Below are 56,555 nucleotides of genomic sequence, written 5' to 3' on the forward strand. Positions count from 1 at the left end.
CGGACTCCCCGCGGCTGCCCGCCGTCGAGCTGCCGCGGTCCGCGATCACGGTCCGGGAACAGGTCTCGGTCTGGCCCGTCGAAAGCAACTGGCGGGACGGGGCTGACCAGTGAACCGCGGGGCTGACCAGTGAATGAAGGTACCACCACATCAATCCGTAGCCACAGGAGGTAGAAACATGCTCAGCCGTATCGCTGAATCGCTGTTCTGGATCGGCCGCTATGTGGAGCGGGCCGACGGAACGGCCAGAATCCTGGACGTACACCTCGAACGCCTCAATGGCCTGGGCGAAGACGAGCAGAACCGCGTCTCGAGGAACCTTCTGGCCCTGATGGGCTCTGACCCCGGGACGGAGGCCGTGACGCTGGATCGGCTCCTCAAATGCCTGGCCCATGACAAGGCGAACCCCACGTCCATCGCGGGATCGCTCTCCGCGGCCCGGGAGAACGCGAGGCGCGCCAGGGAAACGGTGTCGTCAAGCCTCTGGGAAGGGCTGAACACCACCCACAACGGACTCAAGAAACAACGCAAGGACCTGGTGGGAACATACCGCTTCTGCCATTGGGTGCTTGAACGCACCGCCATGGTCTCCGGCTCTGCCGACTCGACCGTCAGCCACGATGACAGTTGGCTCTTCATGGTGTTGGGGCGTTCCCTGGAACGCGCCGATATGACGGCGCGCATGCTCTCCACAAGGGACTTGCTCTCCGGCAGCCTCTCATGGGTGAACATGCTCCATTGTGCCGGGGCCTACGAATCATTCCTGCGGAACCGGGGTGGATCCTCGGGAGACCAGGACGCTGCCGAATTCCTTCTCCTGGACAGGCTTTTCCCCCGCTCCATCGTGTACGCGCTGCGGGACGCCGAAGAGTGCCTTTCCAAGCTGGACCCCTCCGCGCAACGGGTGGGTTTCATCGACGACGCCCGGCGGGTGGTGGGGCAGGCCCGCACCTTCCTGGAGTTCCATCGCACGGACAATCTCCTTGAGGAACTGCCCGAGCATATGGACCGCGTGCAGAGGGCGGTCAGTCAAGCCTCCGAGGCCGTCTCCCGCAAATACTTCAACCAGGCCTCTGAACTCGAATGGATAGGGGAAGTCTCATGACCCGGCTCAGCATCGTGCACACCACGGCATACAAATACAAGAAGAGCGTGACCCGGTCCTACAACGAAGCGAGGTTGACGCCGCTCAGCGATGCCCAGCAGGTGGTGCTGGAATCCAGGCTGAAAGTGTCGCCATCGCAGGCCGCCGTCGGGAGCTATCGGGACTACTGGGGTTCCCGGGTGAGCACGTTCGACATGCAGCACCGGCATGGCGAGATGAAAGTGACTGCTGTGTCCACCGTCGAGGTGGACCGCGGCGCCGGGCCGCCGTCGTCGTCGGGACTTGGCTGGGACGAGATCAGATCCAGCACCACCACCGACGCCTTCAGCGAGTGGCTTGCGCCTTCTCAGCTCACGGCGATCGGCAAGGAGATCCGCAAGGCGGTGGCTGGTGTGGCGGCGGGCCTGGAACCGGCGGAAGCGGCCCCCGCCGTCATGGAATGGATGCGGGCCAACCTGGAGTATGTCAAGGGAGTCACCAGCGTCACCACCAATGCCGAGCAGGTCTGGCAACAGCGCAAGGGGGTTTGCCAAGACCTGGCCCACCTCGGGATTGCGGCTTTGCGCAGCCTGGGCATTCCGGCGCGGTACGTGTCGGGCTACATCCACCCGGTCCCCGATGCGGCTGTGGGGGAGACCGTTGCGGGACAGTCCCACGCGTGGCTCGAGTGGTGGGACGGCGAATGGCGCAGCTGGGATCCCACCAACCACAAGCCTGCAGGCAACCTCCACGTGACGGTGGCTCGCGGCCGGGACTACCGTGACGTTGCGCCGGTTCGGGGGATTCTTTCCGGCGGCGGCGGATCGGTCTTGAGCGTGCAGGTCCAGATCACCAGGCTCACCTGAGCGGGGCGCCAGCTGTCGAACGGGCCCGACGGCGACTCCCGCCGTCGGGCGCTTCTTCTTTCGGCAGGCGCGCCTCACCGTGAAAGCGCCCAAGGAATTCCCCGGACCGCCCCGTGGTTGACGCGGGCATGAAACGAATCGGCTTTCTTTCCTTCGGCCATTGGGGACCCGTCCAAGGCTCGCGCACTCCTTCGGCCGGCGACGCCTTGCTCCAAGGGATCGACCTTGCGGTTGCGGCGGAGGAACTCGGCATCAACGGGGCCTTCTTCCGGGTGCACCACTTTGCGCGCCAGCAAGCCTCGCCGTTCCCCTTGCTGGCGGCCATCGCGGCCCGGACCAGCCGGATCGAAATGGGCACGGGCGTGATCGACATGCGCTACGAAAACCCGCTCTACATGGCAGAAGAAGCAGCAGCGACTGACCTCATCAGCCAAGGCAGGCTCCAGTTGGGCGTCAGCCGTGGTTCACCCGAGCCGGCCCTGCACGGCTCGCGATACTTCGGCTACGCACCCGCCGAGGGCGAGGACGACGCCGCGATGGCCCGACGCCACACTGCCGTCTTCCGGCATGCCATCGCAGGCCATGGAGTGGCCGAAGCCGATCCCTCCTTCATGGGCGGCGGCCGCGGCCTCCTGCCGATCCAGCCGTCGTCGCCCGGGCTGCCACGGCGCATCTGGTGGGGCGCAGGCACCCGCAAGACCGCCGTCTGGGCCGCGGAACAAGGCATGAACCTCATGAGCTCCACCCTCCTCACCGAGGACACAGGGGTTCCCTTCGACCAGCTCCAGGCCGAACAGATCAGCATGTTCCGGGAGGCTTGGGCGGCAGCCGGACACGGTTTCGAGCCCCGTGTTTCGGTCAGCCGCAGCATCATTCCCGTGGTGGACGACGAGGACGAACACTATTTCGGGCTCCGCGCGCAGGTGGAAAACCGGGACCAGGTGGGCATGCTCGACGGTGCCCTGTCACGTTTCGGCAAGAGCTACGTCGGCGCGCCCGATGACTTGGCCGAGGACCTCGCGCAGGACGCCGCGGTCCAGGCCGCGGACACGGTGCTGATTACCGTGCCCAACCAACTCGGGGTGGAATACAACGCCAAGCTGCTGGGCAACATCGCCAAATACGTGGCTCCAGCGATCGGCTGGGAGGCGCCCGCCGAGCAAGCGTAATGTGACGCCGGGTTACCTAGCGTGAACTGGTGTTTCCGGACCTTTGAAGCATGTTACGGCCCGGCCCTACAGTTTTTTCATGGCAATACAGGACATCTACCCCACAGCCCTGCGGCTGCTCGGCCGCCCGGTGCTGGTGGTGGGCGGCGGATCAGTGGCTGCCCGACGCGCCAAGGGACTGCTCGACGCCGGCGCCCGGGTGACCGTGGTTGCCCCCGTTGCCTCTGACGCGCTCCGCGAACTCGCCGCCTCCGGCCTGCTCACGTGGGAGCCGCGCACTTACCTTTCCTCCGACGTCGACGGCGTCTGGTTCGTCCAGACGGCCACTGGCGTTGCCGCTGTGGACGCCCAGGTAGCCGCCGACGCCGAGGCGCAGCGCGTCTGGTGCGTCAACGCCTCGGACCACGAATCCTCGGCAGCCTGGACGCCCGCCGTCGCCGTAGTCGACGACGTGAAGATCGCCATCAACGCCGGGGGAGACCCACGCCGTGCCATGGCCTTGCGCGACGCAGTTGCCACCGCACTTGAGACGGGAGACCTCCCGCTGCGCCGTCGTCGTGCCTCCACCGGAAGCGTAGCCCTCGTGGGTGGCGGCCCTGGTGACTCCGGACTCATCACCGTCCGCGGCCGTCGCCTCCTGGGCCAGGCCGACGTCGTCGTCGCGGACCGCCTCGGACCGCGCGGCTTGCTGCAGGAACTCGCTCCGGACGTCCGCGTGATCGAGGTCGGAAAGACCCCCGGCCACCACCCCGTTCCGCAACTGGAGATCAACCGGATCCTCGTGGAGGAAGCCCTGGCCGGCCACCGTGTGGTCCGGCTCAAAGGCGGCGACCCCTACGTCCTGGGCCGCGGCGGCGAGGAAGCCGAATTCTGCCGGCAGAACGGCGTCGAGGTAGAAGTGGTTCCCGGTGTGACCTCGGCGATTTCCGTACCGGCGGCAGCAGGCATTCCCGTGACGCACCGCGGACTCGCGAAGGGCTTCAGCGTGGTGACAGGCCACGAGGAACTGTCCGAAGTCCCGGCCCGGCCCGACCACACCGTGATCCTGCTCATGGGAGTTGCCAAACTTCGCGAATCCGCCGCTGCCCTCGCGGAATCCGGAATGCCCTTGGACACGCCAGTAGGTATCGTAGAGAACGGCTACATGCCCGAACAGCGCGTCACGATCGGCACTCTGGCGACGATTGCCGATCAAGCCGAGGCCGCCGGCGTCGCAAACCCCGCAGTCATTGTGATCGGCGATGTGGTGCGTGTCAGCCCGTTTGCCCCCGAACATTTCAAGACCGCTGACTACAGCACCCTGAGCCCCAACAAGCCCCGCGTCGTTACCCCCTAGCCCCTCACCCAACTAGCTCGCAGTTGTTGTCGTTATGAGCCCTCAAAACGACAACGAATGCGAGCTAGTTGGGAAGCACACTGAAAAGGAACACAGCCGTGTCATCTAGCACCACCGTAGGAACCGCCGCACGTCCGCTGCGCGTCGCCGTCGTCGGCTCCGGCCCGGCCGGCGTCTACGCAGCTGACATCCTGACCAAGAGCGAGGCCGTCAAGAGCGGCGAGCTGACGGTCAGCATCGACCTCTTCGACCGCTACCCGGCCCCCTACGGCCTGATCCGCTATGGCGTTGCCCCGGACCACCCCCGCATCAAGGGCATCGTGAACGCCCTGCACAAGGTCCTGGACCGCGGCGACATCCGCTTCTTCGGCAACGTCGACTACGGCACGGACATCTCCATCGAAGACCTGCGCACGCACTACGACGCCGTCATCTTCGCCACCGGCGCCATCAAGGACGCGGACCTGAACATCCCCGGCATCGAACTGGAGGGCTCCTTCGGCGGCGCCGACTTCGTCTCGTGGTACGACGGCCACCCCGACGTTTCCCGCGAGTGGCCGTTGGAAGCCACCTCCGTGGCGGTCCTCGGCAACGGCAATGTGGCACTGGACGTTGCCCGCGTCCTCTCCAAGCACGCCGACGACCTCCTGGTGACCGAAATCCCGGACAACGTCTACGCCGGCCTCAAGGCTTCCCCGGTTACCGATGTTCACGTCTTCGGCCGCCGCGGTCCGGCGCAGGTGAAGTTCACCCCGCTGGAACTCCGCGAGCTGTCCCACTCCAAGGACGTGGACATCATCCTCTACGCCGAGGACTTCGAGTTCGACGAAGAGTCGGACCGCCAGATCCAGACGAACAATCAGACCAAGACCATGGTGGGCACCCTCACCAACTGGATCGCCGAGCAGCCGGAGGACCTCTCCGAGCTCAAGGCCTCCCGCCGCCTGCACCTGCACTTCCTGCACAGCCCGGTGGAGATCGTCGACTCGGCAGAGAACCCGGGCAAGGTTGCCGCGATCAAGTTCGAGCGCACCGAACTGGACGGCACGGGCAACGCACGCGGTACCGGCGAGATCGTCGACTACCCTGTCCAGGCCGTATACCGCGCCATCGGCTACTTCGGCTCCGCCCTGCCGGATGTCGAGTTCGATCACCGGCGCGGGGTCGTCCAGAACGACGGCGGCCGCGTGCTGGACGCTTCCGGCGAGCACGTTCCGGGCCTGTACGCAACGGGTTGGATCAAGCGGGGCCCCATCGGCCTCATCGGCCACACCAAGGGTGACGCACTGGAGACGGTCACGTACCTCCTGGAAGACCGCGAAAACCTGCCGCTCGCCGCCGTTCCCGAGGCGGACGCCGTCGTCGAACTCCTGGACGCCCGCGGCGTGAAGTTCACCAGCTGGGAAGGCTGGCTCGCCCTGGACGCCCACGAGCTCGCCTTGGGTGCCGCCGCTTCCGACGCCGGCACATCGCACGGCGTCGAGGTCCAGCGCGAACGCATCAAGGTTGTGCCGCGTGAGGACATGGTGGACATCTCCCGCGACGGCGTAGCCGCACAGGTCTAGTTCTACAACGGGGGGTCACTTAGCGCCCATCCGGAGCATCGGAATGGGCGCTAAGTGACCCCGCGTTGCGCGTTTTCGGGGCTAAACTCTCCGCATGGACGTCGTGGTCATTGAAACCACCCCGCTGGGGGACCGCAGCTACCTCGTTCATGACGGCACGGTGGCGCTCGTGATCGACCCCCAGCGTGACACCGACCGCGTCGAAACAGCAGCTCGTGCTGCGGAAGTGGCCATCACGCACGTCGCAGAGACCCACCTCCACAACGACTACCTCACGGGTGGCCTCATCCTCGCCCGTGACCACGACGCCCGCTACTTGGTGAATGCCGCGGACAACGTGGCGTTTGAGCGTGAGCCGATTGTTCCGGGGCAGGCGTTCGAGGTAGGCCGGCTTTCAGTCAAACCGGTGGCCACTCCGGGCCATACGCACACGCACCTGGCCTATGTCGTTTCGGACCCCGACCCCGGGGCGGGCGTCCGGCAAGCGGTGTTCTCCGGTGGCAGCCTGCTCTACGGTTCGGTGGGCCGGACGGATTTGATTGGCCCGGACGATACTGCTGGACTGGCTCGTGACCAATACGCCTCGGTTCGGAGGCTCGTAGCTGAGTCAGCACCGGACGCGATCCTGTATCCCACCCATGGCTTCGGTTCGTTCTGCTCCATCGGTCCCGCGAGCAGGATCCCCGCATCGACGATCGGGGAGCAGGCCGCCACCAATCATGCGCTCACCGACCCGGACGAAGACCACTTTGTCAGGCACCTCCTGGCGAATATCACGGCCTACCCGAGCTACTACGCCCACATGAGTCCGCTCAACGCCCTGGGCCCGGGGCCCGCGTTGCTGGAAGTCCCGGAATCGGTGGAATCCGCTGAGCTGGAGCGCAGGCTCGAGGCCGGGGAATGGGTGGTGGACCTGCGCAACCGGGTCGCATTCGCTGCGAGCCACCTGCGCGGCAGTGTGGCCTTTGAATACGGGTCGGGATCGAGCTTCACGAGCTACCTTGGTTGGGTCCTGCCATGGAACCAGCCGCTGACCCTGCTCGGCGCCCATGACGACGTCGAAAAGGCCATTCGCGACCTCGCGAGGATCGGGATCGACTCCCCGGATACCGCCGTCGGCGAGGATCCCGGGGCTCTGGCACCAGGCGCATCCGTGGTGCAGTATCCGATCAGCGGCTGGGCGGGGCTGGTGCGGGACCGGGCCCCGGGTGAAACGGTCCTGGACGTACGCCGAACCGAAGAATTTGGCGCCTCCCATGTGTCCGGGGCAGTGAATGTTCCGCTGCACGAGCTTCTGCTCCGGCTGGACGAGTTGCCGATGGCGAGGATCTGGGTGCATTGCACTTCCGGCTACCGGGCCAGCGTCGCCGCAAGCCTGCTTCATCGTGGAGGCCGCGACGTGGTGCTTATCGACGCACTATTCCGCGAGGCGGCTAATGCCGGCGTCGAGCTGACAAGCTCCGCTCCGGCCTAAACTGCGGCAGACGCTCGCTCACCTATGGGTTGTTTCCGGCGGACGGTCGCTCACCTATGGGGCGTTTCCGTCGGACGGTCGCTCACATGATGTGAGCGGGCGTCGGGGAAAGCCGGTCAGATGTGAGCGAGCGTCGGTCAAAACCGCGATAGATGTGAGCGAGCGTCGGGGGAAAGCCGGTCGGATGTGAGCGAGCGTCAGTTGTTGAGCCATTCCGCGGCGAAGTCCAGGTTGCGGTACACGCTCGCGACGGCGGCGGCCTCGTCGCGTGCCTCGATGGCGTCGGCGAGCTCGTCGTGGCCCTCGTGGGGGATGCCGTTGAAGCCGGCCTTGCGTTGTTGGCGCAGGAGATCGTCGTGGAAGACCCCGCCGAAAGACACATACAACTGGTGCAGCAACGGGTTGCCCGAAGCCAGGGCCACTCGCTCGTGGAAATCCCAGTCCGCTCGGGCCCAGGCGGGGTAGTCGGCCGCGAGCCAGGCGTCGTGGCGTACTTGGAGAAGGGCCCGCATCGCGGCGATGTCCTCGGCGGTGGCATGCTTCGTTGCCAGTCGGGCGGCTTGGGTGTCGAGCCCCACCCGGACCTCGACTACATGCTCCTGCGTATGTTCCTTGTACATTCGTTGGGCCGCGCCGGAGATCTCGCTCGTGGCCCGGACATAGGTGCCGTCACCGCGGCGAACCTCCAACATGCCACTGTGCGCCAAAGCTTTGATGGCTTCGCGGAGCGTCCCTCGCGAGACTCCGAGCGAGGCCATGAGCTCCGGCTCGGCCGGAATCTTCTCCTGAAGCGGCCACTCTCCGGACTGGATCATGCCGCGCAGCTGGCGGGTGACCTCATCGGCCAGGACGGGACGGTGCGAGGGGACCAGGCTCATGCCACGGGCCTTGGTCCGGCCTTGATCGGCGTCCGCTTGCTGGTCAACTGGTGGCAGGTGACCATGAGGGCCAGGGCAACCGCGGCAAGGAGCGCCAAGGGGAGCGTCCAAGCACCGGTGGCACTATGGAGCAGGCCCATGCCGAACGGACCCAACGCCGCAATCAAGTACCCCACGGACTGGGCGACGGTGGACATGGCGGTGGTCTCCGCCGTCGTACGCCCGCTGCGGCTGATGATCACCAGGACCAGGGGGAAGATGCCCAGCCCGAAACCGAACATCACGGCGGGAACCGCCGCTAGCGACGTCGGCAGCAACAGCATCGCCGGGATTGCCAGAAGGGTGGTTCCGCTTCCCAGGTACAGGGCGGGCCGCATCATGCCGGGCCGCGAGCCGATGACCAGGAGGATCATGCCCGCTGCCACCGAAACCAGCTGCATGAGCCCGAACTGGAGGCCGCTCTCCGAGGCGCTCAGTCCTTGGCTTGTCAGGATGTATGCGAACCAGCTCATCACGGCATACGCCAGGAGGGCCTGCAACGTGAAGATGGAAGTGATGAGGAATCCCAGCCGGGTGCGCAGGAGGGGCCACATGGACACGTGCTCCTGGCCGGCTTTGCGTGAACGGCGATGGGTGTGGAGGACCATCGGGAGAAAGCCGAGAAGTGCTGCGACTCCGAGGATGCCCCACGCGGCCAGGCCCATCGACGGTGAGCCCAGTTGCTGGGCCAAGGGCACGCTGACTGCCGCGGCGAAGGTGGCACCGCCGGACATCGTGAAGGTGTAGAGGCCGGTCATCATGGATGTCTTGCTCGCATAGTGCTCCCGGATGTACGACGGCATGGCCACGTTGCACACCGCGAGGCCGGACATCGCCAGCACTGTTCCGGCGAGGAGGGCGCCGGTCGCGGGGACGCTGCGCACCAGGAGACCGGCAGCCAGCATGGCCAGCGCGACGAAGATCGACTTCTCCACGCCGATCCGGCGCGACAGCCACGAGGTGCCCAATCCTGCGACGGCGAAGCACAGCAAGGGGATGGACGGAAGAATCGACGCGACGAGCGCCCCGTAGCCGAGGAATGCCTGCAAATCGTGGAACAGTGCCGCCGCGCTGGTGATGCCGGCGCGCAGGTTCAGGCCGATCAGGATGACGGCGATGATCCCGACGACGGCGACCACCCGGGATTTCGGCGCCACCGTACCGCCGCTGGTGGGCACAGTTGTTGCTTCCGTTGCGTGGGGAGTCGGGTGAGTCGAGGCCATGCTTAAAGGTTAGACGTTTGACGTTTGCTGCGCGAACTTTTGTGGTGAATCTCTCCACGCTGCGCAGGAGCCCAACTGACTCGCACTTAATGTCGTTTTCAGCCCCGAAAACGACAACAAATGCGAGCTAGTTGGGCCGGCGGCGAAGAATCCTCAGCGCGGGTTGCGCGCTCCCAGTCGCTGCACGGCCAGAGCCAGCCACAGCTGCACCCGGTCCGGCGTCTGGGCGGGGTCGTAGCCGGTGAGGTCGGTGATTTGGGCCAAGCGGTAGCGCACGGTGTTGCGGTGCAAGGTCAGGGCTTCGGCGACGGCGGCCACAGAACCGTTGTGGTTGAGGTAGCTTTCCAGGGTCGAAACGAGCTCGGAACCGTGGGTGGCGTCGAACTTGCGCAGGGGAGTGAGGGCCTCGCTGGCCATGTCGGCCAACGGCACATCCTCGCTTGCCAGCAACAGCGACGTCAGGCTGAGCCGCTCAGGTTCGTTGACCGGCAGGCCGTGCGCCACGGCGTCGCGCGCTTCGAAGTAGCTCCAGCGCACGCCGTTCGGCTTGGTGTACGCGCCGCCGATCCCGATCACCGCATGGATCCCCGCTTCCAAAAGGTGGTCGCTGAGGTCCTTGGCGAGCGCGCTCGCGGAACTGCCGTCGTCGGGCACTACCGTCACCAGGTCCTTCCCGACGACGGCGGTCACCCCGCCGTCGAGCGACTGCGGTAGCGATGTGCTGCTGAGTTGTTTGTGGTGGGCGGCAGAGACCACCAGAAGCACCACGTTCTTGCGCGTGCTGTTGATTCCGACGCCGGCCAGGCGGCGGGCGCCCTCCACGCTGTCCAGGGTTCCGTGGATGACATCGTCCAGCACCTGGCCCGCCAACGCCCGCTGGCTCTGGCGCTGCTTGACCATGTTGTTGAGTTCCACGCTGATCAGGTTCTGGGCGTAACTGACAATTCCGGTGTCGCCGAAGGGTTGCTTGATCCAGAGGGTGCACGCGTCGCGGCGGCCTGTCGGGATGGGGAAGGACGCCCAGTCGTCAGCCGTCGGCGCGGGGCTGCCGGCCACACTGTTGTAGAGCTGGGCGCTGAACTGCGTGAGCGCGATGTCGGACCGGAGCATGCTGCCCAACTGTTTGAGCAATTCGCCAAGCCCGCCGCCGGTCAGCAGGGCCCGGGCCAGGATCTGGTGGCCGGCGATGAGGCGCTCCAGCTTGGAGTAGTGGTCTGCTGATTGGGAGTCGGCCACGAGTTTGCCGATGGCGATGAAGGGGGTCTCGTAGGGGACTTCCACGAGGGGAAGGCCCCAGCGGTTCGCCTCCGCGATGAGGGCCGGGGGCACGGACTCGTGGGTCAGTCCGGTGCCGAAGCCGATGCCAACGGCTCCCGCGCGCTGGACCTGGCGCACGAAGCGGCGTTGTTCAGCTGCCCCGTTGAGCCTGAGCCCGGTGGTCAGGATCAACTCGCCGCCATTGAGGAAGCGTTGGGGATCCTCCTGCTCGGTCACGGCCACCCAGCGGATATCTTCGTTCCAGGTGGTTTCCGCGAGGCCGGCTTTGCGGAGCCGAAGGGAGGGGACGGCGACGAGCGCGGCGAGTGACATTGCCATGCCAAAAAGGATATCCCCGCACTGGTCATTCGCACTAAGTCGGGGTGGTCGGGGTGTGCACCTGACTATTCCGCGTCGCGGGGTGCTGGCATAGGCTCGGAGCAGCTGCAACCAATGCCTAGACACCGAAAGAGGTTGTACACCGTGGTCCAAACCTTGCAGAACTTCATCAACGGCGAGTTCGTCACGCCGGCAGGCACCGAACTGCTCGACATCGTGAACCCCACCAACGGGGAGATTGTGGCCCATGCGCCCATCTCCACGGCGGCCGACGTCGATGCTGCCATGAACGCGGCGAAGGAAGCCTTCAAGTCTTGGAAGCATGTCACGCCGGGCCAGCGCCAGCTCATGCTGCTCAAGCTCGCAGATGCCATCGAGGCCAACAGCGACGAGCTCGTTGAGGCGCAGCACCGCAACACCGGCCAGGTCCGCGCCCTCATCGCGTCCGAGGAAGTTGCCGCTGGCGCAGACCAGCTTCGCTTCTTCGCGGGCGCGGCGCGCATCATGGAAGGCAAGTCCGCCGGCGAGTACTTCGAGGGCCACACCTCGTACGTCCGCCGCGAACCGATCGGCGTCGTGGCCCAGGTTGCACCGTGGAACTACCCGTTCCTCATGGGCATCTGGAAGATCGGGCCCGCCCTCGCCGCAGGCAACACCGTTGTCCTTAAGCCCTCCGACACCACTCCGGAATCCACCTTGGTCCTGGCACGTCTTGCGGGGGAGATCTTCCCGGCCGGCGTCCTCAACGTGGTCCTTGGCAACGGGGCCACAGGCTCCATGATGGTCGAGCACAAGGTCCCGGGCCTCGTCTCGATCACCGGTTCCGTCCGTGCCGGCATCGCAGTGGCGAGCGGAGCGGCCAAGGGCCTCAAACGTGCCCACCTGGAGCTCGGCGGCAAGGCCCCGGCGATCGTCTTCAAGGATGCCGACATCAAGAAGAGCGCAGCGGCCATCGCCGAATTCGCCTTCTTCAACGCCGGCCAGGACTGCACGGCCATCACCCGCGTACTGATCGAGGACTCCATCCACGACGACATGGTTGCCGCGATGGTGGAGCACACCAAGACGCTGCACACCGGTTCGCAGAACGACGACGAGAACTACTTCGGCCCGCTCAACAACGTGAACCACTTCAACGCCGTGAACTCGGTGGTCGAGCACCTGCCGGCCAACTGCAAGATCGAAACCGGCGGCCACCGTGCGGGTGACAAGGGCTTCTTCTTCGAGCCCACCATCATCACCGGCGCCAAGCAGACTGACGACGTCGTGCAGAAGGAAACCTTCGGCCCTGTCATCACCGTCCAGAAGTTCACCACCGAGGCCGAGGCACTCGAGCTGGCCAACGACGTCGAATACGCCCTGGCCTCCAGCGTCTGGACCACGGACCACGGCACCGCGATGCGGATGAGCCGCGACCTGGACTTCGGCGCGGTCTGGATCAACACCCACATCCTGCTGACCGCTGAAATGCCGCACGGCGGCTTCAAGCAGTCCGGTTACGGCAAGGACCTGTCCATGTACGGCGTCGAGGACTACACGCGTATCAAGCACGTGATGAGTGCGCTGGACTCCTAATCCCCACCGGCACCCTAACCTCGCTCCGCTTCGGCCAGGGAACCCTGCCGGCGTGGCCCCTTAGCCGGCACACGGCACGCAAGCATAAGAAAGAAAGAACCATCATGACCGCAACAGCACATGAAATCACCTACCGCCTGGACCAGAAGCGCAGCATCAACGGCGCCTTCCCCGGTCCCAAGTCCCAGGCCCTGAACGAACGCCGCGCGGCCGTCGTCGCCGCCGGTGTGTCCTCGGGCGTGCCGGTTTACGTTGAGGACGCCGACGGCGGCATCATCCGCGACGTCGACGGCAACTCCTTCATCGACCTCGGCTCCGGCATCGCCGTCACGAGCGTTGGTGCCTCGGACCCCGCCGTCGTCGCCGCTGTCCAGGACGCCGCAGCGCACTTCACCCACACCTGCTTCATGGTCACCCCGTACGAGGGCTACGTCGCCGTCGCCGAGCAGCTGAACCGCCTCACGCCGGGCGACCACGAGAAGCGCACCGTGCTCTTCAACTCCGGCGCCGAAGCAGTGGAGAACGCCGTCAAGGTGGCTCGCCTGGTGACCGGCCGCGATGCCGTCGTCGCTTTCGACCACGCCTACCACGGCCGCACCAACCTGACCATGGCACTCACGGCCAAGGCCATGCCGTACAAGACCAACTTCGGCCCGTTCGCGCCCGAGGTCTACCGCATGCCGATGAGCTACCCGTTCCGCGAGGAAAACCCGGAGATCACCGGTGCCGAGGCCGCCAAGCGCGCCATCACCATGATCGAGAAGCAGATCGGCGGCGACCAGGTTGCCGCGATCATCATCGAGCCGATCCAGGGCGAGGGCGGCTTCATTGTCCCGGCCGAAGGCTTCCTGCCGGCACTGTCCGCATGGGCCAAGGAAAAAGGCATCGTCTTCATTGCCGACGAGGTCCAGTCCGGTTTCTGCCGCACGGGTGAATGGTTCGCCGTCAACCACGAAGGTGTTGTCCCGGACATCATCACCATGGCGAAGGGCATCGCCGGCGGCCTCCCGCTGTCCGCGATCACCGGCCGCGCGGACCTGCTCGACGCCGTCCACCCGGGCGGCCTGGGCGGCACCTACGGTGGCAACCCGGTTGCTTGTGCCGCAGCCCTTGCTGCGATCGGCACCATGGAGCAGCACGACCTCAACGCCCGCGCCCGCCATATCGAGGAAGTCGCACTTGGCCGCTTGCGTGAGCTCGCGGCTGATCCTTCTGCAGGCGGGGTCATCGGCGACGTCCGTGGACGCGGTGCCATGCTCGCGATCGAACTGGTCCAGGCCGGCTCCAAGGAACCGAACGCGGAACTGACCAAGGCCGTTGCGGCCGCGTGCCTCCAGGAAGGCGTGATCATCCTGACCTGCGGTACCTACGGCAACGTGATCCGTCTGCTGCCGCCCCTGGTCATCAGCGACGAACTGCTCCTGGACGGCCTCGAGGTCCTGGCAGCGGCCATCAAGGCCAACGCTTAGCCACAACCTTCAGGTGGACAAGCCCACCTCTACGCACCAAGGATGGACATAGTGTGACTATGTCCATCCTTGGCGTTTAGCGGGGGGCATGTCCCCTCGTGGGGGAGGGGACGTTGTTTAGGCCGCGCTGAGCCGTGCGCTTTTCCTGATGACCGAGTTCTTGCGTGCCGTGCGCAGCATGTCGAGGGTCAGGAGCAGCAGCGCCAGCCACACGATGCCGAAGCCCACCCAGCGGTCCGGCGTCATGGCCTCGTGGAAGACGGCAAGGGCCACGATGAACTGGAGGACCGGCGCGAAATACTGCAGCAGGCCGATGGTGGTCATGGGCAGTCGGCGCGCGGAGGCACCGAAGAACAGGAGCGGCACGGCCGTGATGATGCCTGAAGCCGCCAGCAGCCAGAAGTGGCCCGGGCCGTTGCTTCCCAAAGTTCCGGCTCCCGTGAGGCCGAGGACAATCATGGTGGCGCCGGCGATCGGAGCGAGGACCACGGTCTCCACCGTGAGGCTCGTGATGGCGTTGACCTTCGGCCCGACGCGCTTCTTCACGAAACCGTAGAGTCCAAAGCTGAACGCCAGGACGAGGGCGATCCACGGCAGCTTGCCATAGGAGACCGTCAGGACCCCGACGGCGATGAAGCCGATCCCGACGGCGGCCCACTGGAGCGGGCGGAGCTTTTCCTTCAGGACGAACACCCCAAGGAGCACCGACACGAGCGGGTTGATGAAGTAGCCGAGCGAGGCTTCGACCGCGTGTCCGGTGGTAACGCCGAAAGTGTAGGTCAGCCAGTTGATGGCGATCAGCCCGGCAGCTATGGCGAGCGGGCCGAGGACCGCCCGGTCCCTGAAGGCGTTGCCGAGGAGCCGCCATGCCCGGGTGATGGTAATGAGCAGGGCGCAGAAAATGAGGGACCACACCACCCGGTTGGCAACGATTTCCACCGCTCCTGCGGGGTGCAGCACCAGGAAGTAGAGCGGAAGCAGCCCCCACAAGCCGTACGCTCCGATACCGAAGACGACGCCCGCCGTCGTCTCCTTCTTTGCTTTGGCGGCAGCGGCGGAGGCTGCAGTTGAAGCGGCGGTGGCGGACGGGGCGGGCGCGGTTTGCTCGGGCGTAGACACAAAGTCAAGAACATCACATATTGCGAGGGTATTCCTGACCGTACGGCCGGAAAGTTATTGTGAGTTTCCTCGCCCAGTTGTGTCACCTCCCGCCACGTACTGACACTCCGGCCACAACTGAGAACTAGAATTGGAAACTGCGCGCCCCACCACGCGGGGCGGATTCCCGTCTCAGAAGGGTTCACGGTGTCCAACTCGGCCGAAACCACCTCAAAACGTCCATTGCGCGTCGCCATTGTCGGCGCAGGACCGGCCGGCGTGTACGCCGCGGATATCCTGACCAAATCGAACGAGGTCAAGGATGGCGACGTCGAGGTCAGCATCGACCTTTTCGAGGCATACCCCGCGCCGTACGGCCTGATCCGCTATGGCGTGGCCCCGGACCACCCCCGCATCAAGGGCATCGTCAACGCGCTTCACAAGGTCCTGGACCGCGGAGACATCCGCTTCCTCGGCAACGTGACGTATGGCCGCGACCTCACCCTGCACGACTTCCGCTCCTTCTACGACGCGGTGATCTTCTCCACGGGGGCCATCAAGGACGCGGACCTGAACATCCCGGGAATCGAACTCGAAGGCTCCTTCGGCGGCGCCGACTTCGTCTCCTGGTACGACGGCCACCCCGACGTGCCCCGCGAATGGCCGCTGGATGCCAAGGAAGTAGCAGTCATCGGCAACGGCAACGTCGCGCTGGACGTGGCCCGCATGCTCTCCAAGCACGCCGACGACCTTCTGGTGACCGAAATCCCGGACAACGTCTATGCCGCCCTCAAGGCCTCCCCGGTCACGGATGTGCACGTTTTCGGCCGCCGCGGTCCGGCGCAAATCAAGTTCACTCCGCTGGAACTGCGCGAGCTCTCGCACTCCAACGACGTGGACATTGTGCTGTACCCGGAAGATTTCGAGTTTGACGAAGCCTCAGACGAAGCCATCCGCAGCAACAACCAGATCAAGACCATGGTCAACACGCTGACCAACTGGCTCGTCGAGGAACATGCGGAAGCTGAGCAGCCCTCGTCCCGCCGCTTGCACCTGCACTTCCTGCACAGCCCGGTGGAGATCATTTCGGAAGACGGTTCCGGGAAAGTCTCCAGCATCAAGTTCGAGCGCATGAAACTGGACGGCACGGGCAACGTCAAGGGCACCGGCGAGTTCGTGGACTATCCGATCCAGGCCGTCTACCGCGCCATCGGCTACCACGGTTCGCCGCTGGACGAGCTTGAGTACGACGCCCGCCGCGGTGTCATCCCGAACGACGGCGGACGGGTGCTGGACGCCGACGGCAAGCCGGTACCCGGCATCTACGCCACGGGCTGGATCAAGCGCGGACCCGTCGGCCTGATCGGGCACACCAAGGGTGACGCGCTGGAGACCATCGGCTGCCTCCTGGAGGACCGCCTTACCCTGCCCCCGGCCGAAAACCCGGACCCGCAGGCCATCATCAACCTCCTGGAAGAGCGGGGCATCGAGTACACCACCTGGGAAGGCTGGAACAAGCTCGATGCGCACGAACTAGCCCTCGGCGCCGAATGGACCGCCGAAAACCCGGAGGCCGGCGTCGTACGCGAACGCATCAAGGTGGTTCCGCGCGAGGACATGATTGAGGTCTCCCGCGGCTAGCGGCACGTGACGCCCGGTCCTAAAATGAGCCATGGACGAGGAGCTCCGCTGGGCTGACGCCGTCGGGCAGGCAGAACTGGTGCGGAGCGGCGCGATCTCGCCGAACGAACTGCTCGACGCCGGCCGCGACCGTATCCGGCAGATCGATCCGGTCCTGCATTGCATCGTCGCGCACTTGGAACCCGGGACAGAAGGCCCGGCTCCTGACGCACCGTTTCCCGGGGTTCCCTTCCTTGTGAAGGACCTGTCCCTCGAGATCGCCGGAGCGCCCTTCAACGAGGGCTCCCGCTGGTTGAAGGACAACGTCTCAAACCAGGACCAGGAGCTTGTGCACCGGTACCGCAAAGCCGGGCTTGCGATCCTCGGGAAGACCAACACTCCGGAATTCGGGCTCAGCCCGCATTGCGAGCCGGCCTTGCATGGTGCCACCCGAAACCCTTGGGACCTGGCGCTTTCCACGAGCGGCTCCAGCGGCGGGTCCGCCGCCGCCGTCGCCTCCGGAATGGTCCCCATGGCGCACGGAAACGATCTTGGCGGATCCCTGCGCTACCCGGCTGCTTGGTGCGGGGTTTTCGGGTTCAAGCCGACCCGCGGACGGGTTCCCATGGGTCCCGAGTATGGCGACGTGGCCGGGGGCTTCGCCGTGGAACACGCGCTGACCCGGAGCGTGCGCGATTCGGCTGCTCTCCTTGACGTCACAGCCGGGTCATCTCCAGGTGACCCATACTGGGCGCCGCCCCAGGCCCGGCCCTTCCTGCTTGAGGCCGGCACTGTCCCTGGAAAGCTCCGCATCGCCGCAACCGCGACGCCCAACTCGGGGCAACAAGTGCATCCGGACTACGTTCGGGTGTTCGAGGAAACCGTGGAATTGCTCGCCGGGCTGGGCCACAGTGTCACCGAAGCGCACCCCGAGGGCCTAGGCAGGGCCGGGCACCGGGCGGTCAGGGCTGTCTACGGTGGCGCAATCGCGTGGATAGAGGCGTACTGGACGCAGCGGATGGGCAGGCCGCCGGAACCCGGCGAGATCGAGCCGTTCACCGCGGCCGACTTCGAGCGCTCGCGGGCTGTGACGGGTGGCCAGTACCTCCTCGGCATGGAGGAATTGCAGCGTTTCAGCCGCCGCCTGGCTGGATTCTTCGAGGAATTCGACGTCTGGATGACACCCACCGTCGGCTGGCCACCGTTGCCTCTCGGAACGCTGAATGGAACCGAGGAAGAACCGCTGCGGGGCGAGCGCGAAGCCGGCCGCTTCCTCATGTTCGACGGCGAATATGCGAACATCTCGGGCAACCCGGCCATGTCGGTGCCACTCGGAGCCGACTCGGCCGGCCTGCCCGTGGGCATGTCCTTCCTTGGCCGTTTCGGGGACGAGGCCACGCTCTTTCGCTTGGCTGGCCAGCTCGAGAAGGCCGCACCCTGGGCGGACCGCAAACCCGACGCCCTCGCGCGGGCGTTGGCGGCCCCGCACTGAAGCTGAAGCAAGACAGGAGAGAAGCAATGTTCATGGGCGTCTACCATTTCGACGGGGATCCCGCTCAACTGCTGGAAGGCCACAAGCGCATGGTGGGCCTCCTGCCGCCGGGCGCGTTGAAGATCCATGTATGTCTTTCCACCGAGGGCGGCATCTCGGTCTACGACACTTGCCCGGATAGGGCAACATTCGATCGCTTCAGCAGCGGCCACAGTTTCGCGGAACTCGTCGCGGAAGTTGGACTGCCCGAACCCCGGATCGAAGCGTTGGGCGAGGTCGAGTCGTACGAATTCCATCCGGAGTGAGCGGGTACACAAAGCCTCGCGTCGCAACTAGACTGGCCCGTACTGTGCTGCGTCCGGTTTTGGGAGTTCGATGAAGAATCCGATCCATCCGGCAGCTTCGGTCAATGACCCCGCCGAGCTGCTGCAGCATCATGCCCGGGCCGGGCACGAGCAACTGGAATCGTGGCGTTTCGGGCTTCCCGATGCCACGGAGCTTCCGGGTCTACGCAGCCTGATCAAGGAATCCTGGCAACGATCCGTGCAGCTCAAGGCGAACCCGGACCAACCCGAGGCGCCGCTGGTCATAGACCTCGACGAGCTCGAGGAGTACCGGCGCCAACACCCGCTGGCCACCATCATGCCCGTCATCCAGAAGCTCCTCATCCAGCCCAGCTATGAGAGCGGGCTGCTGGTCGCCGTGGGGGATGAGCTGGGCCGCTTGCTGTGGGTGGACGGAAATCCCGCGATGCGACGCCGCGCCGAAGGCATGATGTTCGTGGCAGGCGCGGACTGGTCCGAAGGCGCGGTCGGCACGAGCGCGCCCGGCACGGCGCTCGCCTTGGGCCGCGGCATCCAGATTTCCGGCGCCGAGCACTACAAACGCTCCGTCCACCCGTGGAGTTGCACCGCCGTGCCTTTCCATGACCCTGACTCCGGGGCCCTGCTCGGCGTCGTCGACATCACAGGCACGGAAGCCGCCGTCGCACCCCACACGCTTTCCCTCGTTGAAGCAACTGTGGCGGCTGCGCAGGCGCAATTGCGCGTGGAGAGGCTCCAGCTCGCGGCAACTAAGCACTCTGCGCCTGCCCGACGTCGGAACTCGCCCTCCGCGGTCGGCTCACGCCAGGGGACCGGACTGTATCGGAACAGCCTCCAGTTGCTCGGCCGGGACCAGGCCTTGTTGAGCATGGGAGGGCGCAGCATTCCGCTGTCCGCGAGGCACAGCGAGATCCTGGCCTTGCTGGGGACCCGTCCCGAGGGGCTCAGCGCCGAGGAACTCGCCCTGGCCCTGTATCCGGGGGACGGCTCAAGCGTGACATTGCGGGCCGAAATGGTGCGCCTGCGGAAGGTACTCCACGAGCTCGACCCAGCTGCGGTCCCGGAATCCCGCCCGTACCGGCTCCCGATCGACCTCGGCCAGGATGCGGCCCAGGTTCTCTCCTGCCTGCAGCGGGGAGCCCACCGCATCGCGCTGGAGATCTACAAAGGCGCCGTCCTTCCGCATTCGGAAGCACCCGGCATTGTGGAGCTCCGCGAAAAGGTCTCGGCGCTCTTGCGCGAGGCGGTCCTCAACGACGGCAGTGCCGAGGCGCTGCTCAAGTATGCCGGGCTGCCTGAGGCGAAGAACGACGTCGACGTCCGGCTTGCCGCGCTCAGGCTCCTGCCGCCGCGTTCGCCCAAGCGGGCCGCCGTCGTCGCCGAGCTTGAACGCTTGGAAAGCGAACTGTCGGCCTGAGGAGGGCCCCTCGTGTGGCACTCGGGAAATACGGAGTTTCGGCCCGTATCGTAGAAGCGAGCCAAACGAAAGAAGCTTCCTCCGTGTTGAACAAACGCCTCGCCGTTGCCCTAACCGTGTCCGGACTCCTTGCCGGAGTCACAGCCTGCGGGGCACCCGCACAGACAGCACCCGTATCGGCGACGCCTTCGACTTCGGCCACCACGGCTGCCGCCGCCGCGTGGGAACTCGATCCCACGGCGGGCGCCCAGAGAATCAAGGCCGCGGGCCTGGATATCCTGACCGCCGAAGGCACAGCCGAGCACTATCACGCCCATCTGGATGTCCTGGTAGACGGCAAAGCCGTCACCGTCCCGGCCGAAATTGGCTTCAGTTTCGGGGCCGACGGGCAGCCCAACGGAATCTCGGCACTCCACACCCACGACACGTCCGGCGTCATCCACATCGAAGCGCCCACGGCCGGCCAGAAGTACACGCTCGGCCAGGTCCTCAGCGAATGGGGAGTTCTCGACGGCAAGGACGCCACGGGAGCACCGCATGGCGGAACCGGCGGCTGGACCGCCTACGTGAACGGCGCAAAGCAGAATGCGCCAGTGTCAGACGTGGTTCTCAAGGCCCACGACGAAGTCGTGCTCTCCTACGGTGCCGCGCCCTCGCCGGTTCCGAGCTCGTACGCTTTCCCCGCGGGTCTATAGCTTCCTGGGCGCGGCCGGGGGAGTCCTGCCCCGAAGTGATCTGAACCACATGGTTGCAACCTGCTTGCAACCTTCCCCCTCCTACGCTGATGGCACAGCAAAGCCACCATCATGCGCAGCAAAGGAGCTACAGATGACTGTTTATGCACAGCCGGGTGCCGAGGGTTCGAAGGTCACTTTCAAGGACCGTTACGAGAACTGGATCGGCGGGGAGTGGGTTGCCCCGGTCAAGGGGCAGTACTTCGAGAACATCACCCCGGTGACCGGGAAGGCCTTCTGCGAGGTTGCCCGGGGCACGGCCGAGGACATCGAGCTGGCCTTGGACGCTGCGCACAAGGTGGCCCCGTCCTGGGGCAAGACCTCGGCCACCGAACGCGCCGCGATCCTGAACAAGATCGCCGACCGGATCGATGAGAACGTCGAGTTGCTGGCCGTCGCCGAGACCTGGGACAACGGCAAACCGGTCCGCGAAACCCTGAACGCGGACATCCCCCTCGCGGCGGACCACTTCCGCTACTTCGCCTCCGCGATCCGCGCCCAGGAAGGCCACCTGTCCCAGCTGGACGAGGACACCACCGCCTACCACTTCCACGAGCCGCTGGGCGTGGTGGGCCAGATCATCCCGTGGAACTTTCCGATCCTCATGGCCGTGTGGAAGCTCGCGCCGGCACTGGCCGCGGGCAACGCCGTCGTGCTCAAGCCCGCCGAGCAGACCCCGTCCTCGATCCTGGTCCTGATGGAACTGATCTCCGATCTGCTGCCCGCCGGCGTCGTGAACGTCGTCAACGGTTTCGGTGTCGAGGCTGGCAAGCCGCTGGCGTCCAGCCCGCGGATCCGCAAGATCGCCTTCACCGGCGAGACCACCACGGGACGGCTGATCAGCCAGTACGCGTCCCAGAACCTGATCCCCGTGACCCTGGAGCTGGGCGGCAAGAGCCCGAACATTTTCTTCGACGACGTCGCCGCGCAGAACGATGCGTTCTACGACAAGGCCCAGGAAGGCTTCACGCTCTTCGCCTTCAACCAGGGCGAAGTCTGCACCTGCCCCTCCCGCGCCCTGGTCCAGGAAGGCATCTACGACTCCTTCATCGCCGACGCCGTGGCCCGCACCAACAAGATCATCCAGGGCAACCCGCTGGACACCGACACCCAGATCGGCGCCCAGGCTTCCAACGACCAGCTCGAGAAGATCCTCTCCTACATCGACATCGGAAAGCAGGAAGGCGCCAAGGTCCTCACCGGCGGCGCCCGCGCCCAGCTCGACGGCGACCTCGCCGGGGGCTACTACGTGCAGCCGACCATCTTCGAAGGCCACAACCGGATGCGGATCTTCCAGGAAGAGATCTTCGGCCCCGTGGTGTCCGTGACGAAGTTCAGCGACTACGACGACGCCATCGGTATCGCCAACGACACCCTCTACGGACTCGGCGCCGGGGTCTGGTCCCGCAACGGCAACGTCGCCTACCGGGCAGGCCGGGAGATCCAGGCCGGCCGCGTCTGGGTCAACAACTACCACGCCTACCCCGCCGGCGCCGCGTTCGGCGGCTACAAGTCCTCCGGCATCGGACGCGAAAACCACGCCATGATGCTCGACCACTACCAGCAGACCAAAAACCTCCTGGTCAGCTACAACGAAAACAAACTCGGCTTCTTCTAAGCCGCACTTGACCCGGCGGGGAGGGATCAGCACAGACCCCTCCCCGCCGACCCACCCTGGCCACCCCTCAGGAAAGCAGCACCCCGCCTCAAACAACGCTTTAACGACGCAAGGATTTCGCCAATGACGACGACAATGCAAGCAGCCGTAGTAACAGAATTCGGAAAAGACCTTCAAATCCAGTCCCTTCCCCTTCCCACGCCTGGCCGAGGAGAAGCGCTGGTCAAGGTCATCACCAGCGGCGTCTGCCATACAGACCTGCACGCCGCCGAGGGGGACTGGCCGGTCAAGCCTTCCCCGCCGTTCGTGCCCGGCCATGAAGGCGTGGGTGAAGTGGTTGCCCTCGGCGAGGGCGTCACCGACCTGGCCGTCGGGGACCTGGTGGGCAACGCCTGGCTCTGGTCCGCTTGTGGCGATTGCCAGTTCTGCCGGACTGGTTGGGAGACGCTGTGCGAAGCCCAGAAGAACGCCGGCTACAGCGTGGACGGTTCGTTCGGGGAGTACATGCTGGTGGACAGCCGGTTCGCCGCGAGGATTCCGGCAGGTTCGGACCCCGTGGAGGTCGCCCCGCTGCTGTGCGCCGGAGTCACCGTCTACAAGGGATTGAAGATGACCGAGGCCAGGCCGGGCCAATGGGTCACCATTTCCGGCATCGGCGGCCTGGGTCACATCGCGGTCCAATACGCCGTGGCCATGGGCCTGCGGGTTGCCGCGGTGGACATCGCCGACGACAAGCTCGCCCTCGCCAAGAAACACGGCGCCGAGCTCACGGTCAACGCGCTGCACGAAGATCCGGCGGAAGTTATCCAGCGGGAAACCGGAGGCTGCCACGGCGTCTTGGTCACGGCGGTGCACCCCTCGGCTTTCGGGCAGGCGATCGGCATGGCCCGCCGTGGTGGGACCATCGTCTTCAACGGACTCCCGCCGGGAGATTTCCCCGCGCCGATCTTCGAGATTGTGCTCAAGGGCCTGACCGTCCGTGGTTCGATCGTGGGAACTCGCCAGGACCTGGAGGAAGCGCTGGACTTCTACGCGCAGGGCAAGATCCACCCGACCGTGTCCACGCGGGAGCTCTCCGAGGTCAACGCGGTCTTTGACGAAATGAAGCATGCCAAGATCGACGGACGCGTGGTGCTGAGGTTCTAATGCCCCACAACAGGCTTGACGCCGCAGTGACGCTGCCCGCGGAAGACTTTTCCCGGGTGGCGCTCACCGCCGTTTCCATCGAACTCCTCCGGAAGTTGTGGGAGCAGCATGGTCCGCTCATGTTCCACCAGTCAGGCGGTTGCTGCGACGGTTCCTCCCCGATGTGCTACCCGGCCGGCGAATTCATTACCGGTGATTCGGACGTTCTGCTCGGGCTATTCGACATCGGCGAGCCCGAACGGCCGCAGCCTTTGGAGTTCTGGATGTCCCGGGAGCAGTTCAATTACTGGTCCCACACCCATCTGACGGTGGATGTGGTGGACGGCCGCGGGAGTGGATTCTCGGTCGAATCGCCTGAGGGGAAACGCTTCCTTATCCGCTCGACCTTGATGGATTGGAACGTCCCCGCGCTCTGAAGATGGGCCATGCATGTGTCTCACGATTCGGGACAAATGTGGGGGTCCATTGGCTGGACACTACTCTTGATGAGTCTGTTTCTACCACCTCATCAAGATTGTGGACTCTTCTATGAACCTCTTCCGGACCAAATCGATCGAGCAGTCCATTGCGGACGCCGATGAGCCCGGACGCAAGCTCAAGCGTTCCCTCAGCACCTGGGATCTGATGATCATGGGCGTCGCCGTTGCCGTCGGTGCCGGGATCTTCTCTGTCGGCGCCAAGGCCGCTGCGAACTTCGCCGGGCCCGCCGTGACCATCTCCTTCGCCGTCGCAGCCGTCACGTGTGCCTTGGCAATCATGTGCTACGCCGAATTCGCTACCGCGATCCCGGTCGCTGGGTCCGCCTACGTCTTCACCTACGCCACCATGGGCGAAGTCCTCGCTTGGATCATTGGTTGGAACCTCATCCTTGAACTCTTTACCGCTGCTGCGGTGATCGCCAAGTACTGGGGAATCTACCTGAGCAAAGTGTTTGCGCTCATGGGTGTGGATATGCCGCCGGCCGTGAACATTGCCGGTGTGGATCTCTATTGGGGCGCTTTCCTGATTGTTGCCATCTTCACGGTGCTCCTGGTGCTCGGCACCAAGCTCTCTGCCCGCGTGGGCAACGTTTTCACGCTGATCAAGATCGCCGTGGTGCTGTTCGTGATTGTTGTCGGCTTCACCTACGTGAAATTCTCCAACTACACGCCCTTCGTCCCGGCATCGCAGCCTACCGGGGGCAACGACGGCGCGGATGTCATGAAGCAGTCCTTCTTCGGCTTCCTCACAGGTGCGGTTCCGGCCCAGTACGGAACGCTGGGCATCTTTGCCGGCGCAGCCTTGGTGTTCTTTGCCTTCATCGGCTTCGACGTGGTTGCCACCTCCGCGGAAGAGGTCAAGAACCCGCAGAAGACCTTGCCCCGGGGCATCTTCGGCGGCCTGGCGCTCGTGACGCTGCTGTACATCCTGGTCTCCCTCGCCCTGACCGGCATGGTGTCCTACACCCAACTGGCCGAAGCCAAGAACCCCACCCTGACCACGGCTTTCGAAGCGGTTGGAAACACCGACGCGGCCAAGGTCATTGCCTTTGGCTCGCTCATCGGTTTGACCACCGTCATCATGGTTCTGCTCATGGGCCTGGCCCGGGTGGTCCTTGCCATGAGTCGCGACGGACTGCTTCCGCGCGCGCTGTCCAAGACCAGTGCCAAGCGTTCGACGCCGGTCCGCCTCCAGATCATCTGTGGCGCTGCCGTGGCAATCGTTGCCGGACTGACCAACGTGGATCTTCTCGAAGAAATGATCAACATCGGTACCCTCTCGGCCTTCGTCATGGTGAGCCTGGGCATCCTGGTGCTGCGTAAGAAGCGCCCGGATCTCAAGCCGGCTTTCCGGGTTCCGTTCGGCAAGGTCCTTCCGGTGGTCTCGGCCGTCCTGTGCGTCTACCTGATGACAAACCTCGCCGTGGAGACCTGGGTCTTCTTCGCCATCTGGCTGGCAATCGGACTCGCCATCTACTTTGCCTACGGGCAGCGCCACTCCCGCTTGAACGAGAAGTTCGCTTCGGCAAAGGCCGCGGTGTCCGGGAACGCGGCTGTTTCCGACAAGAGCGACGACGAAGACAACCTCACTAGGGTCTAGCCAGCGACCGGGCTCACGCCCCCGGCTAGACTCACCCCCACGATTACGGCGACGCGTGCTCGTTGACCCACTCCACGAGCGGGCGCAGTACCTCCCAACGCTTGGCGATCTCTTCCTTGGCTGAGGGCTGGGACATCCATTCCGGTTCGCCCAAGGTCACTCCGGCAGACAACGACTTGTGCTTCAAGAGCTCGGCGCGTGGATGGTCTTTGTCGAAACCGCGCGGCACGGTCTTGAGCTTCTCGCCTTCCACTGCGAAGCCCGCGGCGGCGATGGCATCGACGATTTTCTGGAGTTCCTCCCCGCTGGCCGGCGAATCGGTGGCGGCGCGGAACCGGGCAATCTGCTCGGGGGTGCGCGAGTGGCATCCACCGCCGACTAACAAGCCGTCTGCACTGAGCTGGAGGTAGAAGCCCACACCCTCGTTATCCGCTGCAAAGGCTCCCTGTGCCGTCTTGTAGGGGGACTTGTCTTGGGAGAACCGGATGTCGCGGTTGGGACGGAAAACCTTGCCCGGCCCGAATCGCGGCTCAAGCTCTTCCAGCAACAGCGTCAATGGCTCCTTCACGGCGGAGTCGTAGATGTCTTTATGCGCCAACCACCATTCGCGGTTGTTGTTCTCTTCAAGTTCGGCATAGAAGGCGATGGCCTCTGCGGGGATCCCGGTAAATGTGCTCATGTAAGGATCCTATGGATGACAATGCCGGGCTAGCCAGAGCCATTGTCGGCCATGTGGAAAACCCGCCGCGGAACCTCGCCGCTGGGTCGGTACCTTGTTTCGCATTCCACGAGATACAAGCTCAGGAATCGCAAACAAGTCCAGGCATTCATGCGCATTAAACAGCAACCCCGCCGCGGAGAATCCGCAGCGGGGTTGCTTCGTTGGTGGACGTTGTTACAGCTTGTTGGCTGCTTCCGCAGCCGACTCGCCTTCGCCCGCGCCGAGGTTGGCGCGCAGCTTGGCACCGAGTTCAGCGTCGACGTTGGTCCAGTACTGGATGGCGCGTTCCTTGATGTCGGCGCTCTTGACGCCACCCACGGCGCCGGTGATGGTGTCCAGCAGACGGGCCTTGGCGCCGTCGTCGTAAACCTCGCGGTACAGCGCGCCGGCCTGGACGAAGTCGCCGTCCTCGGCGTGCAGGGAGTGTGCGGAAAGCGTCAGCTCGCCGTCGTTCTCCCAGCCGCCGGCCGGGTTCTGCGGCTCAACAGCAGCCGGGCCACCCACGGAGTTCGGTGCATAGACCGGAACCGAAGGAGCGTTGAACAGGAAGCGTCCCGCGCCGTCCTGGCTGTAGTTGTTGACCTGGTTCTTCGGCTGGTTCACCGGGATCTGGGCGTGGTTGGTGCCCACGCGGTAGCGGTGCGCGTCAGCGTAGGAGAAGATGCGGGCCTGCAGCATCTTGTCCGGGGAGGCGGCGATACCCGGAACGAAGTTCGACGGCGCAAAGGTGGCCTGCTCGATCTGCGCGAAGTAGTTCTCCGGGTTCTTGTTGAGCTCCATGGTGCCCACGTGGATCAGCGGGTAGTCCGCGTGCGGCCACACCTTGGTGAGGTCGAACGGGTTGAAGCGGTAGGTCTTGGCGTCCTCGTAAGGCATGACCTGGACGTGCAGTTCCCAAGACGGGAAGTTGCCGGCGGCAATGTTCTCCTGGAGATCGCGGATGTAGAAGTCCGCGTCCGAGCCGGCCAACTCGGCGGCTTCGTCGCCGGTGATCGACTTGACGCCCTGGTTGGACTTGAAGTGGTACTTGACCCAGAAGCGCTCGCCCTCGGCGTTGATCCACTGGTAGGTGTGCGAGCCGTAGCCCTGCATTTCGCGCCAGGAAGCCGGCAGGCCACGGTCGCCCATGAGCCAAGTGACCTGGTGTGCGGACTCGGGGGAGAGGGTCCAGAAATCCCACTGCATGTCGGCGTCACGCAGGTGGGTGCCCGGGAGGCGCTTCTGGGAGTGGATGAAGTCCGGGAACTTGATGCCGTCGCGGATGAAGAACACCGGAGTGTTGTTGCCCACGAGGTCGTAGTTGCCCTCGGAAGTGTAGAACTTGACGGCGAAGCCGCGGGGGTCGCGCCAGGTGTCCGGGGAGCCGTTCTCGCCCGCAACGGAGGAGAAACGGATGAGCATGTCCGTCTGGACGCCGGGCTGGAGGAAAGCTGCCTTGGTGTACTTGGAAACGTCCGAGGACGTCTTGAAGGTACCGAAAGCGCCGCCGCCCTTGGCGTGGACAACGCGCTCCGGGACGCGCTCGCGGTTGAACTGTGCGAGCTTTTCCACCAAGTAGTGGTCGGTCAGGATGATGGCACCGTCGGCGCCAACGGACTTGGAATGCGCGTCCGAGGTGACGGGGGCGCCCGACTGGGTGGTCGAGATGTTCGCGGTCATCGTTCTCCTATTTCGTGGGTTACTTGCGTTTGAGTAGGAAGCTGTTGTTTGGCCTGGCAGTCCTGGCAGATGCCTTGGTACAGGACGTCTGCGATCTGGATGGTCATGGGTTTGGAATGCTCATCCCAGTGCGGGGTGAGGCAAGGGGCATGGCCTACGGCGCAGTCGACATCCTCCACCCGGCCGCAACTGATGCACACGGCGTGGTGGTGGTTGTCGCCGACCCGCGTCTCGTACAGCGCGGGAGAGTGGGGCGGTTCGAACCGCCGCAGCATCTGTAGGTCCGTGAGGTCGCTCAGCACCACATAAACAGACTGCGCTGTCAGTTCGGGAAGATCCTTGCGTGCGGCAGCCAGGATGCCTTCGGCCGGGGAATGCGGATTGTGCTGAACGGCCGCGAGGACCGCAAGACGCTGCTTGGTCACGCGGCGTCCGTGGGAATGCAGGGCGGAAGCCCACGCTTCCTGGTCTGCCGTGTGATCTGCCATACGCCCATTGAAGCACTTATTATGAGTACTTCACAATAAGGTGAGGCTAACTTCGGATGAACCCGCCGACGGCGGCCTGGGACTCGCGGGCACGCCGGCGGCCACCGCAGCAGCGGACGCCGGCGGCCCGGCGGCCTGGGACTCGGGCGCGACGGCGGCGGCCGCAGCAGCGGACGAGCGCTGACGCGGCGCTACGGGAGGGCGGGCGCGTGGGTGGGTAGGGTTGGACGGTGGCAAAACTCCTGGCTGATATGACCCCGCTTCGCGAAAGCCCCGCATTCCGCCGCCTGTGGCTCGGGTCTTCGGTGTCAATGGTCGGATCCCAGCTGACCCTGGTTGCCGTGAGCCTCGAGGTCTACAGCATCACCCAACAGAGCCTCTATGTGGGCCTGCTCAGTATCTTTGCCTTAGTTCCGCTGGTGATCGCGGGCTTGTTTGGCGGCGCCCTTTCGGATGCCTATGACCGGCGGAAAGTCGCTATTGTTGCGTCCCTCCTTTTGTGGGGCTGCAGCGTGGCCTTGGCACTCCAAGCGTGGTTCCAGCTGAACAATGTCTGGATCCTGTTCGTCCTCGTCGCGATCCAGAGCGGCGCGCAGGGCATCAACGGGCCGGCACGCAGCGCCATTATTCCCTTGCTGGTCCGGAAGGAACTGCTGCCCGCGGCCAACGCGTTGAGCATGCTGAACATGGGCATTTCGATGACGGCCGGCCCCTTGCTGGCAGGTGTGCTGGTTGCTTCGAGCGGTTTCGGCTGGACCTACACGATCGATGCCCTGAGCTTCGCCTTCGCACTGTGGAGCCTTTTCAAGCTACCGGCCCTTCCCGCGGCCGAGAACGCGTCGGCACCCGGCCTGCGCTCCGTCGTCGAGGGCTTCCGTTTCCTGGGCACCCGGCCCAACCTCCGCATGACGTTCATCATCGACCTCATCGCGATGATCTGCGCCCAGCCGCGCGCCCTCATGCCCGCGATCGGAGCCACGATGATCGGAGGTGGCGACACCACCGTGGGTGTGTTGCTCGCTTCTGTAGCTGTCGGTGCCTTCCTGGCGGGACTATTCTCCGGGCCTCTGGGGAGGGTGCGGCGCCAAGGCAGCGCGGTGGTATGGTCCGTGGCCGGATGGGGTTTCTCGATCGCAGCTTTCGGCCTCGTGGTGGTCCTGGCCGGGGACAGCGGGCGCGACGGCGTGACGCCTTGGATCATCCCGGCGGCCATGTGTTGTGCCTTTGCCGGGATCTCGGACTCAATCAGCGCGGTCTTCCGGACCACCATCCTGCAATCGGCCACCCCGGACCACATGCGGGGACGGTTGCAAGGCGTGTTCATCGTGGTGGTTGCGGGCGGTCCACGAGTGGGGGACATGCTCGCCGGTGGCGTCACCAAGGTTCTCAGCGAAGGCTGGGTGCTGCTCCTTGGCGGCGTGCTGTGCGCGGTACTGGCGTGGCTCGTGGCGCGCGGGCAACGTGGATTCCTCCAGTACGATTCGCTCCACCCGGTGCCCTAGCCCAGACCCAGCCCCACGCCCAACTAACTGACAGTTGTTGTCGTTATGGCGGCTCAGAACGACATTAAATGCGAGTCAGTTGGGTGGGCAGAGCAGGAACGTCCGGGCCGCCGTCGGCGTTAATCGGAACAGAACCAGCATGCAATGCAAGACAAAAGCCGGACTGCAAGAAAGTAGTGAAGTGCATAATCATCACAATGGCCTGAAGACCGCAGCGCTCTTCGGTGTGCTCTGGGCGGTGCTGCTGGGTCTTGGTGCCGTGATCGGTGTGGGCACCCGCAGTGCGTCGCCCATCTGGATCATGGCAGTGATCGGCGTCGCGACAACGGCTTATGGATATTGGAACAGCGACAAGATCGCCATCCGTTCCATGGCCGCCTACCCGGTTTCGGAAGCGGAGGCTCCGCAGCTGTACCAGATCGTCCGGGAACTCTCCGTGCGGGCGAACCAACCCATGCCGCGGATCTACGTTTCGCCGACCATGACACCCAATGCCTTCGCCACGGGACGCAACCCGAAGAATGCCGCCGTGTGCTGCACCGCGGGCATCCTGAACTTGCTCGACGCCCGCGAGCTCCGCGGCGTGCTCGGGCATGAGCTCATGCACGTCTACAACCGCGACATCCTCACCTCGTCCATTGCGGCCGCCGTCGCCGGCGTCATTACTTCGGTGGGCCAGATGCTGCTGTTCTTCGGTGGCGGGGACCGGCGGAACGCCAATCCGATTGCGATGATCGCCATGGCGCTCCTGGCGCCGTTTGCCGCCTCGCTGATCCAGCTCGCCATTTCCCGGACCAGGGAGTACGACGCCGACCACGACGGCGCGGAGCTCACCGGCGATCCGCTGGCGCTCGCCTCAGCCCTCCGCAGGATCGAGGCCGGCGTGAAGCAGGTGCCACTGCCACAGGATCAGCGCCTCGTGAACACTTCGCACCTCATGATCGCCAACCCGTTCCGCGGCGGTGCCATGACCAAGCTGTTCGCCACCCACCCGCCCATGCGCGAGCGCATCGAGCGGCTCGAGCGGATGGCCGGACGGCCGCTTTCCTAGCCAGCGGTCCCGTAGGTCAGCCTGCCGGCCGCGTCCGACGACGGGCGGCTTCATGCGAACAAGCCCTCACCAATGAAGCCGCCCGCCTTAGTGCCCGGAGGCACCGCGAACAAGCCAGAGCGCTTCGACGGGAGCTAATCGCCCGCCCAGCGCCGCAGGGTGCTGTTTACCAGCCCCACCAGCGCCGCCGTCCACCAGCAGCCTTGGGAAATGCACAAGGCCACGAGCAGCCGCGCACGCAGTCGGCCCGCCACGGACTTTGAAATGCGTTCCAACCGGGAGCGCATGGAGCCGGCGCATTACGGGAGCCACGGCGATCCCATTCAGCATGAGCACCAAAACACACAGCAGCTTGACCTGGGTGACGTGGCCGGTGATGTCCGGCCTGATCATGGCGCCGGAGACAAGCAACACGACCAATCCACCCCAGATCAGCGGCTGGGCGGCGGCCTTGAGGCGTCGGGTGTCGTGGATGTCCCGCTTGCCGACGAGCCACAGGAAGCCCACCCAATCGACAACCAGGATGGCGCCGAAGGACAGCACCAGCGCAATGATTTGGCATGCCAGGCCGACACGGTGAAGGTCTGGACCGCAGTCCACCAGGGCGCCAGCCGACACCGATCCCGCCCAAGCAGCAGTGCAGGCGCCTCCTAGGACGACGGTCTTCCTGCGGCCCGGATGCGGGGAAGATTTGGGGGACGGCATCATGCCGTCCCCCTCTGCAATGCTGGCCGTGTCTTCTGTCTTGCTGGTGCCGCCGCCGGGTTCGACGACGGCAGTGCTCATGCGAACAAGCCCTCGCCGATGAAGCCGCCCGGCTTGATGCCCGGAGGCACTGCGAACAGGCCGGAGCCCGTGTGCTTGAGGTACTCCAAAGCCAGCTTGTCGCTCTTTGCCATGGCCATCTGCATCGGCACATAGTGCGTCCGCGGGTCCTTGACGAAAGCTATGAAGAACAGCCCGGCGTCGAGGTGGCCGAGTCCGTCCGAACCATCCGTGTAGTTGTACCCTCGGCGGAGCATCTTCACGCCGTTGTTCTGGTCCGCGTGGGCGAGGCGGACGTGGGAATCCAGGGCGATCAACGGCTCGCCGTCGCGCCCCTTGATTGAAAAGTCCGGCGCCGTGAATTCCTCTCCTCCGGACAAGGGCGCTCCCGACCCTTTGGTGCGACCGATCAGCCCTTCCTGTTCCCGCAGTGACGTCCGGTCCCAGATCTCGATGTGCATTCGGATCCGTCGGGAGACAAGGTAGCTGCCGCCGGCCATCCACGCTTCACCCTGGCGGGTTCCAGCGGTGGCCCAGACGTGCTCGTTGAGGAGTGCCGCGTCTTCCGACTTCAGGTTGGCAGTGCCGTCCTTGAAACCGAAGAGGTTGCGCGCGGTCGTCTGTGCCCGGGACGTGGACGAGGTGCGGCCGAAGCCCAGCTGGGACCAGCGGACACGCACTTTCCCAAAGCCGATGCGTGCGAGATTCCGGATCGCATGGACGGCTACCTGGGGATCGTCGGCGCACGCCTGGACCACAAGGTCGCCGCCCGTACGCGCAGCCTCAAGGGCGTCGCCGGGGAAATGCGGCAGGTCAATCAGTGCGTCAGGCCTGCGGCCCTCCAAGCCGAAGCGGGGCTTGCCGTCCTTTTCGAAGAGGCCCGGGCCAAAGCCGAACGTCAAGGTCAGCTTGCCCGCCGCGAGATCCAGCGCCTCGCCGGTGTCTTCCGGGGGCGCGTCGTAGGATCCGTCGACGGCGCCGGTCGCGCCCGTTGTACGGCCGGCGGTCATTGCTTCGGCCGCGGCAGTCCAGTCCTTCAGGAGCTGGATCACCGCGGCACGGTCCTCAACCGTCACGTCGAAGGCGGCCATGTGGAGGCGGTCCTGGGCGGGAGTGATGATGCCGGCTTGGCGTTCGCCGTAGAAGGGAACCACATCGCCTGCAGGGGTGGCCGCCTGAGCTGCCACCGCATCATGGCTAAGGTATCCGGCGGCAAGACCTGCCACGGCACCGGCGCCGCCTATGCCGGCGAGGGAGAACAGTCCACGACGGGACATGCCCCGCTTGCCGCCCTTGGGGGATTCGGCGGCGGACGCGGCGCCGGCCATCCCGACGGCGGCCATCCCGCCGTCGGGCGCCAGGGTGCCAGGCGCGTTTGCCGGCCCGACGGCGGCAGCCTGGGTGCCGCCGTCGGGCGCCTCAGCGGGCTCGTGGTTGAAGGGGCATCCGCTCACAGGACTACTGCCGAGGTGAGCTTGGACAGCGGCTCGCCCAGGGCGTCGACCAGAGCGGCGAGCTGCTGGACCTCGGCGGGGCTGAGTTCGTTGTAGTACGCGAAACCGTCGCCCTTGGCGTGCTTCTTGAGCTCGACCTGCAGGGCAGCGAACTTCCCGTCGAGGCTCGTGGCCAGGGCGGGGTCCTTCTGCGCGAGCGCGGGCTTGAGGTTCTCGAATGCGATCCGGGCGCCGTCGACATTGGCCTGGAAGTCCCAGAGGTCCGTGTGGGACCAGATTTCTTCTTCGCCGGTGACCTTACCGCGCGCAACTTCGTCCAGGAGCTCCTTGGCGCCGTTGCCGAGCTTGTCCGCGGAGAGCTCAACGGTGCGGGTGCGTTTGCCGAGTTCCTCGGTATCGGCAACGAGCTGTGTGGCAATCTTGGCTCGTTCAGCGGCCGTCAGCGCCGTGTATCCGGCGGGTGGGAAGAGGTCCTTCTCCGTGCGATGCCAGCCGGTCCATTCCTGGCCGGGCTCAAGGTCGGCTTCGCGGGCGTCGAGCTTGGGGTCGAGGTCGCCGAAGGATTCCGCGACCGGTTCGATCCGCTCCCAGTGCATGCGCGTTGCCGAGTAGAGTTCGCGGGCCTTTGTTGTGTCGCCCGCCGCGTAGGCGTCAGCGAAGGCCTTGGTGCCGGTCACGAGTTGTTCGGTCTGGTCCTTGACGTACGCCGTGTACTGCTGGACGCCGGTGTCCGCAAGCTTCTGGAAATCGGCGTCGACGCCGGTCTTGTTTCCGGAATCCGTGACCTCAAAGGCGGCACGGATACCGTCGCCCTGCATGCCGGGCTTGCACGCGGTGGTGTACTTGCCTGCGGGAGCCGTGACCACCAGGTTGCGGGTCAGGCCCGGACCGATGTTCTCCACTTCGCCGACGATCCGCAAGCCGTCCTCGGCGAGGAGGTAGAACTCGGTGATTTCAGTGCCATCGTTCTTGACCGCGAAGCTCAGGTTGCCGCTGGGGACGCTTCCGGTGGAAAGCTTGCACTCGGTTTTGGTGCTGGTGACCTGGATAGGTCCGGCGGAGGCGCTGGAGCCGGGCGTCTTTGCATTGTCCGTGCATCCGGTGAGTACCAGCGGAACGGCTGCGGCAGCGGCGATAAGGGCAAAGGACTTCCGGTGGCGGGAGGCCTTTTTGGGCAGGGTCTTTTTGGGCAGGGCAATTTTGGGCAGGGGAGTGCCAGGCATTGGGGTTTCCTTCTGTTGGGGGTGCGGGAAGCGTTAGGCGGCGTTGGCGGCCTGGGAAGCGGTCTGGGAAGCGGCGGCGTTTTCTGCGGCGGCGTTGCCGGGAGATTTCGCCGGTGCGGAACCGTTGGCGCGAATGTAGAAGTAGAGCACCGGAATCACGTACAGCAGCCAGGCCCCGGCTTCGAGCCAGGTGGTGGCCGGGGACAGGTTGAGGGTGCCCTTCAGCAGGGTGCCGTACCAGGACGACGGCGGGATTGCTGCGGAGACGTCGAACGCGAGGGTGTGGAGCCCGGGCAGGATCCCGGCTTCCTGGAGGTCATGGATGCCATAGGCCAGCACGCCGCCCGCGATCACGATGAGGCCGACTCCTGTCCAGGTGAAGAACCGCGAGAGATTGACCTTAAGGACTCCGCGGTGCAGTAAGTATCCGAGTCCGGCAGCGACGGCCAGCCCGAGCAGCGCACCGAGCAGCGGCTGCGACGATTCCCCGGCGGCCTGGGCAGCAGCCCAAAGGAACAGCGCCGTCTCAAGCCCTTCGCGGCCCACCGCGAGTGCAGCCACGACCACGAGGCCCCACGCGGCGCCGTCGGCCATCTTGTCCACTTGGGACTTCAACTCGCCGCCGAGGCTGCGGGCAGTGCGCGCCATCCAGAAGACCATCCAGGTGACGAGCGCGACGGCGACAATGGACAATCCGCCCCCGATCGCCTCCTGCGCAGCGAAAGTCAGTCCCTGCGGACCGAAGGTGAGCAGTGCCCCGAAGGCGATGGAAACGGCCACAGCGATGCCGACGCCGGCCCAAAGCCTGGGGAGCAGCGAGCGGCGTCCGGTTTTGACCAGGTAGGCCATGAGCAGGACCACAACGAGGGTGGCTTCAAGGCCTTCGCGCAGGCCGATCAGGAAGTTCGCGGTCATCTGGAATCTTTCGTTAGGGGAGCCACACTTAGGCTCGCCTAAGGAAGTACAGTACCCGTTTGATCCGATTACGCAAACAGAACGTGTCGTAATTGCCGGAGGTTACGCGGGCGTGCCTGTCACGCGCTGCAGTCTTTGACCTCCGTGGATCGGTGCACCCGCGGAATCCCGGGGACTTCGCCAGGCTTCGACCCCAAAAAGTTGCGTGGCGTGACGCGCCTGTCTCCATTAACGACGACGGCGCGTTGCCCGCTCAGGGGGCAACGCGCCGTCGTCGTACTTCTGGATGGCGGCCGGGGCCGCAGCGAAGTCCTAGCTGCGGAAGTTCACGAACTGGAGGTCGGCCTCTTCGAACTTCTTCAGGATGTTCATGGTTTCCTGCAGGTCATCTCGGGACTTCGAGGTGACGCGGAGTTCGTCGCCCTGGATCTGGGACTTGACGGACTTCGGGGCTTCGTCGCGGATGATCTTGTTGATCTTCTTCGCGATGTCCTGGGCGATGCCCTCCTTGATGGAGCATTCCAGGCGGAATTCCTTGCCGGAGGGGTAAGGCTCGCCCTGGTCGAGGGACTTCAGGGAGATACCGCGCTTGATGAGTTTGGACTGGAATACGTCCAGGACAGCGAGGATGCGGTCCTCGGAGTTGGCCTTCATGAGGATCTTCTCGCCGCTGAAGTCGATCTCCGCGCCGACGCCCTTGAAGTCGTATCGCTGGGCGATTTCCTTCTGGGACTGGTGGAGCGCGTTGGCGACTTCCTGCTTGTCTACCTTGCTGACGACGTCGAATGTGGATTCGCCTGCCATGACTCTCCTTTGATTGGTGCGTTGCGTTTGATTGGTGCGTTGCGGCCCGGAAACGGGCGGCTTTGTCTGCCAACCAGCCTAATACGGAAGCGCCGGGCGTGTGCTGAACGTTCACAGTTCGCTCACAGCACACGCATGGCCGGAACTGAGACTGCCCCGACAGAGTTGTATCAGTTTGAAGAGCCCGTCCTGAAAGGGAGCACCATGAGCAACCAGGCCGTCCGATACGTCACCAAGTCAGCCGCTGCCGCCGCCGGTTCAATCGGAGTCGCTGCCGCCACCGCCGCAAGCGCGGTTGCAGCCGCAGCGCTCGCGGCTTCCGTGGTCCTGAGCCCGGTCCCGGATGCGGCGTCGCGGATGGACGGCGTTCACGCGGACTTGCTGCGGGCCGTGCAGCTCAACCAGATCACCCTTGAACAGGCGGCGAGTTTCGAGGCCAAACTGGCCGGCCGGATACTTGGCGATGCTTGAGATTTCCGCTGATTTTGTAGCTCCGAGGGCTCGATTCGATTCTTCGGCGGAAGTTCTGTAAGGTTGTCTTGCTCGCGCTTACCGGATCGGAAACGAAACGATGAACGGGAGTGACTTCTTTTGAAGTTCGGCAGATTACCCGAGCGGCCAAAGGGGGCTGACTGTAAATCAGCTGGCAACGCCTACGGGGGTTCGAATCCCTCATCTGCCACAAAATTAAATCCCCGGAACCATATGGTTCCGGGGATTTTTTGTATGTCCGTGTTTTCTTGGGTGGGCCGTTCGACGCGGAAAATCGCCTGCGAGGCGCTGGTGGATTCTCGACGCCCGGATTCGGGTGTCGGTGGCGATTTTCCGTGTCGCTGGCCGGCGTTACTTCCGCGAAACGCGGGATATGTAATCTAAGCGCATAACATTTGGCTCATCGAAGGAGTAGTTCTCTCGTGACTGTCACAACAATCCCTGCTGCCCAGCTGGAGCAAGTCGCGTCCCTACGGCGCCGTGCTTGGCCTCCCGGGTTCCTCTGGGGGTCAGCTACAGCGGCTGCACAGATCGAAGGTGCCGCCCACCTATACGGCAAGGAAGACAGTGTCTGGGATGCGTTTGCACGGATCCCGGGAGCGGTCGCCAATGGGGACACGCCCGAAGTTGCCGTGGACCACTATCACCGGATGCCCGAAGACGTATCACTCATGAAGAGACTGGGTCTTGGGTCCTATCGATTTTCGACGAGTTGGGCGCGCATCAAGCCGGGGGACCGTGCGGTCAACCAAACCGGGCTGGATTTCTACTCCCGTTTGGTCGACGAGCTTCTTGAAGCTGGCATCCTGCCGTGGCTGACTCTATACCACTGGGATATGCCCCAGGCCGTTGAAGATAAAGGAGGCTGGGTCAATCGCGATACCGCCTTCCGATTCCAAGACTATGCCGAAGTGGTGTACGGCGCGCTCGGCGATCGAGTCCAGCACTGGACCACTTTCAACGAACCGTTCTGTTCGTCTTTGTTGTCCTATGCGGCCGGCCTTCACGCCCCGGGACGGACATCCCGAGAGGACGGGCTCGCGTCGGTGCACCACCAGAACCTTGCGCACGGGCTTGCTGTGCGCAGCCTGCGTGAATTTGGCGCCCAAAACCTCGGCATCACCCTCAACCTGTCGAACGCCATTCCAGCGGATCCAGGGAACCGGGTGGACATCGACGCCGCCCGCCGCTTCGACGCCCTGCAGAATCGGATCTACCTGGAACCCCTTGTCCTTGGAACGTACCCGGACGACTTCCAGGACGATGTCGCGGGCCTGGGCTTCGAGCAACTCGTCCACGACGGCGACCTCGCGACCATATCCGCGCCGATCGATTTCCTGGGCGTGAATTACTACCATGATGACAACGTGTCCGGACGCCCCCTGCCGGATGGCGACGCCGGTTTCGCCATGGCAACCGATCGCAAGATCGCTTCGCCGTATGTGGGCTCAGAGCACATCACCTTCCCGTCGCGCGGGCTCGCCCGCACAGGGATGGACTGGGAGATCAACCCGGACGGACTCCGCCATCTCCTCGCGCGGCTCGGCAGGGAATACCCGAACCTTCCACCGCTGTACGTGACGGAAAACGGAGCGGCGTTCGACGACGAAATCACCAATGCGAGACGCGTACACGACGTCGAACGCACCCAGTACGTCCTGGATCACCTTGAGAGCGTCGCGGATGCGATTGACGAAGGAGCGGATGTTCGAGGCTATTTCCTCTGGTCCTTGCTCGACAACTATGAGTGGGCATGGGGCTACGAAAAGCGCTTCGGTATGGTCCATGTGGATTATGAAACCCATGTCCGTACCATCAAGGACTCGGGACTCGTCTATTCCTCCATTATCGGACACGCCTCAGCGCCCAAAGACGCGCCTTCCGAATCGGGCAGCTGAAGGAGGTCCATGTTGAATACAGCGCAGACGGCAATGGAAGACCGCCCCGACGGCCCGGCCGACGAAAGTAACTGGTGGCGGCAAGCCGCCGTCTACCAGATCTACCCCCGAAGCTTCGCTGACTCGAACGGCGACGGCATCGGTGATCTCGCCGGGATCACCTCGCGCATTCCCTACCTCGCGTCTCTCGGAGTCGACGCCGTCTGGCTGAGTCCCTTCTACCCTTCGGCTCTCGCCGATGGAGGTTACGACGTCGACAATTACCGTGACGTCGACCCGAAACTCGGCACCCTGGCTGACTTCGACGTCATGATTGGCGCCCTGCACGACTCCGGCATCAAGCTCGTGGTCGATATCGTCCCCAACCACAGCTCCAACCAGCACCAGTGGTTCAAGGAGGCGCTGGCGGCGCCGAAGGGATCGCCAGAACGCGATCGCTATATCTTCCGTGACGGCATCGGTCCGGACGGGGCGCAGCCGCCGAGCGACTGGGAGTCGATGTTCGGCGGCTCCGCCTGGGAGCCTGTCGGGGACGGCCAGTTCTACCTCCACCTTTTTGCCCGCGAGCAGCCAGACTTCAACTGGGAGAACCAGGAGGTCCGCGCCGACTTCCTGACCACCCTCAGGTTCTGGTCGGACCGCGGCGTGGACGGGTTCCGCGTCGACGTCGCCCACGGGCTGGCGAAGGATCTGACTGCCGATCGGCTTCCCGCTTGGGCAACCGTGGACAGCACCGTGATGGACGGAAGCCACCCCTTCTGGGACCGCGATGAGGTTCATTCCATCTACGCCGAATGGCGGAAGGTACTCAACGAATACGATCCACCGCGCACCGCCGTCGCTGAAGCCTGGGTTGAGCCGAACCGGCGCGTCCGGTACGCCAGCCAGGACAACCTAGGCCAGGCGTTCAATTTCGATCTCCTTAGTGCCGACTTCGACGCTGGCCAGTTCCGGGCCGTGATTACCGAGAACCTGGCGCTCTCGGGGGAGTCCGGTTCCTCGTCAACTTGGGTTCTTTCAAACCACGACGTCGTCAGGCACCCCACCCGCTACGGGCTTCCCCCCAAGGATGCTGGCGGCACCGTGTGGCCCGGCCGGGCGTGGCTGCTCACCGGCGGACTCCGGCCCGTCCTCAAGCGTGACCTCGGGCTCCGCCGTGCGCGAGCGGCCACGCTGCTGATGCTTGCGCTCCCGGGCTCTGCCTATCTATATCAAGGCGAGGAACTTGGTCTTCATGAGATCCCGGACATCCCCGATGAAATGCGCCAGGACCCCACATTCTTCCGTAACAGGAACGTCGACGTCGGCCGCGACGGTTGCCGTATCCCCTTGCCTTGGTCGGCTGATGGCCCCTCATTCGGCTTCGGCCGTGGGGCCGCCCATCTGCCGCAGCCCGCAGGCTTTGCGAGGTTGTCGGTTGACGCCCAGAAAGGCGATCGGTCGTCCACCTTGTGGATGTACAAGGACGCCCTTCGCTTGCGGAGCAGTCTGCGGACTTCCGAAACTCTGCGGTGGGTCGACTCCGGGAACTCAGACGTCCTGCACTTCCAACGCGACGGCGGGTGGGAGTCAGTCACGAACTTCCAAGACCAGCCAATCGCTCTGCCGGACGGGGAGATCCTCATCAGCAGTTCAGTCGTCACGGGCGGGAAACTTCCCGCGAACTGCACCGCATGGCTTCTTCGTGGGGAGCCGAAGACCCCGGGAAAACACGTCCGCGAAGGGTAACCGACCTGTCATCCGATCGAAACAATTGCTCGCTAGGCTTAATCGCAGTTGGCTGGAAGGCCATTTTTTCAGATTCAAAATCTAAGCGCATAACAATGCGGCCGCCGGAGCCCTCTGATCCTCTGGCCGAATCTACCCATCCTGAATTTGTCCGAACCGCGGCACGCGCCGCGCAATCGAAAGGGACCGGTCATGAGTGCAACAGGCATATCGCTCGACCGCGTTGAAAAGACTTTCCCCCTCAAGAAGCGGAACATGTACACCGCGCTCAAGGACGTCACCCTCGAGGTCGGGCAAGGCGAATTCCTCGCCTTGCTCGGCCCCTCCGGGTGTGGCAAGTCGACCATTCTCCGCATGATCGCTGGCTTGGAGAGGCCCTCCGCAGGCAGACTGGCCGTCAACGGGCGCGAGCCGCAGGAGCTCGTGAACGAACACCGGCTCGGTGTAGCTTTCCAGGACCACGCGCTCCTTCCGTGGCTGACTGTCTACCAGAACGTCTCGCTTCCCTATCAGCTGGCCAAACGCCCCGTGGACTCGGCCCGCATCGAGGAACTGCTCGAACTAGTCGGCCTGGCCGATTTCCGCGATGCCCACCCCCGGCAGCTCTCTGGTGGAATGCGGCAACGCGCCTCGATTGCCAGGTCCCTCATCCTGAAACCGGATGTGCTTTTGCTAGATGAACCCTTCGGGGCCCTGGACGCCGTCACGCGGCGCAGGATGAACCTGGAGCTGGCACGGATCTGGGACGAGGAACGCACCACTACTGTGCTTGTCACGCACGACGTCGAAGAGGCAGTCTTCCTCGCACAGCGCGTGGTGGTTCTCGCCGCCAACCCGGGCCGGGTCCGGCACGAGGAAGTCCTTTCCTTCGACACAGTCCGGACCGAAGGACTCGAACGGACCGCGGAGTTCCACCACGTCGTCGACCGGCTCACGCGAATGCTGGACGCCTCATGAGGCCCCAGACAAAGAAGATTGTTCTCGGGATCATCGGTGCGCTCACCCTGATCCTCGTTTCGGAGGTTGTCGGCAGGCTCGGTCTAGCGGGAAAGGCCTGGCCGGCACCTATCGACGCCGTCTGGTCCGTCCTTGGGTCCAAGCTCTCTAGCTCACTCTTGTTTCGAGCCCTTGGCGCCACCTTGGCTTCAGCGGGAACCGGACTGCTCATCGGATCATTCGTCGGCACGGCCGTGGGCTTCCTCGGGTTCCTACTCCCGCCCCTGCGAGCGGGCCTGGACCAGACCGCTTCGATTCTGAACACCATCCCGCTCGTGGCGCTCGCGCCGCTGCTTATCGCGCTCGTCGGGCCGCAGGGAATGTCGGTGCTTACCGCGGCGCTCGGCTCGGGTTTCGCGATGTTTGTAGCAACCGCATCGGGGCTGGTGGCGGTCTCCGCCACCCATTCGGACTTGTTCAGGGTCTCCGGAGCTTCCCGCCTTCAGCACATTATCCGGCTGAGCCTGCCCAGCGCCGTGCCCAGCCTGCTCGGAGGCCTCACCCTTGCCGGCTCCGGGGCTGTCCTCGGTGCCGTTCTTGGGGAATGGTTCGGTGCGCCCACCGGTCTGGGCGTACTGATGATCAGCTCCATGCAGAACTTCCAGGTCAAGCTGCTCTTCGTGGTAGCCCTCACAGCTGCCCTCGTCTCGCTCATCGCTTTCTACGCCATGGTGGCGATTCAAAAGATGGTCGGAAAGAGGTTCGTGTGACCAAGGAATCTCCAGTTCTCGCTACCCGCCTCGCATCCGTACCGAACGTCGGAGCCCCACGACGCCAACGGCTCTCGCCGGCAGTTAGGGCATCACTCGGCCGCATCCTCACGCTGGGCTGGCCGATCATTGCGCTGCTTCTGCTTTGGGAACTCGTCGCCGTCCTCAACGGCTACACGGATCTTCTCCTGCCCCGCCCGCTGAGCGTTGCGGCGCATATCTTCAACAAGCCGCAGACGTTTGCCGAACCGACACTCATCACCCTCGCGCTCGCCGTCCCGGGCACGGTGCTCGGCCTCGGCGTTGGGTCCGGTCTGGCGATCCTGGTGTGGTATTCGTCCATCCTCGACGGACTCATCACCCCCACCACCAGTGTCCTGCAAGCTATCCCGGTGGTTGCAATGCTTCCCGTCATCGGGCGGCTTGTTGGCTACAACGAAATCACGATCATCGTCATCGTCATGCTGCTTTCGTTCTTTCCCACGTTCGTTCTGGTCCTTGGCCGGCTCCGGCAGGCGAATGGCTCATCCGAGGATGTCTTCCGCGTCTTCGGAGCCAGCCGCCGGAGCACCCTTTTTCGGCTCCTGCTGCCGCAGGCGGTGCCCGGCCTGCTCGCAGCCATCCGAATGACGGCACCCTTTTCCATCGGCGCAGTGATCCTTGCGCAGTATTTGCTCTCCATCGGCGGGCTCGGGCAACTGATTACCGATTCGATTGTCCGCAGCGACACTGTGACCGTCTGGGCCATCGCCTGCATCACGTCAGTTGTGTCGATCATCGTCTTCGCCCTCACCAAGAGGCTCGAAGACCACGTTTCCGTGAGATTCAAATAGGTCCCACCACTCAGGAATTGCTCCCACCCCAATTTCGAACAACTACTACCTTCGAACACTCCCTTTCGAACAGGAGATCCACCATGAACCAACAGTTTTCACGCCGCAGCCTTCTCGGCGCCGGCCTTGGCCTCGGCGCGCTCGCAACGGCCGGCGCCCTGAGCTCCTGCAGCAGCAGCGGAAGCAGCCCGGCGTCGTCGGAGGCGGCATCGCCCACGAAGCTGCGCATAACCCTCGGCTGGGTGTCGAATGTTGAATTCGGCGGCTACTTTCTTGCCGATGACCGCGGCTACTACAAGGACGAGGGCCTCGAAATTGAGTTCCTCCCGGGCGGAGCAAACGCGCCATCAGCGGCGCAGAGCCTCGCGGCAGGGAACGCCGAGATTGGGCTCTCACCGTCCATGAGCGACACGATTGTCGCTGCGGCGAAGGGCAACGACTTGAAGATCCTCGGTGCAGTCTTCCAAGACAGTCCTGGCGGAATCGTGTCCCTGACCAAGAAGCCCGTGAAGACACCCAAGGACCTCGCTGTGGCAAAGGTTCTGGGGCAAGGCGGAACCCAACCCTACCTGGACGCCATCCTTGAGCTCGCGGGCCTGCCCCCGGCTACCTACAAGCTCATTCCGGCCGGGTTCGACCCCTCGCCCCTCGTGGACGGCCAAGGCGACGCCTACACCTGCTACGTCACCAACCAGCCCACCACCCTCGAGACCCAGTTCGGGCTCGTCAAGGACAAGGACTACGTAACCGTTACTTACAGCGAGCTGGGACTTCCCTCCTACGCAGATGTCATCGTGACCACCGGCAAGTTCGCCAGCGCGAACGAGGACGCGATCGTCAAGTTCCTGCGTGCCAGCATCCGGGGCTGGCAGGACAACGTTGCCGATCCGTCCATCGCAGCCACGCTGTGTGTAGAAAAGTATGGGGCCGACCTCGGACTCGATCTTAAGCAACAGATCCGACAGAACGAGCTGCAGGCACCCTTGATCCAGTCCGCTTTCACGAAGACCCATGGTCTCCTCAATATGGATACCGCGCTGCTGGACTCGAAAATGCTCCCTGCCATGAAGGCGGCAGGACAGACGCCCGTGCCGGCAAACGTCAAGGGAATCGTCGACTTGTCTTACATCGCCAAGGCCTTCAACGGCAAAACCACCCTCTAGACCCCTTGGGCCGCGTTTGCAACCACACGAGTAGAAAGGCTCCGGTTACCCTCCAATGACCACCACAGGTCCGGAAACGCGACGCCGTCTTGTCGCGCTCGATGTCGACGGCACCATCATGCACGACGATGGACGCATCAGTGAGGCAGTCGTTGAACAGGTCCGGAGGATTGCCGCCTCGGGAGACGAGATCACGCTCGCGACGGGCCGCCCCGTTGCGAGCGTGATCGGGGTCCTGGGCCACCTCGGTATCTCGCCCGAGTACGTCGTTTGCTCCAACGGGGCCATCATCATCCGGCGGGACGAATCGGTGGAGCAGAATTACCGCAAGGAGTTCGTCGCGACCTTCGATCCCACGTCCGCGCTCCACACTCTGCGCTCACACTTGCCCGGTGCCCTCTATGCGGTGGAGGACGAGCACGGAACTTTCCTGTACACGGAAATTCTTCCTGGTGAAAACGGTGATGACCCGAACTCACGGCGAGTCCGTTTCGACGAGCTCCTTGGTGGGCGGGCAACAAGGGTGGTGGTTGTTGCTCCCGACGCCGGGACCGCGGAATTCTTCGACATCATGAAAACCCTCGGCCTGCACCACGTCACTTACTCCATCGGACAGACAGCATGGCTTGATATGGCTCCCCGGGGGGTCAACAAGGCTATTGCCTTGGAGAAGGTGCGGCGGCTTCTCGGGGTCGACCGCGCAGACGTCGTCGCTTTCGGAGACGGCCGGAACGATATCGAAATGCTGCGCTGGGCCGGAGCGGCCGGTCAGGGTTTTGCCCTGGGGCAGGCCCCCGAGGAAGTCCGAGCCATCGCTTCCGCGGTCATTCCCTCGATTAATGAAGACGGCGTGGCCGCGGTGCTCTCGCGCTTATGAGCCCGCCTGTGAAGCGTACTGCCGGGGCCTATCCTGCCGGGGTACGATGTTTCGGCGCTGGAAGGGACAGGCGAAATCCGCCGAATACCACAGCGACGCGTGACCGGATAAGCGAAATTCGTCATCACAATGGAGCCCTCATCAATGGCCAAAAGCCCGACTGTTTACGACGTTGCATCCGCCGCGGGTGTTTCGACTGCCACGGTTTCCTTCACCTTCCGGAACCCTGACCGCGTCAAGGAATCCACCCGGGAAATTGTGCTGGCAGCCGCAAAACGGCTTGGATACGTACCCAACGCCAGCGCAAGGAGCCTGGCGCGGGGCCGTACGGGTGCCTTGGGATTGTTCGCCTATGACTTCATGTGGAATGCCCCGGACCGTCGGGTCGCCCCTGGGCAGTCCCTGCCCGGGAGCCACCTGTTACAGGGGGAGCCATACGACGATTTCCGGCTGTTTCCTGTGTACTTAGACGAGGTGCAGCGCGGCTTCGAATTGCAATGTTGGCGGCGCGGATTCGAGCTCATCCTCGGCGGCCGACAGGATGAAATCGGCGAGAACATCATCAACGAGATGGCCGGACGCGTGGATGGCCTCGCGGTTTTCCCGCGACGGCTCGCACCGGAGACCTTGTCGCACGTCTCAAGGAGAATACCGGTGGTTGAATTCGCCTCCGCCGGGACCACCGACGACTACTGCCACATCACCGCGGACAATGCAGGCGGCATGGCCATGATCGCCGATCATTTGATTTCCGTGCACAACATGACAGATTTCATCTTCGTCTCGTCGGTGACGAATGCCGACAGCGAAGAACGCCGGCTTTCCTTCAACGAGGAACTCCGGGGGAGGGGAATCGCCGCCCGGCCTCCGTTGAGCCATTCCCTCGCCACGATCACCGCGGATCTCGCAGGCTTGAGCGACGCCGGTTCCCTTCCACAAGCGTTCGTCTGTGCCTCGGATCTGGTCGCGCTTGAAGTCGTGGACGCATTGGCCACCTTGGGCGTCTCCGTTCCGGCCCACGTTGCGGTCACGGGGTTCGATGGCGTCGTCGCCGGCGCCGTCTCTCAACCAAGCATCACTACCATTCGGCAGCCAATGAGCGACATCGGTCGATTGGCAGCCGACATGCTCATTGCGCGGAGCTCGGGTGAGACCACTGGCAGCGAGTCCGTTGTCCTCCCCGTCAGGATGATCGTTCGCGGCAGTTGCGGCTGCGCTTGAGCGGCGATGACCACGACGGCGCGTGGGCACCGGCGGTGCCACGCCAGCGCCGGTTTTAGCTCGCGCTGCCTGGCTCCAGCCAGTATCCGTCCTGGTGGTGCACGAGTTGCCGGCCCAGGCCTCCGGACAACTGGATCCAGAGCGTGCTGCGATCGTCCGTCATGCCGTCCAAGGTGCCTACGATCCTGTTGCCGCGGGTGTCCTGCAACACCAGCTCCTGGTTGAGCGGAAGTTCCGGCCACACATCTGCGTGTGCCCTGATGGTTTGGGTGGTGCTCACGGGATCTCCTTGGTGCTTCCTGCAATTTGTTTTCAGACATTCTTCCCGCGGCATGTGAACCGGCGGTAAACGACATGCCATGTAGCGACACACAAAACGAAGCTGTCCCAGGATGTTACTGCGGAGTAACATGGCGGTTATGCATTTGCTTCTCCGAACCCTCTTGCTCTTGTTCACCTCGTCCAGGCGGAGCCGGCTCAACGTTTGGGGCACGTCCTCCTTGCCCATGCGTGTACTGCCCACGGACATCGACATTGCAATGCATGTCAACAACGGCATGTATTTCTCGCTGATGGACCTTGGGCGCTTCGACCTCATGGTGCGCGCGGGGATCTGGCAAAAGATGCGCAGACGCCGCTGGAGCCCCGTGGCCGCCGGCGAGACGATCGCGTTCAGGAAGTCGTTGCAGCTCTGGCAGCAGTACACCATCGAGTCCAGGATCATCGGGCTCGATTCCAAAGCGATCTACTTTGAACAACGAATGGTGGTGGACGGCGAGATCTACGCCCGCGCGCACATTGCCACCCGGCTTGTCGCCAACGGCCGGCCGGTGAGCCAGGAGGAAATCCTGGCCGAGTTCGGCGAGCCGCCCGCGGACCTCGAGCTTCCGGAATGGATCCACGAGTGGCGTGAGAACAACGCCCTCCCCGGCGCCCGGAGGGCCGCCCCTCACCTCTGGCACTAGCCGAAGGTGCCGGTCGGGCCCAAGCCAGCCGGCCGCCGTCGTGCTTTATTCCCGGTTTGCCGGGTAGCGAACAAGGGCGACTTAGGCGGCGCCGTCGCGTACCGTGGAAGCATGGCTACAGTTGACATCACCGGCGAGCAGTTCGCATCGACCATCGAGGGCAATGACATTGTCCTCGTGGACTTCTGGGCTGCGTGGTGCGGCCCTTGCAGGCAGTTTGCCCCCACATACCAAGCCGCTTCCGAGAAGCATGACGATGTCTTCTTCGCCAAGGTGGACACCGAGGCCGAGCAGCAGCTCGCCGCCGAAGCCGGCATCTCCTCGATCCCCACGCTCATGGCCTTCCGCGAAAAGGTCCTCGTGTTCTCCCAGCCGGGCGCACTGAACGGACCCCAGCTCGAGCAGGTCATCGAGGCCGTCAAGGGGCTCGACATGGACGAGGTTCACGCGCACATCGCAAAGCAGCGCGCCGAAAACTCCTAGCAAACGCCATCGGCTGTTGCCCACTTTCCCGTGGGCAACAGCCGATGCTAGTTAGAGGCGCTCGAGCTTCACCGGCTCCGCCAGCAGCGCACTGAGGGATTCGTTGAGGTCCTGAACGGCGATGCCCTTGGAATGGATGTCGAGGTGTTCCTCCGAGGCCCACTGCTCAGTCAGGACCAGCTTGTCCTCGTTGGCTTCGGTGAGCTCGTAGCGGATGCAGCCGGGTTCGTTCACTACTTCGTCGATCGCGATTTCCAACGCGAGTTTCACGCGGAAGAATTCGCCGTCGTTGGGGATGAACGTGGCCTGCAGGTCAATGGGTGCACTCATGGGATTCACATTACCGGCTGGCCCGGCAAGCCCCTGAAATATTTTGTAGGACTTCCAAGCAAAAGTCTTCTCTTGGACCGGCGGAGTTGGTAGCGTGCGTTCATGCTTTCCTACACAGCCGGGGACACTGACGTCCCGCTGCTTGAAGAGACCATCGGCGCCAACTTTGAACGCGTCGCGGCGCGGTTTCCGTTGCGGGACGCGCTCATCGAAGCCGCCGTGGTGCCCGGCGATGAGGCCCGGCGCTGGAGCTACGAAAAACTGAACGACGACGTCGATCGCCTCGCGCGTGCGCTCCTCGCCGTGGGCGTCGCCAAGGGTGACAGGGTGGGCATCTGGAGCCCGAACTGCGCCGAGTGGACCATCCTGCAATACGCCACGGCTAAGGTGGGGGCGATCCTGGTCAACGTCAACCCGGCGTATCGCAGCCACGAACTCGAATTCGTGGTCCGCCAGAACGGCATGCGGATGCTGGTGGCTGCGCCATCGGATAAGAACAGCGACTATGTGGCCATGGCCCGGGAGGCCTTGGCCGGCTGCCCGGAGCTTCGGGAGCTCGTGTTTCTTCCCGATCTGGGACTGGACATGCTCAACGCAGGCGAGCCGCAAACTGACGCCGAGCTGACGTTCGCCGAGCTACTCAAGCGGGCGGACGACGTTGCGCCCTCAGCGCTCAAGGCGCGCATGGCGGAACTGGACCCGCACGATCCCATCAATCTGCAATACACTTCCGGCACCACGGGATTCCCCAAGGGCGCCACGTTGACCCACCACAACATCCTCAACAACGGCAACCAGATCGGCAGGCTGTTGGGGTACACGGAACGCGACCGCGTGGTCTTGCCGGTGCCGTTCTACCACTGTTTCGGCATGGTGATCGGGAACCTGAACGCGTTGAGCTTCGGTGCTGCCACGATCATTCCGGGCCGCGGATTCACCCCGGCCGCCGCCCTGGAAGCGGTTCAGGATTTTGGCGGAACCTCGCTGTACGGAGTACCCACCATGTTCATCGCCGAGTTGGCTTTGCCCGATTTCGCGTCCTATGACCTCTCCACGCTGCGTACCGGCGTCATGGCCGGCTCACTGTGCCCCATCGAGGTCCTGGAGCGTGTCATCGGGGAGATGAACATGCGGGACGTGGCCATTTGCTACGGAATGACCGAGACTTCGCCCGTGTCCACCATGACCCTCGCGGCGGACACCATTGAGCAGAGGACCACGACAGTTGGTCGCACCATGCCCCGGCTCGAGTCCAAGATCGTGGATCCGGGCACCGGCGAAACCCTGGAACGCGGAGGAATCGGCGAGCTGTGCACGCGCGGCTACGCCGTGATGGACGGGTATTGGGGCCAGCCGGAGAAGACAGCCGAGGCAATCGACGACGACGGCTGGATGCACACGGGGGACCTCGCCCGGATGGACCCCGACGGCTTTATCGTGATCGAAGGCCGCATGAAGGACATGGTCATCCGCGGAGGAGAGAACATCTATCCCCGCGAAATCGAGGAGTTCCTGTACCGGCATCCCGCGATCCAGGATGTCCAGGTCATCGGGGTGCCTGACGCCAAGTACGGCGAGGAACTGATGGCCTGCATCATCCTCAAACCGGGAGCAGCGTTGGACTTGGACGGAGTGCAGGAGTTCTGCCGCGGCAAATTGGCCCACTACAAGATCCCCCGCTACGTGGACATCCGGGAGAGCTTCCCCATGACAGTCTCCGGCAAAGTGCGCAAGATCGACATGCGCGAAGAAGCGATCGCCCGCCTCGGACTCTAATTCCAACGCGGGGTCACTTACGGCCCATGTTGAGCGGCAACATGGGCCGTAAGTGACCCCGCGTTGGCTTGCTTGGAAGTCAGCCTGTGGATAACTCCTTGCCGGGGTCAAATTGCGGACAAACTGGATCCCATGGTCCGCATCAATCCGCTGCCGAAGGAAATCAGTAGCCGTCCTTTCACCGTCTATGAATCCCGTGTGCTTGGCGTCGCTCCGAAGCGGCTCCGGGCCAGGGACGTGTCCGACGGCGGCCGGCTGATCTACTTGCCTGCGGCTCGTGACTTTGAGTTTGCCGAACAGGCGCGGGTCCTTGCCGCGGCAACACCGGGCGCCTGGGTGTCCCATGAGAGCGCCGCGGTACTGACCCGGCTCGGCCTTCCTCCGTGGCTGGGCGGCGAAGAGACGGTCCACCTCAGCAAGCCCAATGAGCTTCCCCGGGTCCGCCGGACCGGAGTGACGGGGCACCGGGTGCGCATCCTCCCTGACGAAGTCACGGAAATAGACGGAATCCCGGTGTCCTCTCCGTCCCGGACGTGGCTTGACCTGGCGAATCAGTTGCCGCTGCGGTACGTGATTGCCATGGGCGACCAGTTGATCCGCATGCCCCGGCCGGGCCTTGAAGGAAGGACGGAGCCCTACGCGAACAAGGAAGGGCTGCGCCTCCTGATCCGCCAGCATCCGAATATGAAGGGCGTGGAGAAGGCCCGGCTTGCCCTCGAAGACATGAGGGTCGGAGCAGACTCGTTTCCGGAGACATTCCTGCGGCTCGCAATGTTGGATGCGCGATTGCCTGAACCGGAATTGCAGCTCCGCTTCGATCCGGACGATCCGTGGTCGCCGTCCGCGGACCTGGGGTACCGGCGGTTCCGGATCGCCGTGCAGTACGACGGCGCACCGCATCTCACGCGGGAACAGCAGACACGGGACAACCGGAGGGACGAAGCTTTCACGAGCGCCGGCTGGTCCTACTTCAAGGCCAACGCCCATGACCTGGCCGAAGGGTTCGCCGGCCTTATTGTCCGGATCAAGCGGGCGAAACTCCCAACGCGGGGTCACCTACGGCCCATGTCGGGCAGCAACATGGGCCGTAAGTGACCCCGCGTTGGTGGCGTTAGTGCCCTCGGTGGTCCTGGATGGTCATCCGCGGACCGAATGTCGGTTTGCGGAAGCCGCTGAGCCCCAGCATCCGGACTACCCGCTGGCGGTGCCCACGCCAGGGTTCCAGGAGAGCGATCATTCCGGCGTCGTCCGTTTTCCTGCCGGTGAGCGCATAGCCGACGTACGAGGCCAAATGGTAGTCGCCCACCGCGATCGAATCCGGGCAGCCATGAGTCCGCTGGACCACCTCGGCGGCCGTCCAGACACCAATGCCCGGGATGGTCTGCATCTTGGCCCCGGCTTCCGCTGCGCTGAGCGATGCGAGCCGTTCAAGCGCGACGGCGGATCGCAGCGCCCGCATGACGGTTGCCGAGCGCTGGGGACCCACGCCGGCCTTGTGCCACTCCCATGAAGGAACGGCCAACCATTGGGAGGCGGTTGGCGGGACGAGGAGGCCCGACGGCAGGCCCGACGTCGAAAGGCGGCCCGCGCTTGGCGCTGAGGTCCCGTAACGGTACATCAGGTAGCGGTAGCCCCGGCGGGCTTCGATAGTGGTGACCTTTTGCTCAAGAATCGTGGGCACGAGGGAGTCCACCACACGGCCGGTGGTAGGCAAACGGACGGCGAGGTTCCGGCGTCGGGCTTCCCTGACCATGCGCGGAAGGGTGGCGTGAAAGGCAGCCTCGTCGAAGCCGGACCAGTCGTCCCCGCTCCCCAACAGCGCAGGCACGGAGGCGATGGCGGAGCCGGCACCGACGCCCCAAGCCTGGGCATCGACGTGCCTGTCCTGGCCGTTTCCCGCGGCGGTGAGTCGCAATGTGACCGGGCCATCCGGCGTCGTGAAGGCCATCCACACGCCGTCCTGCCGCGCCGCGAAGGAGGGGTCGCCATTGCCGCGCATGAGGATCCCCAGGGTCTGGAGAAGGTCGAAGGGGCCGCAGGCGTGCCATCGCACGGACGCGTCGGCCGCTGCCGCTGCTGCCGGCGGGACATCGACGATGGTCATTCATTCATGGTCGCACGCTCACCTGACAACACTCGAAAAGAGCCGCGTTCAAGCCCTTACGCCGCGAAACCCACCCGACTAGACTCCACGTGTGGCGCGGGGCGTCCGCGCCTTCCATGACAATCTCAGGAGAACCAATGGCCGGTGTAGTGCATTTTGAAATCCCCGCGGACGACAAGGAGCGGGCCAACACTTTCTACCAGGGTGCCTTCGGCTGGATGCTCAACCCCATGCAGGAGATGGACTACACGATCGCAATCACCACGCCTTCGGACCCGCAGACGGGTATGCCGAGCGCGCCCGGGGCCATCAATGGTGCACTGTTCCCGCGCACAGAGGAGCTGAAGACGCCCATCATCACGGTGGATGTCGAAGACATCGAGGCTTCGCTTGGCCAAATCGAGAGTGCGGGCGGTTCAGTGGTCAAAGGCAAGGATGCTGTTCCGGGCATGGGATACTACGCCTATTTCAAGGACACCGAAGGCAACATCCTGGGCCTCTGGCAGACCGACTCTTCGGCGGCAGGCACTGCACCGGCTGAGTGAGTGGGTTGCCCGGGCCGGCCCTTTACGCGGGGCCGGCCCTTTCCCCGAAACTACTCCCCGAAGCGCCCGCGGGCCTCCGCTGGAACCAGCGGCTTCTCAGCGCGGACCTTGAGTTCCTGCACCGCCCACGTGTTGCCGTCCGGATCGCTGAAGCCGAAGAACGTGCCGCCGTCGCGCTCGTCGAAGACGGTGATTTCGCTGGCCTCGACGCCGCGGCCCAGCAATTCCTCGCGTGCGGCGCGCGCATCCGCGACCACAAGTTGAAGGCCCCGCATGGAACCCGGCGCCATCTCATTCTGCGCCGGCAGGTCTCCGACGACGATCGAACATCCGGAGCCCGGAGGGGTCAGCTGCGCCACATGCATGTGCTCGTTGGTGGTGTTGTGGTCAAGGTTGAAGCCCACCTTGTCGCGGTAGAACTCGATGGCACGGTCAATGTCACTCACAGGGAGCACAACCACTTCGAGGGTCCAATCCATGGTGCATGTCCTTTCCTTGGAGGGTGTCACGGCTAGCTTGCCCCGCGAGGCCATCCTTTGGCTAGACGCGAAGCAGACGCGGCCCGCCACCGGTCTGAGCCTCCGCTGCACCGGAGCAGTCCCGACCAAGCGGTAACTTGGTACCTATGAAGTACGCCCAGTCCGTCCTGGACCTCATTGGCAATACACCGCTCATCAAGCTCAACCACGTGACCGGGGACATCAAAGCCACCATTCTGGTGAAGCTCGAATATGTGAATCCCGGTGGTTCCATCAAGGACCGCATCGCGGTGAAGATGATCGAGGAAGCAGAGCGGGACGGGAAGCTCAAGCCGGGCGGAACCATAGTGGAACCCACCTCGGGCAACACGGGCGTAGGACTCGCCCTCGTGGCCCAGCAAAAGGGCTACAAGTGCATCTTCGTTGTCCCGGACAAAGTGGGCGAGGACAAGCGTGCCGTGCTCCAGGCGTATGGCGCAGAAGTTGTGGTGACTCCCACCTCCGTGGCCCCGGACAGCCCGCAAAGCTACTACAGCGTCTCCGACCGGCTCGTGTCCGAGATCCCGGGAGCCTTCAAGCCGGACCAGTTCTCCAATCCCGCAGCCCCCGGCAGCCATTACGAAACCACCGGGCCCGAAATCTGGCGCGACACCGACGGGAAAATCACCCATGTCGTGATCGGCGCCGGTACGGGCGGCACCATCACCGGCACGGGCAGGTACCTCAAGGATGTGTCCGCCAACCGGTCAGAGTCCGACGGCGGCCGCGTCAAGGTCATCGGCGCGGACCCGGCAGGCTCGGTCTACTCTGGCGGCACGGGGCGGCCCTACTTCGTGGAGGGCGTTGGCGAGGACATGTGGCCGGCCAACTACGACAAGACCGTGCCGGACGACGTCATTGCCGTCAGCGACGCAGACTCCTTCGAGATGACCCGGCGCCTGGCCCGCGAGGAAGGCCTCCTGGTGGGTGGCTCCTCCGGCATGGCAGTGGTTGCCGCGTTGCAAGTGGCCAAAGACCTTGGCGAGGAAGCCGTCGTCGTCGTAATCCTGCCGGACTCCGGCCGCGGGTACCTGGCGAAGATCTTCAACGACAAGTGGATGCGCTCCTACGGCTTCCTCTCAGGTGGCGAGGAAGCCTCCGTGGGCGAGGTATTGAAGTCCAAGACCGGTGAGATGCCGGACCTCGTCCACATCCATCCCAACGAGACCGTGCGCGATGTCATCAACATCATGAACGAATTCGGGGTCTCGCACATCCCGGTCCTGTCGCAGGAACCGCCCGTGGTCATGGGCGAGGTCCTTGGCGCAGTCGACGAGCGCACGCTGACCACCAAGCTGTTCCGTGGCGAGGCCAAATTGACCGACAAGATCTCCGAGCACATGGGGGAGCGCCTGCCGGTGATCGGATCCCTGGAGACCATCTCCGCCGCACGAGAGCTGCTGTCCGACGTCGACACCGTCATGGTGACGTTCGTCGGAGCCCCCGTGGGCATCCTCACCCGCCACGACCTTCTCGCCTACCTGAGCAACTGACACTAGGAGTTCATATGTCTGCAAACGAAGCAGGATTCAACACGCGTGCTGTCCACGCCGGCCAGGCCTTCGAGCCGCGCACCGGCGCCGTGGTCCCGCCGCTGCACTTCAGCTCGACGTATGCCCAGGACGGCATAGGCGGTTTGCGGGACGGCTACGAATACGGCCGCGGCGGCAACCCCACCCGCGATGCGCTGCAGGAGCAGCTCGCTGCGCTGGAAGGCGGAACGCACGCGTTCAGCTTCAGCTCGGGGCTTGCCGCGGAGGACTCCCTCATCCGTGCCGTTGCCCGCCCCGGCGACCATATCGTCCTCGGCAACGACGCCTACGGCGGAACGTACCGGCTCATCAACCGCGTGCTCGGCGAGTGGGGCATCGGCAACACACCAGTGGACATGTCCAACCTTGACGCCGTTGCCGCAGCCGTCGGGGCGAACAAGACCCGCATCGTCTGGGTGGAGACTCCGTCCAACCCGATGATGAAGATCACCGATATCGAGGCGCTCGCCAAAGTAGCGCACGACGCCGGTGCCCTCCTCGTGGTCGACAACACCTTTGCGTCTCCCTACTTGCAGACCCCGCTCGCCCTGGGTGCCGACGTCGTGGTCCACTCGACCACCAAGTACATCGGTGGCCACTCGGATGTGGTGGGCGGCGCGATCGTGGTCAAGGACGCCGAACTGGCAGAGAAGATCGGCTTCGTGCAGTTCGCTGTCGGCGCCGTGTCCGGACCCATGGATGCGTTCCTGACCACGCGTGGCCTCAAGACGCTCGGCGTGCGCATGGACCGCCACAGCGAGAACGCCCAGGCCGTGGCCGAGTGGTTGCTGGAGCGTCCCGAAGTTGAAGCCGTGCTGTATCCGGGACTGCCATCCCACCCGGGCCACGAACTCGCGGCCAAGCAAATGAAGAAGTTCGGCGGCATGATTTCCGTGCAGTTCAAGGGCGGCGAAGCTGCGGCCCGCAAAGTGGCCGAATCCACCCAAGTCTTCACGCTGGCCGAGTCCCTGGGCGGCATCGAGTCCCTCATGAACTACCCCTCGGAGATGACGCACGCTTCGGTCAAGGGCACTGAGTTGGCCGTGCCGGTCAATCTGATCCGGCTTTCCTGCGGCATCGAGGACGTCGAGGACCTGATCGCGGACCTCGAGCAGGCGATCGGCAACATCACCTACTGAAAGCCCCTCCATTCCTGACCTTCTTTGGTGAACGGATCGGCCGGGACGCGCCATCACAGCGGCGTGTCCCGGCCGATCCTCGTTCAAACATGGTCAGGAGTGGGGTTTCCCTAGCCGGAGACGCCCACCTGGCCATCTTCTTCGCGCCCAGTGAGGCGGCGACGGAAGGAGGGATCGTCCGGCGAGGTGATTTCGACGTCGTACCAGCCTTGGAGGGTCTGCCGGCCGATCTTTTTCTTCTGGCCCGGCTTCAAGACCTGCTGGTCCGCATCGCCGACATACTGCAGCGCTGCGATGTTCAGCTGAACGGTCTTGCTTCCGTTGTTGCGCAATTCGATTTCCACGGCCTTCTGGCCGCGCGGGCCGTTGACGGTGACGTCGACGCCGGCCGCGGCACCCGCCGTCGTGCCCTTCAGCTCGTACTGGTAGCGGTTGGGGCCGGTGACGATCAGGTCGAAAGAGCCTCCGGCAAGTGGCAACTGCACTGTCGCAGGACCCTTCACATCGACGTGCCGCGGTTCGGTGACCTCGCCCGCGTAGCCGTAAACGGTGAAGTGGGCAGACTGCGTGCCGTTGTTGTCCAGCGACAGTGTGAGGCCGCTGGCCGTCACCGCAGCGGATGTTCGTGGCCGGTAGGGGAGCGGGCGGGCCGGGCGGCTTCCGGATTCCTGGATGGGTGCCACCTGCACGGCCGGCGGATTCGGCCGCCAGCGGGAAATCTTGGCGGGAACCGGACCCGGGTGGTCCAGGACCGGCGGCGCGCCCGCGGCGTCGAAATTGAAGACGCCGGTCAAGTCACCGCACACCTCGCGGCGCCACGGCGAAATGTTCGGTTCCTGTACGCCGGTCCAGCGTTCCAGGA

The 56,555-nt window shown here is 64.4% G+C and carries 53 protein-coding genes and 1 tRNA gene (1 of these 54 running past the window's edge); 37 read left to right on the forward strand and 17 right to left on the reverse strand.

Annotation, left to right across the window (positions count from 1 at the left end):
* The first annotated feature begins 178 nt into the window (after positions 1-178).
* The 6 genes from QRN52_RS13515 (at position 179) to QRN52_RS13540 (ending at position 7,494) form a co-directional block, all read left to right on the forward strand.
* On the forward strand, positions 179-1,105 hold the full coding sequence (locus QRN52_RS13515; RefSeq protein ID WP_284753277.1) for an alpha-E domain-containing protein: 927 nt from the start codon (positions 179-181) through the stop codon (positions 1,103-1,105).
* The gene (locus QRN52_RS13520) at positions 1,102-1,950 is read left to right on the forward strand and encodes a transglutaminase family protein (protein ID WP_284753279.1); all 849 of its coding nucleotides are present in this window, start codon (positions 1,102-1,104) and stop codon (positions 1,948-1,950) included. The genes QRN52_RS13515 and QRN52_RS13520 overlap by 4 nt, the downstream gene beginning before the upstream one ends.
* Positions 1,951-2,078: 128 nt before the next feature.
* The gene (locus QRN52_RS13525) at positions 2,079-3,119 is read left to right on the forward strand and encodes an LLM class flavin-dependent oxidoreductase (RefSeq protein WP_284753280.1); all 1,041 of its coding nucleotides are present in this window, start codon (positions 2,079-2,081) and stop codon (positions 3,117-3,119) included.
* Positions 3,120-3,198: 79 nt separating this feature from the next.
* Positions 3,199-4,455 carry a uroporphyrinogen-III C-methyltransferase gene (cobA, locus tag QRN52_RS13530; RefSeq protein ID WP_284753282.1) on the forward strand — a complete coding sequence of 419 codons (1,257 nt, stop codon included), beginning with the start codon at positions 3,199-3,201 and terminating at the stop codon, positions 4,453-4,455.
* A gap of 98 nt (positions 4,456-4,553) precedes the next feature.
* Positions 4,554-6,020 (forward strand): FAD-dependent oxidoreductase, encoded by a 1,467-nt coding sequence (locus tag QRN52_RS13535; RefSeq protein ID WP_284753284.1) that lies wholly within the window; start codon positions 4,554-4,556, stop codon positions 6,018-6,020.
* A 94-nt stretch (positions 6,021-6,114) separates the two neighbouring features.
* Complete coding sequence (locus QRN52_RS13540; protein WP_284753285.1) at positions 6,115-7,494, forward strand: MBL fold metallo-hydrolase; 1,380 nt, start codon at positions 6,115-6,117, stop codon at positions 7,492-7,494.
* Between the two features lie 197 nt (positions 7,495-7,691).
* Here the strand turns inward: QRN52_RS13540 and QRN52_RS13545 are convergent, their stop codons facing one another.
* The 3 genes from QRN52_RS13545 to QRN52_RS13555 all read right to left on the reverse strand — a co-directional run bounded on the left by QRN52_RS13545 (position 7,692) and on the right by QRN52_RS13555 (position 11,230).
* Positions 7,692-8,372, reverse strand: coding sequence for a FadR/GntR family transcriptional regulator (locus QRN52_RS13545; protein ID WP_284753287.1), 681 nt, complete (start codon positions 8,370-8,372; stop codon positions 7,692-7,694).
* The gene (locus QRN52_RS13550) at positions 8,369-9,634 is read right to left on the reverse strand and encodes an MFS transporter (protein WP_284753288.1); all 1,266 of its coding nucleotides are present in this window, start codon (positions 9,632-9,634) and stop codon (positions 8,369-8,371) included. The genes QRN52_RS13545 and QRN52_RS13550 overlap by 4 nt, the downstream gene beginning before the upstream one ends.
* Before the next feature lie 153 nt (positions 9,635-9,787).
* Entirely contained in the window at positions 9,788-11,230 is a 1,443-nt protein-coding gene (locus QRN52_RS13555) for a PucR family transcriptional regulator (protein WP_284753289.1), read from the reverse strand.
* Positions 11,231-11,374: 144 nt separating this feature from the next.
* Here QRN52_RS13555 and QRN52_RS13560 point away from each other — a divergent pair, with 144 nt between their 5' ends.
* Both QRN52_RS13560 and gabT read left to right on the forward strand, forming a co-directional pair.
* Positions 11,375-12,805: a gamma-aminobutyraldehyde dehydrogenase gene (locus QRN52_RS13560; protein ID WP_284753291.1), complete on the forward strand. Its 1,431-nt coding sequence runs from the start codon at positions 11,375-11,377 to the stop codon at positions 12,803-12,805.
* A gap of 104 nt (positions 12,806-12,909) precedes the next feature.
* The gene (gene gabT, locus QRN52_RS13565) at positions 12,910-14,274 is read left to right on the forward strand and encodes a 4-aminobutyrate--2-oxoglutarate transaminase (protein WP_284753293.1); all 1,365 of its coding nucleotides are present in this window, start codon (positions 12,910-12,912) and stop codon (positions 14,272-14,274) included.
* Positions 14,275-14,391: 117 nt separating this feature from the next.
* Here gabT and rarD read toward each other — a convergent pair whose 3' ends face one another.
* Positions 14,392-15,393: an EamA family transporter RarD gene (rarD, locus tag QRN52_RS13570; RefSeq protein ID WP_284753294.1), complete on the reverse strand. Its 1,002-nt coding sequence runs from the start codon at positions 15,391-15,393 to the stop codon at positions 14,392-14,394.
* A 186-nt stretch (positions 15,394-15,579) separates the two neighbouring features.
* Here rarD and QRN52_RS13575 point away from each other — a divergent pair, with 186 nt between their 5' ends.
* The 9 genes from QRN52_RS13575 to QRN52_RS13615 all read left to right on the forward strand — a co-directional run bounded on the left by QRN52_RS13575 (position 15,580) and on the right by QRN52_RS13615 (position 25,801).
* Entirely contained in the window at positions 15,580-17,013 is a 1,434-nt protein-coding gene (locus tag QRN52_RS13575) for an FAD-dependent oxidoreductase (protein ID WP_284753295.1), read from the forward strand.
* A gap of 31 nt (positions 17,014-17,044) precedes the next feature.
* Positions 17,045-18,484: an amidase gene (locus QRN52_RS13580; protein WP_284753297.1), complete on the forward strand. Its 1,440-nt coding sequence runs from the start codon at positions 17,045-17,047 to the stop codon at positions 18,482-18,484.
* A 26-nt stretch (positions 18,485-18,510) separates the two neighbouring features.
* A complete protein-coding gene (locus QRN52_RS13585) occupies positions 18,511-18,789 on the forward strand; it encodes a hypothetical protein (RefSeq protein WP_284753298.1) in 279 nt (92 codons plus the stop codon).
* Positions 18,790-18,859: 70 nt separating this feature from the next.
* Complete coding sequence (locus QRN52_RS13590) at positions 18,860-20,224, forward strand: GAF domain-containing protein (RefSeq protein WP_284753299.1); 1,365 nt, start codon at positions 18,860-18,862, stop codon at positions 20,222-20,224.
* Positions 20,225-20,307: 83 nt separating this feature from the next.
* Positions 20,308-20,919, forward strand: coding sequence for a hypothetical protein (locus tag QRN52_RS13595; RefSeq protein ID WP_284753300.1), 612 nt, complete (start codon positions 20,308-20,310; stop codon positions 20,917-20,919).
* Positions 20,920-21,052: 133 nt separating this feature from the next.
* Positions 21,053-22,576 (forward strand): acetaldehyde dehydrogenase ExaC, encoded by a 1,524-nt coding sequence (gene exaC, locus QRN52_RS13600; RefSeq protein ID WP_284753301.1) that lies wholly within the window; start codon positions 21,053-21,055, stop codon positions 22,574-22,576.
* Between the two features lie 123 nt (positions 22,577-22,699).
* Entirely contained in the window at positions 22,700-23,722 is a 1,023-nt protein-coding gene (gene adhP / locus QRN52_RS13605; RefSeq protein WP_284753302.1) for an alcohol dehydrogenase AdhP, read from the forward strand.
* The gene (locus QRN52_RS13610) at positions 23,722-24,138 is read left to right on the forward strand and encodes a DUF779 domain-containing protein (RefSeq protein ID WP_284753306.1); all 417 of its coding nucleotides are present in this window, start codon (positions 23,722-23,724) and stop codon (positions 24,136-24,138) included. Before adhP ends, QRN52_RS13610 begins: the two co-directional genes overlap by 1 nt.
* Before the next feature lie 112 nt (positions 24,139-24,250).
* Positions 24,251-25,801: an amino acid permease gene (locus QRN52_RS13615; RefSeq protein WP_284753307.1), complete on the forward strand. Its 1,551-nt coding sequence runs from the start codon at positions 24,251-24,253 to the stop codon at positions 25,799-25,801.
* Between the two features lie 43 nt (positions 25,802-25,844).
* Here the strand turns inward: QRN52_RS13615 and QRN52_RS13620 are convergent, their stop codons facing one another.
* The 3 genes from QRN52_RS13620 to QRN52_RS13630 all read right to left on the reverse strand — a co-directional run bounded on the left by QRN52_RS13620 (position 25,845) and on the right by QRN52_RS13630 (position 28,669).
* Entirely contained in the window at positions 25,845-26,480 is a 636-nt protein-coding gene (locus QRN52_RS13620) for a DUF2461 domain-containing protein (protein ID WP_284753310.1), read from the reverse strand.
* A 216-nt stretch (positions 26,481-26,696) separates the two neighbouring features.
* On the reverse strand, positions 26,697-28,181 hold the full coding sequence (locus QRN52_RS13625) for a catalase (protein ID WP_284753311.1): 1,485 nt from the start codon (positions 28,179-28,181) through the stop codon (positions 26,697-26,699).
* Positions 28,178-28,669, reverse strand: coding sequence for a Fur family transcriptional regulator (locus tag QRN52_RS13630; protein WP_184738401.1), 492 nt, complete (start codon positions 28,667-28,669; stop codon positions 28,178-28,180). Before QRN52_RS13630 ends, QRN52_RS13625 begins: the two co-directional genes overlap by 4 nt.
* 40 nt (positions 28,670-28,709) lie before the next feature.
* Between QRN52_RS13630 and QRN52_RS13635 the strand changes: the two genes are divergently transcribed.
* The 3 genes from QRN52_RS13635 (at position 28,710) to htpX (ending at position 31,222) form a co-directional block, all read left to right on the forward strand.
* Positions 28,710-28,853: a hypothetical protein gene (locus tag QRN52_RS13635; RefSeq protein ID WP_284753313.1), complete on the forward strand. Its 144-nt coding sequence runs from the start codon at positions 28,710-28,712 to the stop codon at positions 28,851-28,853.
* Positions 28,854-28,899: 46 nt separating this feature from the next.
* A complete protein-coding gene (locus tag QRN52_RS13640) occupies positions 28,900-30,171 on the forward strand; it encodes an MFS transporter (RefSeq protein WP_284753314.1) in 1,272 nt (423 codons plus the stop codon).
* A gap of 181 nt (positions 30,172-30,352) precedes the next feature.
* Positions 30,353-31,222: a zinc metalloprotease HtpX gene (gene htpX / locus QRN52_RS13645; protein ID WP_284753316.1), complete on the forward strand. Its 870-nt coding sequence runs from the start codon at positions 30,353-30,355 to the stop codon at positions 31,220-31,222.
* 87 nt (positions 31,223-31,309) lie between these two features.
* On the opposite strand, the gene QRN52_RS13650 is transcribed toward htpX, so the two are convergent.
* The 5 genes from QRN52_RS13650 to QRN52_RS13670 all read right to left on the reverse strand — a co-directional run bounded on the left by QRN52_RS13650 (position 31,310) and on the right by QRN52_RS13670 (position 36,383).
* Entirely contained in the window at positions 31,310-32,008 is a 699-nt protein-coding gene (locus QRN52_RS13650; RefSeq protein ID WP_284753318.1) for a hypothetical protein, read from the reverse strand.
* Positions 32,005-33,315, reverse strand: coding sequence for an iron uptake transporter deferrochelatase/peroxidase subunit (efeB, locus tag QRN52_RS13655; protein ID WP_284753358.1), 1,311 nt, complete (start codon positions 33,313-33,315; stop codon positions 32,005-32,007). Before efeB ends, QRN52_RS13650 begins: the two co-directional genes overlap by 4 nt.
* Positions 33,316-33,437: 122 nt before the next feature.
* Complete coding sequence (efeO, locus tag QRN52_RS13660) at positions 33,438-34,664, reverse strand: iron uptake system protein EfeO (protein ID WP_284753319.1); 1,227 nt, start codon at positions 34,662-34,664, stop codon at positions 33,438-33,440.
* Between the two features lie 33 nt (positions 34,665-34,697).
* Positions 34,698-35,579, reverse strand: coding sequence for an iron uptake transporter permease EfeU (gene efeU / locus QRN52_RS13665; protein WP_284753321.1), 882 nt, complete (start codon positions 35,577-35,579; stop codon positions 34,698-34,700).
* Positions 35,580-35,891: 312 nt separating this feature from the next.
* A complete protein-coding gene (locus tag QRN52_RS13670) occupies positions 35,892-36,383 on the reverse strand; it encodes a YajQ family cyclic di-GMP-binding protein (protein ID WP_059387254.1) in 492 nt (163 codons plus the stop codon).
* A 204-nt stretch (positions 36,384-36,587) separates the two neighbouring features.
* Between QRN52_RS13670 and QRN52_RS13675 the strand changes: the two genes are divergently transcribed.
* The 10 genes from QRN52_RS13675 (at position 36,588) to QRN52_RS13720 (ending at position 46,301) form a co-directional block, all read left to right on the forward strand.
* A complete protein-coding gene (locus tag QRN52_RS13675; protein ID WP_284753323.1) occupies positions 36,588-36,854 on the forward strand; it encodes a hypothetical protein in 267 nt (88 codons plus the stop codon).
* Between the two features lie 129 nt (positions 36,855-36,983).
* Positions 36,984-37,065: transfer RNA gene (locus tag QRN52_RS13680), tRNA-Tyr, on the forward strand.
* A gap of 232 nt (positions 37,066-37,297) precedes the next feature.
* Positions 37,298-38,773: a GH1 family beta-glucosidase gene (locus QRN52_RS13685; protein WP_476901812.1), complete on the forward strand. Its 1,476-nt coding sequence runs from the start codon at positions 37,298-37,300 to the stop codon at positions 38,771-38,773.
* Between the two features lie 9 nt (positions 38,774-38,782).
* The gene (locus QRN52_RS13690) at positions 38,783-40,501 is read left to right on the forward strand and encodes a glycoside hydrolase family 13 protein (RefSeq protein ID WP_284753324.1); all 1,719 of its coding nucleotides are present in this window, start codon (positions 38,783-38,785) and stop codon (positions 40,499-40,501) included.
* 192 nt (positions 40,502-40,693) lie between these two features.
* A complete protein-coding gene (locus tag QRN52_RS13695) occupies positions 40,694-41,458 on the forward strand; it encodes an ABC transporter ATP-binding protein (protein WP_284753325.1) in 765 nt (254 codons plus the stop codon).
* Positions 41,455-42,207, forward strand: a complete 753-nt coding sequence (locus QRN52_RS13700; protein WP_284753326.1) for an ABC transporter permease — start codon at positions 41,455-41,457, stop codon at positions 42,205-42,207. The genes QRN52_RS13695 and QRN52_RS13700 overlap by 4 nt, the downstream gene beginning before the upstream one ends.
* The gene (locus QRN52_RS13705; protein ID WP_284753328.1) at positions 42,204-43,040 is read left to right on the forward strand and encodes an ABC transporter permease; all 837 of its coding nucleotides are present in this window, start codon (positions 42,204-42,206) and stop codon (positions 43,038-43,040) included. The genes QRN52_RS13700 and QRN52_RS13705 overlap by 4 nt, the downstream gene beginning before the upstream one ends.
* A gap of 83 nt (positions 43,041-43,123) precedes the next feature.
* Positions 43,124-44,203: an ABC transporter substrate-binding protein gene (locus QRN52_RS13710; RefSeq protein WP_284753329.1), complete on the forward strand. Its 1,080-nt coding sequence runs from the start codon at positions 43,124-43,126 to the stop codon at positions 44,201-44,203.
* 55 nt (positions 44,204-44,258) lie between these two features.
* Entirely contained in the window at positions 44,259-45,080 is an 822-nt protein-coding gene (locus QRN52_RS13715) for an HAD family hydrolase (protein WP_284753330.1), read from the forward strand.
* A gap of 144 nt (positions 45,081-45,224) precedes the next feature.
* A complete protein-coding gene (locus QRN52_RS13720; protein WP_284753331.1) occupies positions 45,225-46,301 on the forward strand; it encodes a LacI family DNA-binding transcriptional regulator in 1,077 nt (358 codons plus the stop codon).
* A gap of 55 nt (positions 46,302-46,356) precedes the next feature.
* Here the strand turns inward: QRN52_RS13720 and QRN52_RS13725 are convergent, their stop codons facing one another.
* A complete protein-coding gene (locus QRN52_RS13725; RefSeq protein ID WP_284753332.1) occupies positions 46,357-46,581 on the reverse strand; it encodes a hypothetical protein in 225 nt (74 codons plus the stop codon).
* A gap of 139 nt (positions 46,582-46,720) precedes the next feature.
* On the opposite strand from QRN52_RS13725, the gene QRN52_RS13730 reads away from it, so the two are divergent.
* Both QRN52_RS13730 and QRN52_RS13735 read left to right on the forward strand, forming a co-directional pair.
* Positions 46,721-47,266 (forward strand): acyl-CoA thioesterase, encoded by a 546-nt coding sequence (locus QRN52_RS13730; protein WP_284753333.1) that lies wholly within the window; start codon positions 46,721-46,723, stop codon positions 47,264-47,266.
* 111 nt (positions 47,267-47,377) lie between these two features.
* Positions 47,378-47,749 (forward strand): thioredoxin family protein, encoded by a 372-nt coding sequence (locus QRN52_RS13735; RefSeq protein WP_059387274.1) that lies wholly within the window; start codon positions 47,378-47,380, stop codon positions 47,747-47,749.
* Positions 47,750-47,800: 51 nt separating this feature from the next.
* Here the strand turns inward: QRN52_RS13735 and QRN52_RS13740 are convergent, their stop codons facing one another.
* Positions 47,801-48,079 carry a putative quinol monooxygenase gene (locus QRN52_RS13740; protein ID WP_284753335.1) on the reverse strand — a complete coding sequence of 93 codons (279 nt, stop codon included), beginning with the start codon at positions 48,077-48,079 and terminating at the stop codon, positions 47,801-47,803.
* 102 nt (positions 48,080-48,181) lie between these two features.
* On the opposite strand from QRN52_RS13740, the gene QRN52_RS13745 reads away from it, so the two are divergent.
* A complete protein-coding gene (locus QRN52_RS13745) occupies positions 48,182-49,855 on the forward strand; it encodes an AMP-binding protein (protein WP_284753336.1) in 1,674 nt (557 codons plus the stop codon).
* Between the two features lie 132 nt (positions 49,856-49,987).
* Positions 49,988-50,950, forward strand: a complete 963-nt coding sequence (locus QRN52_RS13750; RefSeq protein WP_284753337.1) for a putative endonuclease domain-containing protein — start codon at positions 49,988-49,990, stop codon at positions 50,948-50,950.
* Between the two features lie 16 nt (positions 50,951-50,966).
* Here QRN52_RS13750 and QRN52_RS13755 read toward each other — a convergent pair whose 3' ends face one another.
* Entirely contained in the window at positions 50,967-51,959 is a 993-nt protein-coding gene (locus QRN52_RS13755) for a DNA-3-methyladenine glycosylase family protein (protein WP_284753338.1), read from the reverse strand.
* A 137-nt stretch (positions 51,960-52,096) separates the two neighbouring features.
* On the opposite strand from QRN52_RS13755, the gene QRN52_RS13760 reads away from it, so the two are divergent.
* Positions 52,097-52,504 (forward strand): VOC family protein, encoded by a 408-nt coding sequence (locus tag QRN52_RS13760; RefSeq protein WP_284753340.1) that lies wholly within the window; start codon positions 52,097-52,099, stop codon positions 52,502-52,504.
* Between the two features lie 50 nt (positions 52,505-52,554).
* Here the strand turns inward: QRN52_RS13760 and QRN52_RS13765 are convergent, their stop codons facing one another.
* Positions 52,555-52,983 carry a VOC family protein gene (locus QRN52_RS13765; RefSeq protein ID WP_284753341.1) on the reverse strand — a complete coding sequence of 143 codons (429 nt, stop codon included), beginning with the start codon at positions 52,981-52,983 and terminating at the stop codon, positions 52,555-52,557.
* Positions 52,984-53,129: 146 nt separating this feature from the next.
* Between QRN52_RS13765 and QRN52_RS13770 the strand changes: the two genes are divergently transcribed.
* Together QRN52_RS13770 and QRN52_RS13775 are read left to right on the forward strand one after the other, a co-directional pair.
* On the forward strand, positions 53,130-54,515 hold the full coding sequence (locus tag QRN52_RS13770) for a cystathionine beta-synthase (RefSeq protein WP_284753342.1): 1,386 nt from the start codon (positions 53,130-53,132) through the stop codon (positions 54,513-54,515).
* Between the two features lie 14 nt (positions 54,516-54,529).
* Positions 54,530-55,693, forward strand: a complete 1,164-nt coding sequence (locus QRN52_RS13775; RefSeq protein WP_284753344.1) for a cystathionine gamma-synthase — start codon at positions 54,530-54,532, stop codon at positions 55,691-55,693.
* Between the two features lie 110 nt (positions 55,694-55,803).
* Here QRN52_RS13775 and QRN52_RS13780 read toward each other — a convergent pair whose 3' ends face one another.
* Positions 55,804-56,555 carry the 3' end of a phosphocholine-specific phospholipase C gene (locus QRN52_RS13780; protein WP_284753345.1) on the reverse strand. 1,381 nt of this gene lie beyond the right edge of the window, so the window shows 752 of its 2,133 coding nt (coding positions 1,382-2,133); its start codon lies off the right edge, out of view; the stop codon is at positions 55,804-55,806.

This window comes from Arthrobacter sp. efr-133-R2A-120, from assembly GCF_030209835.1.
Classification (GTDB): Bacteria; Actinomycetota; Actinomycetes; order Actinomycetales; family Micrococcaceae; genus Arthrobacter.

What these genes read in the sequence shown, in the direction of transcription:
- QRN52_RS13675 (WP_284753323.1), top strand. Translation starts at nt 36,588, where the DNA reads ATGAGCAACCAGGCCGTCCGATACGTCACCAAGTCAGCCGCTGCCGCC.
- efeB (WP_284753358.1), bottom strand. Translation starts at nt 33,315, where the DNA reads ATGGCCGGCGCCGCGTCCGCCGCCGAATCCCCCAAGGGCGGCAAGCGG.
- QRN52_RS13650 (WP_284753318.1), bottom strand. Translation starts at nt 32,008, where the DNA reads ATGAGCACTGCCGTCGTCGAACCCGGCGGCGGCACCAGCAAGACAGAA.
- QRN52_RS13720 (WP_284753331.1), top strand. Translation starts at nt 45,225, where the DNA reads ATGGCCAAAAGCCCGACTGTTTACGACGTTGCATCCGCCGCGGGTGTT.
- QRN52_RS13670 (WP_059387254.1), bottom strand. Translation starts at nt 36,383, where the DNA reads ATGGCAGGCGAATCCACATTCGACGTCGTCAGCAAGGTAGACAAGCAG.
- QRN52_RS13695 (WP_284753325.1), top strand. Translation starts at nt 40,694, where the DNA reads ATGAGTGCAACAGGCATATCGCTCGACCGCGTTGAAAAGACTTTCCCC.
- QRN52_RS13735 (WP_059387274.1), top strand. Translation starts at nt 47,378, where the DNA reads ATGGCTACAGTTGACATCACCGGCGAGCAGTTCGCATCGACCATCGAG.
- QRN52_RS13745 (WP_284753336.1), top strand. Translation starts at nt 48,182, where the DNA reads ATGCTTTCCTACACAGCCGGGGACACTGACGTCCCGCTGCTTGAAGAG.
- QRN52_RS13515 (WP_284753277.1), top strand. Translation starts at nt 179, where the DNA reads ATGCTCAGCCGTATCGCTGAATCGCTGTTCTGGATCGGCCGCTATGTG.
- exaC (WP_284753301.1), top strand. Translation starts at nt 21,053, where the DNA reads ATGACTGTTTATGCACAGCCGGGTGCCGAGGGTTCGAAGGTCACTTTC.
- QRN52_RS13770 (WP_284753342.1), top strand. Translation starts at nt 53,130, where the DNA reads ATGAAGTACGCCCAGTCCGTCCTGGACCTCATTGGCAATACACCGCTC.
- QRN52_RS13540 (WP_284753285.1), top strand. Translation starts at nt 6,115, where the DNA reads ATGGACGTCGTGGTCATTGAAACCACCCCGCTGGGGGACCGCAGCTAC.
- QRN52_RS13755 (WP_284753338.1), bottom strand. Translation starts at nt 51,959, where the DNA reads ATGACCATCGTCGATGTCCCGCCGGCAGCAGCGGCAGCGGCCGACGCG.
- QRN52_RS13710 (WP_284753329.1), top strand. Translation starts at nt 43,124, where the DNA reads ATGAACCAACAGTTTTCACGCCGCAGCCTTCTCGGCGCCGGCCTTGGC.
- QRN52_RS13765 (WP_284753341.1), bottom strand. Translation starts at nt 52,983, where the DNA reads ATGGATTGGACCCTCGAAGTGGTTGTGCTCCCTGTGAGTGACATTGAC.
- QRN52_RS13625 (WP_284753311.1), bottom strand. Translation starts at nt 28,181, where the DNA reads ATGACCGCGAACATCTCGACCACCCAGTCGGGCGCCCCCGTCACCTCG.
- gabT (WP_284753293.1), top strand. Translation starts at nt 12,910, where the DNA reads ATGACCGCAACAGCACATGAAATCACCTACCGCCTGGACCAGAAGCGC.
- QRN52_RS13545 (WP_284753287.1), bottom strand. Translation starts at nt 8,372, where the DNA reads ATGAGCCTGGTCCCCTCGCACCGTCCCGTCCTGGCCGATGAGGTCACC.
- QRN52_RS13620 (WP_284753310.1), bottom strand. Translation starts at nt 26,480, where the DNA reads ATGAGCACATTTACCGGGATCCCCGCAGAGGCCATCGCCTTCTATGCC.
- QRN52_RS13520 (WP_284753279.1), top strand. Translation starts at nt 1,102, where the DNA reads ATGACCCGGCTCAGCATCGTGCACACCACGGCATACAAATACAAGAAG.
- adhP (WP_284753302.1), top strand. Translation starts at nt 22,700, where the DNA reads ATGACGACGACAATGCAAGCAGCCGTAGTAACAGAATTCGGAAAAGAC.
- QRN52_RS13775 (WP_284753344.1), top strand. Translation starts at nt 54,530, where the DNA reads ATGTCTGCAAACGAAGCAGGATTCAACACGCGTGCTGTCCACGCCGGC.
- QRN52_RS13630 (WP_184738401.1), bottom strand. Translation starts at nt 28,669, where the DNA reads ATGGCAGATCACACGGCAGACCAGGAAGCGTGGGCTTCCGCCCTGCAT.
- QRN52_RS13550 (WP_284753288.1), bottom strand. Translation starts at nt 9,634, where the DNA reads ATGGCCTCGACTCACCCGACTCCCCACGCAACGGAAGCAACAACTGTG.
- efeO (WP_284753319.1), bottom strand. Translation starts at nt 34,664, where the DNA reads ATGCCTGGCACTCCCCTGCCCAAAATTGCCCTGCCCAAAAAGACCCTG.
- QRN52_RS13690 (WP_284753324.1), top strand. Translation starts at nt 38,783, where the DNA reads ATGTTGAATACAGCGCAGACGGCAATGGAAGACCGCCCCGACGGCCCG.
- QRN52_RS13730 (WP_284753333.1), top strand. Translation starts at nt 46,721, where the DNA reads ATGCATTTGCTTCTCCGAACCCTCTTGCTCTTGTTCACCTCGTCCAGG.
- efeU (WP_284753321.1), bottom strand. Translation starts at nt 35,579, where the DNA reads ATGACCGCGAACTTCCTGATCGGCCTGCGCGAAGGCCTTGAAGCCACC.
- QRN52_RS13715 (WP_284753330.1), top strand. Translation starts at nt 44,259, where the DNA reads ATGACCACCACAGGTCCGGAAACGCGACGCCGTCTTGTCGCGCTCGAT.
- QRN52_RS13700 (WP_284753326.1), top strand. Translation starts at nt 41,455, where the DNA reads ATGAGGCCCCAGACAAAGAAGATTGTTCTCGGGATCATCGGTGCGCTC.
- QRN52_RS13585 (WP_284753298.1), top strand. Translation starts at nt 18,511, where the DNA reads ATGTTCATGGGCGTCTACCATTTCGACGGGGATCCCGCTCAACTGCTG.
- QRN52_RS13760 (WP_284753340.1), top strand. Translation starts at nt 52,097, where the DNA reads ATGGCCGGTGTAGTGCATTTTGAAATCCCCGCGGACGACAAGGAGCGG.
- QRN52_RS13740 (WP_284753335.1), bottom strand. Translation starts at nt 48,079, where the DNA reads ATGAGTGCACCCATTGACCTGCAGGCCACGTTCATCCCCAACGACGGC.
- QRN52_RS13525 (WP_284753280.1), top strand. Translation starts at nt 2,079, where the DNA reads ATGAAACGAATCGGCTTTCTTTCCTTCGGCCATTGGGGACCCGTCCAA.
- cobA (WP_284753282.1), top strand. Translation starts at nt 3,199, where the DNA reads ATGGCAATACAGGACATCTACCCCACAGCCCTGCGGCTGCTCGGCCGC.
- QRN52_RS13610 (WP_284753306.1), top strand. Translation starts at nt 23,722, where the DNA reads ATGCCCCACAACAGGCTTGACGCCGCAGTGACGCTGCCCGCGGAAGAC.
- QRN52_RS13555 (WP_284753289.1), bottom strand. Translation starts at nt 11,230, where the DNA reads ATGGCAATGTCACTCGCCGCGCTCGTCGCCGTCCCCTCCCTTCGGCTC.
- QRN52_RS13590 (WP_284753299.1), top strand. Translation starts at nt 18,860, where the DNA reads ATGAAGAATCCGATCCATCCGGCAGCTTCGGTCAATGACCCCGCCGAG.
- QRN52_RS13615 (WP_284753307.1), top strand. Translation starts at nt 24,251, where the DNA reads ATGAACCTCTTCCGGACCAAATCGATCGAGCAGTCCATTGCGGACGCC.
- QRN52_RS13750 (WP_284753337.1), top strand. Translation starts at nt 49,988, where the DNA reads ATGGTCCGCATCAATCCGCTGCCGAAGGAAATCAGTAGCCGTCCTTTC.
- QRN52_RS13580 (WP_284753297.1), top strand. Translation starts at nt 17,045, where the DNA reads ATGGACGAGGAGCTCCGCTGGGCTGACGCCGTCGGGCAGGCAGAACTG.